The 57,671-nt window shown below is 34.6% G+C and carries 55 protein-coding genes, 2 tRNA genes and 3 pseudogenes (1 of these 60 running past the window's edge); 51 read left to right on the top strand and 9 right to left on the bottom strand.

From position 1 onward, the window contains the following. Positions 1 to 60 precede the first annotated feature (60 nt). The 3 genes from BSU00_RS09080 (at position 61) to BSU00_RS09070 (ending at position 3,808) form a co-directional block, all read left to right on the top strand. Positions 61 to 768 carry a DUF3667 domain-containing protein gene (locus tag BSU00_RS09080; protein ID WP_105004092.1) on the top strand — a complete coding sequence of 236 codons (708 nt, stop codon included), beginning with the start codon at positions 61 to 63 and terminating at the stop codon, positions 766 to 768. A gap of 469 nt (positions 769 to 1,237) precedes the next feature. Continuing rightward, positions 1,238 to 2,272, top strand: coding sequence for an HAD family phosphatase (locus tag BSU00_RS09075; RefSeq protein WP_105004091.1), 1,035 nt, complete (start codon positions 1,238 to 1,240; stop codon positions 2,270 to 2,272). Between the two features lie 27 nt (positions 2,273 to 2,299). Further along, positions 2,300 to 3,808 (top strand): DUF1254 domain-containing protein, encoded by a 1,509-nt coding sequence (locus tag BSU00_RS09070; RefSeq protein WP_105004090.1) that lies wholly within the window; start codon positions 2,300 to 2,302, stop codon positions 3,806 to 3,808. 104 nt (positions 3,809 to 3,912) lie between these two features. On the opposite strand, the gene BSU00_RS09065 is transcribed toward BSU00_RS09070, so the two are convergent. Next, complete coding sequence (locus BSU00_RS09065) at positions 3,913 to 4,425, bottom strand: fasciclin domain-containing protein (RefSeq protein ID WP_105004089.1); 513 nt, start codon at positions 4,423 to 4,425, stop codon at positions 3,913 to 3,915. 455 nt (positions 4,426 to 4,880) lie between these two features. Between BSU00_RS09065 and BSU00_RS09060 the strand changes: the two genes are divergently transcribed. From BSU00_RS09060 to BSU00_RS13405, 4 genes are all read left to right on the top strand, one after another. Then, positions 4,881 to 5,501: a DJ-1/PfpI family protein gene (locus BSU00_RS09060; protein WP_105004088.1), complete on the top strand. Its 621-nt coding sequence runs from the start codon at positions 4,881 to 4,883 to the stop codon at positions 5,499 to 5,501. Positions 5,502 to 5,667: 166 nt separating this feature from the next. Next, positions 5,668 to 6,873: a serine hydrolase gene (locus BSU00_RS09055; protein WP_105004087.1), complete on the top strand. Its 1,206-nt coding sequence runs from the start codon at positions 5,668 to 5,670 to the stop codon at positions 6,871 to 6,873. Between the two features lie 148 nt (positions 6,874 to 7,021). After that, positions 7,022 to 7,348, top strand: coding sequence for a hypothetical protein (locus BSU00_RS13410; protein ID WP_233188677.1), 327 nt, complete (start codon positions 7,022 to 7,024; stop codon positions 7,346 to 7,348). Then, a complete protein-coding gene (locus BSU00_RS13405) occupies positions 7,306 to 7,821 on the top strand; it encodes a hypothetical protein (RefSeq protein WP_233188676.1) in 516 nt (171 codons plus the stop codon). Before BSU00_RS13410 ends, BSU00_RS13405 begins: the two co-directional genes overlap by 43 nt. Positions 7,822 to 7,891: 70 nt before the next feature. On the opposite strand, the gene galE is transcribed toward BSU00_RS13405, so the two are convergent. After that, positions 7,892 to 8,902 (bottom strand): UDP-glucose 4-epimerase GalE, encoded by a 1,011-nt coding sequence (gene galE, locus BSU00_RS09045; RefSeq protein ID WP_105004086.1) that lies wholly within the window; start codon positions 8,900 to 8,902, stop codon positions 7,892 to 7,894. A 2-nt stretch (positions 8,903 to 8,904) separates the two neighbouring features. After that, complete coding sequence (locus BSU00_RS09040; protein WP_105004085.1) at positions 8,905 to 10,032, bottom strand: DegT/DnrJ/EryC1/StrS aminotransferase family protein; 1,128 nt, start codon at positions 10,030 to 10,032, stop codon at positions 8,905 to 8,907. Positions 10,033 to 10,240: 208 nt separating this feature from the next. Here BSU00_RS09040 and BSU00_RS09035 point away from each other — a divergent pair, with 208 nt between their 5' ends. After that, positions 10,241 to 12,613: a penicillin acylase family protein gene (locus BSU00_RS09035; RefSeq protein ID WP_105004084.1), complete on the top strand. Its 2,373-nt coding sequence runs from the start codon at positions 10,241 to 10,243 to the stop codon at positions 12,611 to 12,613. Positions 12,614 to 12,653: 40 nt separating this feature from the next. Here the strand turns inward: BSU00_RS09035 and BSU00_RS09030 are convergent, their stop codons facing one another. Genes BSU00_RS09030 through BSU00_RS09005 form a run of 6 tightly spaced genes read right to left on the bottom strand, consistent with a single transcriptional unit; the run spans position 12,654 to position 17,934 of the window. Further along, positions 12,654 to 13,427: a nitroreductase family protein gene (locus BSU00_RS09030; protein WP_105004229.1), complete on the bottom strand. Its 774-nt coding sequence runs from the start codon at positions 13,425 to 13,427 to the stop codon at positions 12,654 to 12,656. After that, complete coding sequence (locus tag BSU00_RS09025; protein WP_105004083.1) at positions 13,427 to 14,800, bottom strand: aldehyde dehydrogenase; 1,374 nt, start codon at positions 14,798 to 14,800, stop codon at positions 13,427 to 13,429. The genes BSU00_RS09030 and BSU00_RS09025 overlap by 1 nt, the downstream gene beginning before the upstream one ends. Positions 14,801 to 14,802: 2 nt before the next feature. After that, complete coding sequence (locus BSU00_RS09020) at positions 14,803 to 15,834, bottom strand: alkane 1-monooxygenase (RefSeq protein ID WP_105004082.1); 1,032 nt, start codon at positions 15,832 to 15,834, stop codon at positions 14,803 to 14,805. Positions 15,835 to 15,864: 30 nt separating this feature from the next. Then, positions 15,865 to 16,548 carry an RluA family pseudouridine synthase gene (locus BSU00_RS09015; RefSeq protein WP_105004228.1) on the bottom strand — a complete coding sequence of 228 codons (684 nt, stop codon included), beginning with the start codon at positions 16,546 to 16,548 and terminating at the stop codon, positions 15,865 to 15,867. A 6-nt stretch (positions 16,549 to 16,554) separates the two neighbouring features. Continuing rightward, positions 16,555 to 17,166: a ribosome biogenesis GTP-binding protein YihA/YsxC gene (gene yihA / locus BSU00_RS09010; protein WP_105004081.1), complete on the bottom strand. Its 612-nt coding sequence runs from the start codon at positions 17,164 to 17,166 to the stop codon at positions 16,555 to 16,557. 3 nt (positions 17,167 to 17,169) lie between these two features. After that, positions 17,170 to 17,934 carry an alpha/beta fold hydrolase gene (locus BSU00_RS09005; RefSeq protein WP_105004080.1) on the bottom strand — a complete coding sequence of 255 codons (765 nt, stop codon included), beginning with the start codon at positions 17,932 to 17,934 and terminating at the stop codon, positions 17,170 to 17,172. A 200-nt stretch (positions 17,935 to 18,134) separates the two neighbouring features. Here BSU00_RS09005 and mraZ point away from each other — a divergent pair, with 200 nt between their 5' ends. From mraZ to BSU00_RS08785, 43 genes and pseudogenes are all read left to right on the top strand, one after another. Beyond that, positions 18,135 to 18,602, top strand: coding sequence for a division/cell wall cluster transcriptional repressor MraZ (gene mraZ / locus BSU00_RS09000; protein ID WP_105004079.1), 468 nt, complete (start codon positions 18,135 to 18,137; stop codon positions 18,600 to 18,602). After that, positions 18,589 to 19,491: a 16S rRNA (cytosine(1402)-N(4))-methyltransferase RsmH gene (gene rsmH / locus BSU00_RS08995; protein WP_105004078.1), complete on the top strand. Its 903-nt coding sequence runs from the start codon at positions 18,589 to 18,591 to the stop codon at positions 19,489 to 19,491. Before mraZ ends, rsmH begins: the two co-directional genes overlap by 14 nt. A gap of 94 nt (positions 19,492 to 19,585) precedes the next feature. Continuing rightward, on the top strand, positions 19,586 to 19,819 hold the full coding sequence (locus BSU00_RS08990) for an FtsL-like putative cell division protein (protein ID WP_233188690.1): 234 nt from the start codon (positions 19,586 to 19,588) through the stop codon (positions 19,817 to 19,819). Between the two features lie 80 nt (positions 19,820 to 19,899). Beyond that, positions 19,900 to 21,837: a penicillin-binding protein gene (locus tag BSU00_RS08985; RefSeq protein ID WP_105004077.1), complete on the top strand. Its 1,938-nt coding sequence runs from the start codon at positions 19,900 to 19,902 to the stop codon at positions 21,835 to 21,837. Continuing rightward, a pseudogene (locus tag BSU00_RS08980) lies at positions 21,838 to 23,300 on the top strand (UDP-N-acetylmuramoyl-L-alanyl-D-glutamate--2,6-diaminopimelate ligase). Positions 23,301 to 23,306: 6 nt separating this feature from the next. Next, a complete protein-coding gene (gene mraY, locus BSU00_RS08975; RefSeq protein WP_105004076.1) occupies positions 23,307 to 24,533 on the top strand; it encodes a phospho-N-acetylmuramoyl-pentapeptide-transferase in 1,227 nt (408 codons plus the stop codon). Further along, on the top strand, positions 24,534 to 25,868 hold the full coding sequence (gene murD / locus BSU00_RS08970; protein WP_105004075.1) for a UDP-N-acetylmuramoyl-L-alanine--D-glutamate ligase: 1,335 nt from the start codon (positions 24,534 to 24,536) through the stop codon (positions 25,866 to 25,868). It abuts the gene before it with no gap. Positions 25,869 to 25,892: 24 nt separating this feature from the next. Further along, a pseudogene (locus tag BSU00_RS08965) lies at positions 25,893 to 27,079 on the top strand (FtsW/RodA/SpoVE family cell cycle protein). A gap of 32 nt (positions 27,080 to 27,111) precedes the next feature. Next, a complete protein-coding gene (murG, locus tag BSU00_RS08960; protein WP_105004074.1) occupies positions 27,112 to 28,209 on the top strand; it encodes an undecaprenyldiphospho-muramoylpentapeptide beta-N-acetylglucosaminyltransferase in 1,098 nt (365 codons plus the stop codon). 26 nt (positions 28,210 to 28,235) lie between these two features. Beyond that, the gene (murC, locus tag BSU00_RS08955) at positions 28,236 to 29,588 is read left to right on the top strand and encodes a UDP-N-acetylmuramate--L-alanine ligase (RefSeq protein WP_105004073.1); all 1,353 of its coding nucleotides are present in this window, start codon (positions 28,236 to 28,238) and stop codon (positions 29,586 to 29,588) included. After that, positions 29,585 to 30,325 (top strand): cell division protein FtsQ/DivIB, encoded by a 741-nt coding sequence (locus tag BSU00_RS08950; protein WP_105004072.1) that lies wholly within the window; start codon positions 29,585 to 29,587, stop codon positions 30,323 to 30,325. Before murC ends, BSU00_RS08950 begins: the two co-directional genes overlap by 4 nt. After that, positions 30,312 to 31,649 carry a cell division protein FtsA gene (gene ftsA / locus BSU00_RS08945; protein WP_105004071.1) on the top strand — a complete coding sequence of 446 codons (1,338 nt, stop codon included), beginning with the start codon at positions 30,312 to 30,314 and terminating at the stop codon, positions 31,647 to 31,649. Before BSU00_RS08950 ends, ftsA begins: the two co-directional genes overlap by 14 nt. 79 nt (positions 31,650 to 31,728) lie before the next feature. After that, positions 31,729 to 33,603, top strand: a complete 1,875-nt coding sequence (gene ftsZ / locus BSU00_RS08940; RefSeq protein WP_105004070.1) for a cell division protein FtsZ — start codon at positions 31,729 to 31,731, stop codon at positions 33,601 to 33,603. A gap of 39 nt (positions 33,604 to 33,642) precedes the next feature. Beyond that, positions 33,643 to 34,089 carry a GatB/YqeY domain-containing protein gene (locus BSU00_RS08935; protein ID WP_105004069.1) on the top strand — a complete coding sequence of 149 codons (447 nt, stop codon included), beginning with the start codon at positions 33,643 to 33,645 and terminating at the stop codon, positions 34,087 to 34,089. A 12-nt stretch (positions 34,090 to 34,101) separates the two neighbouring features. Continuing rightward, positions 34,102 to 34,173 (top strand) — tRNA-Arg (locus BSU00_RS08930). A gap of 214 nt (positions 34,174 to 34,387) precedes the next feature. Further along, positions 34,388 to 35,710, top strand: coding sequence for a UDP-glucose/GDP-mannose dehydrogenase family protein (locus tag BSU00_RS08925; protein WP_105004068.1), 1,323 nt, complete (start codon positions 34,388 to 34,390; stop codon positions 35,708 to 35,710). Continuing rightward, positions 35,710 to 36,726, top strand: coding sequence for an NAD-dependent epimerase (locus BSU00_RS08920; protein ID WP_105004067.1), 1,017 nt, complete (start codon positions 35,710 to 35,712; stop codon positions 36,724 to 36,726). Before BSU00_RS08925 ends, BSU00_RS08920 begins: the two co-directional genes overlap by 1 nt. A gap of 70 nt (positions 36,727 to 36,796) precedes the next feature. Continuing rightward, positions 36,797 to 36,868 (top strand) — tRNA-Arg (locus tag BSU00_RS08915). A 272-nt stretch (positions 36,869 to 37,140) separates the two neighbouring features. Then, positions 37,141 to 38,076 carry a Gfo/Idh/MocA family protein gene (locus BSU00_RS08910; RefSeq protein ID WP_105004066.1) on the top strand — a complete coding sequence of 312 codons (936 nt, stop codon included), beginning with the start codon at positions 37,141 to 37,143 and terminating at the stop codon, positions 38,074 to 38,076. A gap of 36 nt (positions 38,077 to 38,112) precedes the next feature. Next, positions 38,113 to 38,547 carry an adenylyltransferase/cytidyltransferase family protein gene (locus BSU00_RS08905; RefSeq protein WP_105004065.1) on the top strand — a complete coding sequence of 145 codons (435 nt, stop codon included), beginning with the start codon at positions 38,113 to 38,115 and terminating at the stop codon, positions 38,545 to 38,547. Between the two features lie 164 nt (positions 38,548 to 38,711). Beyond that, a pseudogene (locus BSU00_RS08900) lies at positions 38,712 to 39,700 on the top strand (SDR family oxidoreductase). A gap of 4 nt (positions 39,701 to 39,704) precedes the next feature. Further along, entirely contained in the window at positions 39,705 to 40,988 is a 1,284-nt protein-coding gene (locus tag BSU00_RS08895; protein ID WP_105004064.1) for a nucleotide sugar dehydrogenase, read from the top strand. Between the two features lie 47 nt (positions 40,989 to 41,035). Then, positions 41,036 to 41,812: a glucose-1-phosphate cytidylyltransferase gene (gene rfbF / locus BSU00_RS08890; protein WP_105004063.1), complete on the top strand. Its 777-nt coding sequence runs from the start codon at positions 41,036 to 41,038 to the stop codon at positions 41,810 to 41,812. Further along, a complete protein-coding gene (rfbG, locus tag BSU00_RS08885; RefSeq protein WP_105004062.1) occupies positions 41,812 to 42,903 on the top strand; it encodes a CDP-glucose 4,6-dehydratase in 1,092 nt (363 codons plus the stop codon). The genes rfbF and rfbG overlap by 1 nt, the downstream gene beginning before the upstream one ends. Beyond that, the gene (locus tag BSU00_RS08880; protein WP_105004061.1) at positions 42,903 to 43,340 is read left to right on the top strand and encodes a dTDP-4-dehydrorhamnose 3,5-epimerase family protein; all 438 of its coding nucleotides are present in this window, start codon (positions 42,903 to 42,905) and stop codon (positions 43,338 to 43,340) included. The genes rfbG and BSU00_RS08880 overlap by 1 nt, the downstream gene beginning before the upstream one ends. Positions 43,341 to 43,343: 3 nt before the next feature. Continuing rightward, positions 43,344 to 44,453: a DegT/DnrJ/EryC1/StrS aminotransferase family protein gene (locus BSU00_RS08875; RefSeq protein WP_105004060.1), complete on the top strand. Its 1,110-nt coding sequence runs from the start codon at positions 43,344 to 43,346 to the stop codon at positions 44,451 to 44,453. A 2-nt stretch (positions 44,454 to 44,455) separates the two neighbouring features. Then, positions 44,456 to 45,055, top strand: a complete 600-nt coding sequence (locus BSU00_RS08870; RefSeq protein WP_105004059.1) for a DapH/DapD/GlmU-related protein — start codon at positions 44,456 to 44,458, stop codon at positions 45,053 to 45,055. Beyond that, positions 45,045 to 45,869: an oligosaccharide flippase family protein gene (locus tag BSU00_RS08865; protein WP_105004058.1), complete on the top strand. Its 825-nt coding sequence runs from the start codon at positions 45,045 to 45,047 to the stop codon at positions 45,867 to 45,869. Before BSU00_RS08870 ends, BSU00_RS08865 begins: the two co-directional genes overlap by 11 nt. 11 nt (positions 45,870 to 45,880) lie before the next feature. Next, positions 45,881 to 46,411, top strand: coding sequence for a polysaccharide biosynthesis C-terminal domain-containing protein (locus tag BSU00_RS08860; protein WP_158254412.1), 531 nt, complete (start codon positions 45,881 to 45,883; stop codon positions 46,409 to 46,411). A gap of 112 nt (positions 46,412 to 46,523) precedes the next feature. After that, positions 46,524 to 46,808, top strand: a complete 285-nt coding sequence (locus tag BSU00_RS08855; RefSeq protein WP_105004056.1) for a glycosyltransferase — start codon at positions 46,524 to 46,526, stop codon at positions 46,806 to 46,808. A gap of 2 nt (positions 46,809 to 46,810) precedes the next feature. Beyond that, a complete protein-coding gene (locus tag BSU00_RS08850) occupies positions 46,811 to 47,497 on the top strand; it encodes a glycosyltransferase family 2 protein (RefSeq protein ID WP_105004055.1) in 687 nt (228 codons plus the stop codon). A gap of 15 nt (positions 47,498 to 47,512) precedes the next feature. Further along, on the top strand, positions 47,513 to 48,163 hold the full coding sequence (locus tag BSU00_RS08845) for a hypothetical protein (RefSeq protein WP_105004054.1): 651 nt from the start codon (positions 47,513 to 47,515) through the stop codon (positions 48,161 to 48,163). After that, a complete protein-coding gene (locus BSU00_RS08840; RefSeq protein WP_105004053.1) occupies positions 48,160 to 48,675 on the top strand; it encodes a glycosyltransferase in 516 nt (171 codons plus the stop codon). The genes BSU00_RS08845 and BSU00_RS08840 overlap by 4 nt, the downstream gene beginning before the upstream one ends. Positions 48,676 to 48,684: 9 nt before the next feature. Then, on the top strand, positions 48,685 to 49,236 hold the full coding sequence (locus BSU00_RS08835) for a DapH/DapD/GlmU-related protein (RefSeq protein WP_105004052.1): 552 nt from the start codon (positions 48,685 to 48,687) through the stop codon (positions 49,234 to 49,236). A gap of 46 nt (positions 49,237 to 49,282) precedes the next feature. After that, the gene (locus BSU00_RS08830) at positions 49,283 to 49,798 is read left to right on the top strand and encodes a DapH/DapD/GlmU-related protein (RefSeq protein ID WP_105004051.1); all 516 of its coding nucleotides are present in this window, start codon (positions 49,283 to 49,285) and stop codon (positions 49,796 to 49,798) included. A gap of 9 nt (positions 49,799 to 49,807) precedes the next feature. Beyond that, entirely contained in the window at positions 49,808 to 50,893 is a 1,086-nt protein-coding gene (locus BSU00_RS08825; RefSeq protein WP_105004050.1) for a glycosyltransferase family 4 protein, read from the top strand. 864 nt (positions 50,894 to 51,757) lie between these two features. Next, the gene (locus BSU00_RS08815; protein WP_146104831.1) at positions 51,758 to 52,156 is read left to right on the top strand and encodes a hypothetical protein; all 399 of its coding nucleotides are present in this window, start codon (positions 51,758 to 51,760) and stop codon (positions 52,154 to 52,156) included. Then, complete coding sequence (locus BSU00_RS08810; RefSeq protein WP_105004047.1) at positions 52,149 to 53,156, top strand: polysaccharide biosynthesis protein; 1,008 nt, start codon at positions 52,149 to 52,151, stop codon at positions 53,154 to 53,156. The genes BSU00_RS08815 and BSU00_RS08810 overlap by 8 nt, the downstream gene beginning before the upstream one ends. Further along, the gene (locus BSU00_RS08805) at positions 53,156 to 53,584 is read left to right on the top strand and encodes a dTDP-4-dehydrorhamnose 3,5-epimerase family protein (protein WP_105004046.1); all 429 of its coding nucleotides are present in this window, start codon (positions 53,156 to 53,158) and stop codon (positions 53,582 to 53,584) included. Before BSU00_RS08810 ends, BSU00_RS08805 begins: the two co-directional genes overlap by 1 nt. Further along, positions 53,575 to 54,696 carry an NAD-dependent epimerase/dehydratase family protein gene (locus BSU00_RS08800; RefSeq protein ID WP_105004045.1) on the top strand — a complete coding sequence of 374 codons (1,122 nt, stop codon included), beginning with the start codon at positions 53,575 to 53,577 and terminating at the stop codon, positions 54,694 to 54,696. The genes BSU00_RS08805 and BSU00_RS08800 overlap by 10 nt, the downstream gene beginning before the upstream one ends. Before the next feature lie 9 nt (positions 54,697 to 54,705). Further along, positions 54,706 to 55,842, top strand: a complete 1,137-nt coding sequence (gene wecB, locus BSU00_RS08795; protein WP_105004044.1) for a non-hydrolyzing UDP-N-acetylglucosamine 2-epimerase — start codon at positions 54,706 to 54,708, stop codon at positions 55,840 to 55,842. 3 nt (positions 55,843 to 55,845) lie between these two features. Continuing rightward, entirely contained in the window at positions 55,846 to 56,955 is a 1,110-nt protein-coding gene (locus tag BSU00_RS08790; protein WP_105004043.1) for a glycosyltransferase family 4 protein, read from the top strand. Beyond that, positions 56,933 to 57,671 carry the 5' portion of a glycosyltransferase family 4 protein gene (locus tag BSU00_RS08785; protein ID WP_105004042.1) on the top strand. It continues 239 nt past the right edge of the window, so only the first 739 of its 978 coding nucleotides appear in the window; the start codon lies at positions 56,933 to 56,935; its stop codon lies beyond the right edge, outside the window. The genes BSU00_RS08790 and BSU00_RS08785 overlap by 23 nt, the downstream gene beginning before the upstream one ends.

Below are 57,671 nucleotides of genomic sequence, written 5' to 3'. Positions count from 1 at the left end.
CCAAACAAGACCTAGGATTCACCTTTAAAGTATAGTGTATTCTAACTATTTTAAATATAAATGAAGTGTATTTCATGTGATTTTGATCATTATCAGAAATTTTGTCCTAATTGTGGAGAGCGAAGTGGCGTAAAAAAAATAACAGTGTCTTCTGTATGGGAAGACGCACTATTGTCGATTACCAATACGGACAAAGGTATTCTGTATACGGTAAAAGCCTTATTGCTTTATCCTAAACAATTCGTTACCGATTACCTTTCGGGAAGGAGAAAAGGAATTCTTAACCCAATATCTTTTTTGGTTTTTGCGATTACGCTGTATTTAATTGTTATATCTTTCTATGACATTCCAAAATTGCATGTTGTATATGAGGATACAGTACGATCTAATATGCGAAAAATTGGTAATGAAATAGGTACATTTATACGACTTAATTTAAAATACTTTTGGATTTTAACCATATTCCCACTAGCGGTATCCTTAAAACTTACTTTTAGAAAATACAATTTTGTAGAGTATGTAACTATTAGTTCCTTTATCATCGGACAGGCAACATTACTGGGGATTTTAAGTTATATTCTTTTTAGAATGCCACTCATCGTAGACCCGGTAGTTTTCACTGTAATATTATGGCTTACTTACCAAATATTTAAAAAAAACACTTCTAAGATGGAATCGTTTCTTTTAACTTTAGTGGCATTGTTCCTATTTGTAATGCAATTTTGTATAGTTATAGTGCTTATCGGCATTGTACAATATATACTCTAATAATCATGGCGTTTTACTTCAAGTAAATAAAAGCACTTCTATACGAGTAATATTCAACTATAAATTATATAATTATACGGACAAATAGTTTAAGATAGGATGTAAACAATGAAATCCTAATAGTTTTTATAGTTAATTGTCCCTAACTGCTTATCTAAGGAATGTATCTTTTACCTCTAGTGGCTTTAGATTCAAGTAAATCAATAATCCTTTTGATTATAATTAAAGGATAGATATAATTATGCAGCGATTCAAGAAATGAGCTGGTTTTTTAGTCGCTACTTCATTCCTAGGAAAATTAACTTTTTTTATTTTTTATCTCGTTCTTGTGTAATGTAGATGCTATAATTTTAATTTGAAAAAACAATCTTTTCAGATACTTTTTAAATAATACCTAAAATTTGTTATATTTAGATTCAGTCTAAATGAACTGTGTTTTTTACCAATTAATAACGTATTTATTGCTACTATGAATTTAATAAACCTGTATAAACAGATTCTTGGCGTTACTTTTATTGTGATCTTTACAAGCTGTAACCAAGTAACATCCAATCCCGACGCTGTTACCGAAATAAAACAAGATCCCCTACCGTCATGGAACGATAGCGATGCTAAAGAAGCAATACTTTCCTATGTTTCCGACGTCACCAATGAAAACAGTCAAAATTTCATACCTATAAACATGCGTATTTCTACTTTTGACAATGATGGTACTTTGTGGAGCGAACAGCCAGCTTATTTTCAATTGTTTTTTGCTATGGATAGAGTAAGAGAATTAGCGAAACTTCATCCAGAGTGGCAATCTAAACAGCCTTTTAAAGCAGTTATAGACAATGATTTAGCGGCGTTAAAAAAACAAGGGCTTACTGGGTTAGCCCAATTAATGATGGCCTCACATACAGGAACGACAATTGAAGAATTTGATACCATTGTTAAAGATTGGATAAAAACAGCCAAACATCCCATTAAAAATGTTGGTTTTGACCAATTGGTATACCAGCCCATGCTTGAGCTACTCGAATATTTAAGAGCTAATCATTTTAAAACTTACATTGTTTCTGGTGGTGGTTTGGATTTTATGCGTGCTATTGTCACTGAAATTTATGGTATCCCTGAAGAACAGATCTTAGGAAGTAGAATAAAAACCAATTTTGAATACAACGAAGGAAATCCAAAAATTGTTCGAATACCCGAACTAGAGTTTAATGATGATAAAGAAGGTAAACCATTGAATATTCAAAAAATAATAGGAAAAAAGCCAGTTTTCGCCGCCGGAAATTCCGATGGTGATTTGCAAATGCTACAATGGACTGCTTCTAACAAGTATAAAAGTTTTAAGCTCTATATACACCATACAGATTCGATCAGAGAATGGGCCTACGATCGGAACTCTGCTATCGGTAAATTAGACAAAGGACTAGATGCGGCAAAAGCGAAAGGTTGGTCTGTTATCGATATGAAAACTGATTGGAAAGTCGTATATCCGAGCGAAATATCTAAATAATAAATTATTGGATTAAAAACGTATTTTATGAAAAATTCACTACTACTTATTGCACTGTCTCTGATTTGTATACAATGCCATAACAAGGATAGTTTAAAAGACATACCTAATCGAGAACCTATACGAAATGCTACACTTATTGGAGATGAAAACATACAAACCCCTTATGGTGATATAACGCTAGAGAATAATTACATAACAGACGAAAGTGCAACAAAATTATTCGATGTCATGGATTTTCAGCGAGCAGCGCAGGCCTACATATGGTCTACGCCAATTGTTAGTTTTTATACTTGGATTGAGCAGCAAAATAAAAATTATAACACTGGGGAATTAGGGCAATTTGCGGTGTTTAAATCCCTTAAAGAAAAGCGAGGAATTGTAACAGGAAATTTAACTACTCCGTATATAATTCAATTTTATAATCTTAGCAATGGGCCTATTGAAATAACCTACCCACCTGGAAATACCGCAGGAGGAATTTTAGATTTATGGCAAAGACCTATCGGAAATATGGGAGTTACCGGACCAGACAAAGGAAAGGGAGGAAAGTATATTATTTTGGGTCCGGAAGATGACGCTAAAACCTATCAAAATGACAGTATTTCGGTGTATCAATCGGAAACGAATCACATTTTTATTGGTCTCAGGCTTATCGATCAGAATCCTGAAGTAGAGAAAAATTTCAAGAAATCGTTACGCATGAAAATTATTGGTAAGGAAGATAGCCCTGTCGTTTTTATAGAGGATTTAGACAAAGAATGGAGCGCAACAGCTCCGCGAGGGCTGGAGTACTGGAGAATTCTGAATACCATCATAAATCAAGAACCTATTAGAGAACAAGATAAGGTTTGGATGGCTATGTTGGAGCCACTCGGAATACGAAAAGGAACAGCTTTTCAACCCAACAAAAGACAGCAACGAATTTTGTTAGAGGGAGTGAAGATGGGAGAATTAATGCTTAGGAATTTACAAACGAATCCTCGCTTTGCAGAAAATTATTGGGAAGGTACAAATTGGTATAAAAGCTTTGATTTTACTGTGCCTCAAATTACAGAATATAAAGTTGAGTTGGATGAACGAGCAGTGTGGTTTTACGAGGCAGTAACAAGCACAAATGGAATGGTTAATCCAATTGTTGGCCAGGGGCAGGTGTATATGACAGTTAAAAGAGATAAGGAAGGCAAATTATTTCGAGCAGATAAAACCTATGTTTTAAAAGTTCCCAAAGATGTACCGGTAGAACAATTTTGGTCGGTAGTTTTATACAGTGAAGCGACCAGAAGAGCCTATGATAACGGCGGATCTGAAATTAAAGATGTTGCACTCAATAGCAGAATGGAACAGCTAAAATATAACGAAGATGGAAGTCTTAATTTATATATTGGAGCTAAAGCTCCAAAAGGGATGGAAACTAACTTTTTAAAAACAACAGGAAAGGATGGTTGGTTTATTTATTTCAGATTATATGGTCCTAAAGAAGCTTTCTTTGACAAGTCGTTTTCCTTACCTGATTTTGAAAGAATGGAAGAGTAATTTGTTTTTTAGGATTGCAAAAGCAACTACTAAAGGTTACACATACTAAAATAAAAAAGGTCTTTTGATAGTGAAAGACCTTTTAAATACATTTAATAACCAAATTATTTAGGCATTACAACAGTATCAATTACATGAATAACGCCATTGCTAGCTAATACATCCGTAGCTGTAATTTGACTTGTATTACCATTGGCATCTTTCAAGAATATTTTACCATCTTTTTGAATTACCGTAATGTTTTGTCCGTTTAACGTTTTTAGGCTTACCGTACCCTTACCTTTTTTTAAGGCAGCAACAACATCCTTAGCACCTAAATTTCCTGCAACTACATGGTAGGTTAAAATTCCTGCTAGGGCTTTTTGGTTCTTTTTTTCTAATAAAGAGCTTAAGGTTGTTGCATCTACTTTAGCGAAAGCTGCGTTGGTAGGAGCAAAAACTGTAAAAGGCCCGTCGCCTTGTAAAGCTGTTACTAAATCAGCAGCTTTGAGAGCAGTTACTAATGTTGTGAAGTTTTTGTTACCAACGGCAACATCTACTATAGTACCTTGTGCATTACTGTTTTGTGTTAAACTTAAGCATAGAATTAAGCTTAAACTAAGAATTAATTTGTTCATAATATTTACTTTAGTTGTTAATAATCTACTCAAAGATATGCTAAAATTTTTAAATTGTTTAACTTTTAGTAGATTTTGTTAAACAAAAAATTCACTAAGTACATTTTATTTTTTGCGTATCGCTTCAAATAGAAATTCTAAATATCCCAACAGAAGCATCGGTATTTATCGTTGAGCGTGCTTTTGTTGTATCGTTTTTGAATTATTGCTTATTGTGAGAAAAAAGAAATATAAACTGCATGTTATTAGTGTTTTAAAAAACTTGGCATATAGATTCTTTCCATGGTAGTGTAGTTGCAATGCGTATTTCTGTGTAGCATATGTGTAATGCCATATGAATTCTATATCACTAAGTTGTTGTTTTACCTATTAAATTTAATGAAAATACAGTACTTTTAACTGTATCAATACTCAATGTTTAACGAATACTCTTTTTGGGAGAAAAAATGTCAAGAATGAACAAAAAAAGAACTGTCGGGATTCTAATTTTTAAAGATGCGGAAGTGTTGGATTTCGCAGGGCCATTTGAAGTTTTTTCTGTAACCTCAGAATTGAATAATTTCGAGCCTTTTGAGGTGTTTACGGTATCAGAAAGCTTGGATCCGGTAGCAGCTATTAATGGTTTTAGTGTAAATCCTACGCATGATTTTTATACCTGTCCGGATTTGGATATTCTAATTATTGCTGGTGGTTTTGGAGCTAGACAGATAAAACACAACCAAAAGGTTTTAGACTGGGTTACCAAAGTACATCAACAAACGGAGTTTACGCTTAGTATCTGCTCCGGATCGTTAATCCTGGGAAGTCTTGGATTACTAAAATCGAAACCGTATTGTACGCATCATCAAGTATATCCCCTTATGGAAGAAATAGTGCCTCTTGGACTTCCACAGAAAGAGAAACGCTTCGTAAATGCAGGGAAAATTTATACTTCGGGAGGTATTTCAGCAGGTATCGATTTGGCATTTCATATTGTTGAAAAACTACTGGGTAAAGAAATAGCTAAAAACACGGCCGAATATATGGAGTATCATAGGAATTCTTATGCTTTAGAAGACGGTAATAAAGAATTTTAACCTTATTGTAGGAAGTAATTTTGGTAGGAGGAAAATACAGTAAATGTCGCTTTTAGTGCATGGAAAAATAAAAGTATAGAGGTTTTTTTTTATCTTTAAGGAGATTCACAGAATATAGAACTCTGAATATACTTTTTATTAATCTTTTCTTATTATAAAATTAAGTATGAAATTATCCTTAATACTATGTTTCTTATGTGTTGTTTTGGGTTGTAAAAAATCAGAAAATAATGTAGTTAGTTTTCCTGTACAAGAAAAAATAACCACAGAGATGGATGCTGTCATGAAATCAAGTGATTTACCTGCTATTGTTGCCATGGCCTCCAACAAAAAAGGGGAAGAGGTTTCCTATTCTTATGGAAAGGCAATTTGGGGTGCAAACGATGCAGTTACTCCACAGCATATTTTCCAATTACAATCCATGACGAAGTTAATTACTAGTATTGCAGCGTTACAATTAGTCGAGCGAGGAGAAATTGCTTTAGACGATGACCTCAGTGCTGTGCTGCCGATTTTAAAGACCATTCCAATTCTCCATAAAGGTAAACTTACCAGTCCTAAAAATGCGATTACTTTGCGACACTTACTAACACATACTTCTGGTTTTGGATATACATTTACTGATTTGGAATTGTCGCAGTTTCCGTATACAAATTGGAATTATCCAGACGGTCCTAGACGTTTTGAAAGTGGAACACAGTTTTTGTATGGTACGAGTTTAGCATGGGTTGGAAAAGTTATTGAAAAAGTATCGAACACTTCTTTAGATATATATGTCAAAGAGCACATTACCAAGCCACTTAATATGCAAAGAACATTTTTTAACGTTCCCGACTCCTTACAGCAATTTATCGTTACACGGGGTTTTAGAGGTGCTGATGGAAAACAGTCTTTACGAGCAATTAAAGATAGAGTTCCGAGAAGAAAAGTTACTTCTTATAGCGGGGATGATGGGTTATGGTCGAGCCCTAGTGATTACATGCAACTTTTAAAATGTATGCTAAATTATGGAACTCTTAATGGCGTAAAGATTTTAGAAAAAGGAACAGTAGAAGAGATGAAAAATAATCAAATCGGAGATATAAGTATGGATGCTTCAGGAAACTATTTCAATCCTGCCTATTGTTGTAATTTAGAAAATTTTACCACAGAAAGCACTAAATGGGGTTTGGCTTGGGCTATTGATACAGAAGGTAAAGCCTATGGTAGAAAGCCAGGAACGGTCTATTGGGGAGGCATGATGAATACGTATTTTTATATAGATTATACTTCGGAAGTTGCGGTTTGTGTTTTCTCACAACACATTCCTTTTAATCATAAAGCGACAACGACATTTCTAGATTCTTTCTCTCAAGTATTGTATGCGAACTAGACTTGCTGTAGACATGCTGAAAGTAGATGTTATTTTTATAATACTACTTCTAAAAGTATTTTTCTGTTTTAGATTTGAAATTATTTGAGTAATTTTAGACAACACAATTATTGAAAAGTATCGCTATTTACGATTTAAATTCTACCATATGAAATATTTAACAAGTTTACCAATCAAAACATTAGTAGTTGTACTTCTCTTTTTCTTTGCTTGCAAGCAAAAGGAAGCTTCCGAAAAGAAAACTATCGTCGTAAAAGAGAAACCCAGTATCACTATTGAAAAGTTAAGCGATTCTCCGGCATATGCAGAGGCAGTCTTACGATTAAAAATGCCGCAAGATACCGAGAATATCTCAGCAAATACTGTTGCTTTTGAATTTGAAGTTCAGAATTACGAATTGGGTGCTCAAACCACAAGCCTAATGTGCAAAAGTTGGCAAACTCTGGAAAAGGGCAACACATTCATTTTATTCTAAATAACCAACCGTATTCTGCCCATTACGAAGCTAATTTTTCTAAAGATATTCCCAAAGGAGTGCATCATTTGGTGGCTTTTTTAAGTCGTTCTTACCATGAATCTGTAAAAAATGAGAATTCTGTGGTGGTGAAAAAGGTAGTAGTAGGGGAAAACGCTAAAGACACTATTGGAATAAATATAACCGATCCAACGTTAATTTACAGTCGTCCTAAAGGAACCTATGCAGGGAAAGATACAGAGAATTTATTATTGGATTTTTTCGTTTTAAATACAACGCTTTCTGAAAAAGGAAATAGCGTAAAAGCGACGATTAACGGGCAAGAATTTACACTTACCGAATGGTCTCCATATGTTATTAAGGGGTTACCACTTGGCGAAGTAACCATTAAATTAGCGTTGCAAGACAAAAATGGAAATAACATACCTGGCCCATTCAATACCGTAACTCGTACAGTTATGCTTACGGAATAGTATTTTACAAAGGCAAATAAAAAACGCATCGGAATTTTCCGATGCGTTTTTTATTTAGTACGATTTATATTTATTTGTTTTCTTGTTGCCATTGCCACGCAGACAATAGAGCCTCGTCTAAACTTTTTTCTGTTTTCCAACGCAACTCTTTTTCTGCCAAGGTAGTATCTGCATATGCAGCAGTAATGTCTCCTGGGCGACGGTCTACTATTTTATAATTTAATTTGGTAGCACTAACTTTTTCAAAAGACTTCACAACTTCTAATACAGAACTTCCTTTACCGGTACCAATATTAAAAAATTCGAAGGAGCTTTTATTTTCTTTATGAAGTAGACGTTGTAAAGCTACAATATGCGCTTTTGCTAAATCCACTACATGAATGTAGTCTCTTATGGCAGTACCATCTTGGGTATCGTAATCGTCTCCAAAAACAGATAATTGTTCTCGTATTCCTGCAGCTGTTTGGGTTACAAAGGGAATTAAGTTTTGCGGAACTCCTAAAGGTAATTCACCAATTTTGATGCTGTCATGTGCTCCAATAGGATTGAAATAACGCAATGCAATGGCATTCATACCATAGGCTTCACAGCTTTCCTTAATAATTTCTTCTCCGATTTGTTTGGTATTACCATATGGTGAGGCAGCTGGTTTTATCGGTGCGTTTTCTGTTATAGGTAATTCGTCGGCTTGTCCGTATACCGTGCAAGAAGAACTAAAAATAAAATGATCGATGTTTCTATCGCGCATTTCTTGTAAAAGATATACCAAACTACCGATGTTGTTTTCGTAGTAATCTAATGGTTTTTCAACACTTTCTCCAACTGCTTTGAAGGCTGCAAAATGTATAATACCATCAATAGTTGTATTTGCAAACAAGTCTTTAACATCTTGCTTAATGCGGAGGTCTATTTGATGAAATTCAGGAGCAATACCTGTAATTTCCTTTATTCTCTCTAATACTTCAATTTTTGAATTGGATAGATCATCTACAATGATGACGTGGTATCCGGTATTCTGCAATTCTACTACGGTGTGTGAACCTATAAAACCTAAACCACCGGTAACTAATATATTTTTCATATTTATTGCAAGAATTCTAAAACGGTTTCTGTTATGTACTTCAATTGATCTTCCTCAAGTTCTGTATGCATCGGTAAGGAAATTACTTCTTGCACCAATTGGTTGGTTGCTGCAAAGTCTTCCTCTTTATACCTGCTGTCTTTATATGCCTTTTGCGCATGTAATGGCACTGGATAGTATATTGAGTTTGCAATTCCTTTTTGGATAAGGTGCTTGTGCAAAGCATCTCTTTTTCCGTTGGTAATTCGTAAGGTGTACTGGTGGAATACATGAGAACTAAAATCACGCAAGGTTGGGGTTATAATAACTTCTGAATTTTTAAAACGCTCCGTGTAGTAATCTGCTGCTTTTCTTCTGGCTGCACAATAACTATCCAAAAGTGGAAGTTTTGCTTTTAAAACCGCCGCCTGAATGCTATCTAATCGAGAATTAACGCCAACTACATCGTGGTAATAGCGTTGGTACATTCCGTGATTTACCATACCTCTTAGGGTATGTGCTAGCGCATCATCGTTTGTAAAAATGGCACCACCGTCACCATAACAACCCAGGTTTTTAGAAGGGAAGAAGGAAGTTGTTCCAACATGTCCCATGGTCCCGGATTTTTGAGTGGTTCCATCTGAAAATGTATAATCTGCTCCGATTGCTTGTGCATTATCTTCTATTACAAATAAATCGTGTTCTTTTGCAATTGCTAAAATAGCCTCCATATTGGCACATTGTCCGAATAAGTGCACCGGAACAATAGCTTTGGTTTCTGGAGTAATTGCTTTTTTTAAGGCTTCTATGTTTATGTTAAAAGTATCTAACTCTACATCTACTAAAACAGGAGTAAGGTTTAACAAACCAATAACTTCTACAGTAGCAGCAAAGGTAAAATCTACGGTAATAACTTCATCTCCAGGTTGCAATCCTAATCCCATCATGGCAATCTGTAAAGCATCTGTTCCATTGGCACATGGGATAACATGCTTTATATTGAGGTATTGCTCTAAATCTGCTTGAAATTCTTTAACAAAAGGACCATTGATATACGAAGACGAATTTAATACTTCATGAATAGAGGCATCTACTGTCTCTTTTATATTTTGATATTGACTCTGTAAGTCAACCATTTGTATTTTTTTCATGGTAAAAATTTTATCGCTGCAAAAATACGACTATATTTTTTAGTTTTTGTAGAAGCCCATAGAATAAATTAATTGTTTTATTATTTGGTTTTATTATAAGTAATAACGGATACAGCGTTTTTTGGAGAAATTATTTGGTTCCATTTCTTTCTGTTATATTTGAGGAAAATCTAAAAAAATAGATGGACGACCTAATCAAAATCATTTTATGAAATTTATAAAAATCGGTATTGCAATTCTTTTAATTTTAGGAATAGGATTGTGGCTATTTACCCAAACACTGCACCCAACCTATAACGGAAATATTAAGTTATCGGGTATTGACGATCCGGTTTCGGTTCATTTTGATGCCAACGGAGTTCCACATATTAATGCCAATAATGAACACGATGCCTACGTGGCATTAGGCTATGTTCATGCCCAAGATAGATTGTGGCAAATGGAATTAATTCGAAGAATTGCAGCGGGGCGATTGTCGGAGATTTTTGGAGAAGAGTTCATTGCTACTGATAAGTTTTTTTCTGGCTTAGGGATTACCGAGGAAGCGGTAAAAACGATTCAAAAGCTCGACGTATCCAAACCCTCTTATACTTTAGCACAAGCTTACCTTAAAGGCATTAATCAGTTTATCCAAGAGGGGCCAACACCCCTAGAGTTTTATTTGGTTGGTGTAGAGAAAGAAAAATACAGTCTGGAAGATATCTTTAATGTTTATGGGTATATGGCATTTAGTTTTGCGGTAGCCCATAAAACAGATCCAATGCTAACAGAGATTAAGGAGAAATTAGGAGATGCCTATCTGCAAGAATTACTAGATGCCGAAACCGAAAATCTCACTCTAATCAAAAACAGTAAGAATCCAAAATTACAGGCTAGTTTTGCCAAGGCGATTCATTCGATAGTAGAAAGTGTTCCCGTCTCTCCTTTTATCGGTAGTAATGCTTGGGTAATTGGAGCAGAGAAGACCAAGAATGGAAAAGTAATCTTTGCCAACGATCCGCACATTTCTTTTTCACAGCCTGCTGTATGGTACCAGTCACACATCAAAACCCCAAACTATGAAATGTATGGGTATAATTTAGCATTAACACCTTTTCCTTTGTTAGGACACAATCGCAACTACGCCTATGGGTTAACTATGTTTGAAAATGATGATGTTGATTTTTATTTTGAGGAAAATAATCCTGAAAACCCAATGCAATACAAAACTTCTAATGGCTATAGAAATTATACAATAAAAGAGAGGAAGATAAAAGTTAAGGGCCAAAAAGATAGTGTATTTCAAGTAAAAGTAAGCCAGCACGGTCCGGTCATGAATGATGTAATAGCCTTCATAGATGATGAAAGACCTATAGCAATGCAATGGATATATACCAAGTTGGAAAACGAATTGTTAGACGTTTCTTATACCATGTCACATGCAAAAAATCTAGCCGAGTTTCGAGACGGGGCTAAAAAGCTTCACGCTCCTGGTTTAAATGTAATGTATGGCGATGCTAGCGATAATATTGCATGGTTTGCTGCTGGAAAACTTTATAAATACCGAGACAGCCTAAATACCAAACTCATTCTCGATGGAGCGTCAGGAAACGATGAAATTCAGGAGTATTTAAGTTTTGACAATAATCCGCAGGCGGTAAACCCGTCTTGGAACTACGTGTATTCAGCCAACAACCAACCAGATTCCATTGCAGGAATGTTGTACCCAGGCTATTATTTACCAGAAGATAGAGCATTGCGTATTGAAACATTATTGGATGCTAAAAATGATTTTACCATAGAAGATGTTGCAAAAATGATTTATGACGTCACTTCAGCTACAGCTCCGGAAATAATCCGTAATATGCTTGCTTCTTTGGATACCTCGAAACTGACACCTAGTGGTAAAAAAGCACATACTATTCTTAAAAACTGGAATGGTTTTTTCGGTAAGGATGAAGTTGGTCCGGTGCTTTACAATCGTTTGTGGTTTGAATTTATCAAAAGTACCTTTCAAGACGAAATGGGAGAAGCTTTTCCGCAGTTTGTCAATACACCATTAGAGGAAAAAGTGTTATCCTCTCAGGTGAAAAAGAATGCTTCCATATGGTGGGATGACATTCGTACAAGCGACAAGAAAGAGACCAAACAAGATATTGTAACAAGGTCTTTTACCAATGCAATTGCATTTTTACAAGGGCAGTTGGGTGCAAATGTAGAGGATTGGAAATGGAAACGAGTAGCTTCTGTAGAGTACGAACATCCGATTGGGAAAGCAGGAGGTGTTTTGCGAAAAATATTTAATGTAGGTCCTTTTGAGACTATTGGTGGTGATCAGGTTATCAACAATCAAATTTACAAGATAGATAGCACCGGTGTTTATAAAATTCTTGCCGGTCCTTCGAGTAGAAGAGTAATTGATTTTTCAGATGTTGAAAATAGTATTGGAATTCTTCCTACAGGGCAATCTGGAAATGTTTTTAGTCCTTACTACAAAGATCAGGTACAAAAATATTTAAATGGAGAATTTAATACCATGTATTTGAAACAAGAGGAAATTCAAAAAAGTGAAAATATACTATTACTTACTCCAAAGCAATAAAGTGAAAAGGGATGCTAATATAGCATCCCTTTTTTTAGTATTATATTTCGGTATAGATTTCTTCAAAAGGAATTCTAAATCGTTCGCCATAAACTCCTTCTGGTTTTCGGATACCACAAGAAATGATCATGTTAATCTCCGCGCTTCTAGGAATTCCTAAAATGCGTTTTACCCGCCAAGTATCGGAGCCTTCCATTGGACAGGTATCGTAACCCTCGGCAGCCATGGATAGCATGAATGTTTGGGCTGCAAGACCACAAGTTTTGTGGGCAACAATGCGCATGTCGCTTTTTCGAACCTCCCGATACATCGGTTTAAACAGGCCCATAACTAGAACCATTAGGTATTTTAACCATCCTACTATTCCTAAAAAATCCGCATATGCAAAAGGAATTAATTTACCGTAATAATTTCTTGCTACTTTTTCACGAGAGGACTGCTCCTTTTTTGGTTTGTTCTTTCCAAAAACTTTATCCATGTACTGAAGATTGGCTTTAGCTCTCTTTCTCCACAGATCTTTTCGAACCACAAAAACAACTAATTCTTGTGCTGTTTTTGCGGCATTTTGTCCAAAACACAGCGGGACTAACTCTGCGATAGTCTCTTTAGAAGTAACATGAACAAATTCCCAAAGTTGCATGTTGCTGCTATTTGGTGCTAAACTTGCTTGTGCGATACATTTTTTAACAATGGAAGAATCTAACGCTTTTTCTGGGTCATATACGCGAACAGATCTTCTGTAATCAATCGCTTCTGATACCGTTTTTTCGACATAGGGTAGGGAGTTTTTAGTTTGGGTTTGTGGTGTTGAAATTATCCAAATTTCAACAGTGTTTTTAATTGCTTTAGTTTTCCTGTATAAGGTGCATATCGCGTTGGCACATCTAACCAAGTACCTCGGTTTACCAACCCTTTATGATGGGTAAATGTATCAAAGGTACGCTTTCCGTGATAACCACCGATACCGCTCTCTCCAACGCCTCCGAAAGGAAGTCTATGATTGGCAAAGTGAACTGTGGTGTCGTTGATGGTTCCTCCTCCAAAAGAATAGCGTGCAATCATTTTGTTGGCAAATTTTTTAGTTTTGGTGAATACATACAGGGCAAGTGGTTTGTCGTATTTTGTGAGTATCCTTTCAATATCACTCTCAGTTTTATATGAAAGCAGTGGAAATATAGGACCGAATATTTCTTCTTGCATTGCGGGGCTATCCAAGTTGGGTTCGTGAATCAGAGTTGGTGCAATATATCGGTCTTCCCTATCGGTTTCCCCTCCAATAACACAGTCATTATTTTCAAGCATAACGGCAAGTCTGTCGAAATTTTTGGTGTTAATAATACGTGGATAATCTGCAGATTTTTGCGGATTGTTTCCGTAGGCCTTTTGAATTTCTTCTCTAAAATGCGCTATGAATTCATCCTTAACAGATTGGTGAATTAACAGATAATCCGGGGCAATACAGGTTTGTCCGCCATTGATAAACTTCCCCCAAACAATTCGTTTTGCAGTGAGCTTAATGTTGGCAGTTTCGTCAACGATACAGGGGCTTTTTCCACCGAGTTCTAAAGTTACAGGAGTTAAGTGTTCTGCTGCTGCTTTTGCAACAATTTTTCCAACACTCACACTACCTGTGAAAAAGATATAATCCCAGCGCTGCGCTAAAAGTTCTTGCGCTACAGCAACCCCACCTTCTATAACGGCCACATGTGCCTCCTTGCATATTGTTTCTATAATTTCTCGTAAAATTTTACTGGTGTTTGGGGTGAGTTCCGAAGGTTTTAGCACCACGGTATTACCAGCTGCAATCGCACCAATAACAGGAGAAAGTGCTAGTTGGTACGGATAATTCCAAGGAGCTATAATCAAGACAGCCCCATAAGGTTCTTTGTATATTTTGGCACTAGAGGGAAAGTTCAATAGCGATGGGCGTACGCTTTTGGCTCTACTCCAAGAACGTATGTTTTTAATGGCTAAATTTAGCTCTGACAGCACGATGCTTATTTCGGTCATTACAGCCTCGTATTCCGATTTTTTAAAATCTAAGTGCAGGGCAGTTATAATATCTTGTTCTCTGCGAATAAGTTCACTTTTTAATTTTTTTAAAGTGTTTTTTCGGAAGGAAATAGATTTAGTTTCTTGTGTTTTGAAATATTGCTTTTGTTTTTGAATGATAGTAGGTACAGACATTTTTATAGATCAAGGAGTTTTTTGTTCATTAATTTAAACCATAAGGGAGGGATTAGCGAAACCAGCATCATACCAGGGTATCCTGTAGGCATTTGTGGGCTCTCCGGAAGCGACTTTAAAATTTGGTAATGCTTGCTCCCATTATAGTGATGGTCGGAATGTCGCGATAAATTAAAGAGCATTAATTTACCAATCACGTGGTCGGAATTCCAAGAATGTGTTCTTTTAACCCGCTCGTACCTGCCAAACTTATTTTTTTTACGAAGTAAGCCATAATGCTCAATGTAGTTTACAGTTTCTAGTAATAAAATACCAAATACCGCAGCGGCAATAAAAAATAGAACTACTTGTGTACCAAAGGTAAAGTAGATAATTCCTAATAAAACAAAATTAGCGATTGTGTAGATAAGCATTCTGTTTTGATAATGGAACCAGGTTCTTCCGGAATTCTTCAGTCTATTGTTTTCTGCAACCCATGCTTGGTAATAACTTTGAAAATGCGAACGAACCCAAAAAACGTATAGGATTTCATTTTTTCTTGCAGTAGCAGCATCTTTTGGGGTAGCAACATTAAGATGGTGTCCTGCATTATGGTAGGGTAAAAAATGTGTATCGAGTGAGGTTAATAGTAAAATTTCTCCGAGGAATTCATCAAACCTATTGTTTCTATGTCCGAGCTCGTGTCCTACATTAATTCCCAGAATACCGCACATAAGGCCCATGGCAGAAATTCTTCCCACCATATCAAAAGTGCTGAGGTTTGGTTCTTGAATAACATATAAAAACCAAACCAAAAAACCGACTTGAATAGGTACGGTAAGGTACAGTATGTAAGTATATAATTTGTTTTCTTTTTCTATGGCTTCTTCTTCAGGAGTAAAGTTTGAACTAGAGGGTTTGCATACAAATTCTAACAGAGGAATGCCTACGAAAAAGGTTAGGAGTGGTAAAAATACTAACCAACCAGTGCTGGTAAAAGCAATATACACAGTGGCAGGAAGTAGCAGTATAGCTAAGAATTGAAGGGCTCTCATGGTGTTAAATTTGTATAAATATACAAATTACTAACACGCATCCCAAATAGGGTCTTTCGGTTTTGGTGCGACTACTGTTATGGTTTCTTTAGATACGGGGTGTGTAAATGTGATTTTTCTTGCGTGAAGGTGGATGCTACCATCTTTGTTGCTTCTGGGAAATCCGTACTTTAAGTCTCCTTTTATTGGGCATCCAATGGCAGATAATTGTACCCTTATCTGATGGTGTCGTCCGGTTTCTAAATCTATTTCAAGAAGTGTGTAATTCTTAAGTTTTTTTATGACTCTATAGTGAAGTATAGCTTTTTTACTGTTTTTCACCTCCTTGCCATAGGCAAAAGATTTATTATTTTTAGGATTTTTAACTAAGAAATTTGTTAAGGTTTCTTCTTTTTTCTTAGGAGTGTTTTTTACAATTGCCCAGTAGGTTTTTTGTATCTGCTTTTCCCGAAGCATTTTATTAAGTCTTTCTAGTGCTTTGGAAGTTTTTGCGTAAATAACGATGCCCGAGGTTGGACGATCAAGACGATGTACCGTGCCTAAAAATACATTGCCAGGTTTGTTGTATTTTTCTTTTAGGTATTCTTTGAGTATTTCGTTTAATGGTTTATCGCCAGTTTTATCCCCTTGTGTAATGTCTCCTGCACGTTTGTTAACAATAAGCAAATGATTGTCTTCCTGTAAAACCTGAAGATTGTCTTTGTTGGAGTGCATGGTCAATTATTTAAAGTCAGCGGCTACATCCGTATTTACTTGGTCAATAAAATTTAAGAATTCATCTTTACCAAGACTATTTACAGAAGAGGTAATAAAAGACATTGGCAACTCTTCCCAATGGTTTAATAATTTCTTTTTGTAGCTGGTTATTTGTTTGTTGAGTTTGGAACTACCTAATTTATCCGCCTTTGTAAATACAATACAAAATGGGATTTTATTTTCTCCTAAAAAGCGCATGAATTCCAGGTCTATTTTTTGAGGGTCATGCCGACTATCGATTAGAACGAAAGTACAAACAAGCTGTTCGCGTTCTTTGAAGTAATTCTCAATGAAATATTGAAAAATAGTACGTTTCTTTTTCGAGACTTTTGCATATCCGTAACCAGGTAGATCTACGAGAAACCATTGGTCATTTATTTTGAAATGATTGATTAACTGCGTTTTTCCGGGTTTTCCGGAAGTTTTGGCTAAGTCCTTGCGCTCCATGAGCATGTTTATAAGGGAAGATTTTCCCACATTCGAACGTCCTATAAAAGCATACTCTGGTAATCTATCTTTTGGGCATTTTGTAACATTAGAGTTACTCATAACAAATGCTGCCGATTTAATTTTCATACCCTATAAGTTACGCTTTGTTAACCAGTTTTCCAAAATAGTATTAAATTCCTCAGGTGTTTCCATCATTGCTGCATGTCCGCAATTATCAATCCAAAACAATTCTGCATCGGGTAGTAATTTCTGGAAATCTTCGGCAACTTCTGGAGGGGTAACGGTGTCTTGCTTTCCCCAAATTAAACAAGTTGGCTGTGTCATTTTAGGTAAATCCTTGGCCATATTATGTCGAACAGCACTTTTGGCAATTGCCAAAGTTCTCACTAGTGTATTTCTATCGTTAATTACTTCATACACCTGATCTACTAGCTCTTCTGTTGCTATGCTATCATCAAAAAACACTTCTTTTGTTTTCGTTCTAACAAATTCTTTGTCACCGCGTCGTGGGTAGTTGTTACCCATCGAATTTTCGTAAAGGCCCGAGCTTCCGGTCAGAACTAGGCCGCCGACATCTTGTGGGTAGTGTTTGATGTAGTAGAGTGCAATATGACCTCCAAGAGAATTTCCTAATAAAATTACGTCTTTAAGGTTTTTATATTCGATGAATTCATGCAAGAATTTTGCAAGATTCTTAACGTTAGTTGCCAGTAAAGGTAAAGAATATAAGGGTAGCTCTGGGATGAATACCTTATATCCCTTTTTAGAAAAATAATTAAAAGTCGCGTCAAAATTACTCAACGCTCCCATGAGTCCGTGAAGAACAACAATTGTCTTTCCTTCTCCTGCCTCTGCGAATGTAAATTTGTCTTCTTTTTTTAAAAATTCTGTCATAAAAAAAATGATTTGACTCAACGACAAATGTAGTTTTTTTTAGCACTTTTTCATTTTTATTATTTGGGATCATTTGGAAAATATAAAGTGGTTTATAGTCAGTGTTTTAGGACTTGTGGTAAAACTTATTAACAAAGTGGTATAAAGTGGTAAAATGTGGGATTTTTTTATATTTTTGATAAAATCATTAGTAAAATAAAGTGGTTAGTTTAATTGGAACATACGAATGTAAAATGGACGCCAAAGGAAGGGTTATGTTGCCTGCTGCATACAAGAAGCAATTGGCTGATCTTGTGGAAGAAGGGTTTGTAGTAAAGCGTTCTGTTTTTCAGCCTTGTTTAGAGGTTTATCCTATGCAAGAGTGGCGTTCGGTGATGGCGAAATTAAACAAACTGAATCGTTTTGTTAAGAAAAATAATGATTTCATACGGCGGTTTACTGCTGGGGTTAAAACTGTAGAAATGGATTCTTCGGGAAGGTTTTTAATACCCAAAGACCTGTGTCAGTTTGCGAGCTTAAAAAAAGAAATAGTACTCTCTTCTGGGGTTACTATTTTTGAAGTTTGGGATAAGGGGTCGTATGAAAAAGTTTTGGAGGATGCTGTTATTGATTTTGCAGATTTGGCAGAAGAAGTAATGGGAAATATAGATGTAGATGAGTTATCATAGTCCTGTTTTATTGCAAGAAAGTGTTGATGCCTTAGCGATTAAAAGTGACGGTGTGTATGTGGATGTTACCTTCGGAGGAGGTGGGCATTCTCGCGAAATTTTAAGCCGTTTGGGTGAAAATGGGCGTTTGTTTGCGTTCGATCAAGATCCGGACGCTTTACAGAATAAAATCGAGGACGATCGCTTTGTGCTTATTGGAGAGAATTTCCGATTTATTTCTAGGTTTTTGCGTTTTTACGGGGTTAAAAAAGTAGATGGTGTTCTAGCAGATTTAGGCGTTTCTTCCCATCAATTTGATGCTGCTGAAAGGGGTTTTTCAACTAGGTTCGACGCAGATTTAGATATGCGAATGGATCAAAAAGCAGAGCTCTCGGCAATGAAGATTATCCGTACTTATGGAGAGGCGCAATTGGCTGATGTTTTGTTTTTGTACGGAGAGTTGCGCAATGCAAGAGCATTAGCGAAAACTATTGTTGTAGCGCGAGAAGAGCAAGAGATCCGTACTAGTTTTGAGTTGAAAGAGGTGCTGCAGAAGCATTTGCCGAAAGCTAAAGAACATAAAATATTAGCACAGATATTTCAGGCGTTTCGCATTGAAGTGAATCAGGAGTTGGAGGTTTTAAAGGAGTTTTTAGAGCAAATGCCTGGCTTGCTAAAACAGGAAGGCAGGTTAAGTGTTATCTCGTACCACTCTCTGGAGGATAGGTTGGTGAAACGTTATATACGAACTGGGCTCTTTAGTGGGGAGCCTGAAAAGGATTTTTTTGGAAATGTAAAAGTGCCGCTACAAAAAGTGGGAAAGCTTATTGTTCCAACAGCTAGCGAGATTAAAGAGAATAACCGGGCGAGAAGTGCAAAGTTGCGAATTGCAACCCCAAGTAAAAAATAATGAGTAAAGCGAAGCACAGCATATACGATGTATTGCGGGGAAGTTTTCTAACCGATGAAAGCGCATTTAAAAACTGGAAGTTTCTAGTTTTTTGGTGTTTTTATTATTGGTGATAATTTCAAGTTCGCACAGTGCAGATGCCAAAGTAGTTCGTATTGCTAAGTTGCGTAAAGAAAAACGGCGATTGCGGGCTGAATATGTCGATACAAGCACCATATTAATGCGGATGAAGCTAGAGAGTAGTATTCGTAAAAAAGTAAAAAGTAAAGGATTGGAACCTTCGTCGACACCGCCAAAAAAAATAAAAGTCACCTTAAACAAAGAATAAAAAACCATGGTTGAAAAGAAAAGTATACTTAACAAGCTCTATGTAGTCGTTGTTCTAATGATGCTTTTTTTGTTGTTGTTGTGGTTCGTATCGTTAAGCTTCAATACGTCGAGGGAGATAAGTACCGCAAATTATCGGAAGAAAAAAACCTTAAAAACGATACTATTTTTGCCAATAGAGGTAATGTCTATGCTGCTGATGGGAATCTATTGGCTACCTCTATTTCTAAGTATACTATCCGAATGGATGTTATGGCAGTGTCATCACGTATTTTCGAAAGAGATATAAGTGCGCTGGCGAAAGAGCTGTCGGGATTATTAGGAAAACCAGCCGAATATTATCAAAAACGACTTCGTAATGCTAAAAAACGCAAAAACAGATATTTGCTAATTGCCAGAAATATAGGGTACAACGATTATGCAAAAATGAAAACGTTTCCAATTTTCAAGTTAGGAGTATATAAAGGAGGGTTTATTACCGAGCAACAAACTGTTAGGGTGCATCCTATCGGAAAAATTGCAGAGCGAACCATAGGTTATGATGATTATCGTGGAGGAGCAGGAATTGAAGGAGCTTTTGCCTCTTACATGCAAGGGGAAAATGGATGGCGATTGAAACAAAAAATTGCCAAAGGCCAATGGAAGCCTATTAACGATATTAATGAAAAGGAACCTATAGACGGAAGAGATGTCATTACTACCATAGATGTTAATATCCAAGATATCATGCACCATGCTCTATTGCAGCAGTTAGAGAAATTTGAGGCAGAGCACGGCTGTGCTGTGGTGATGGAGGTTGCAACGGGGAAGATTAAAGCAATTTCAAACCTGGGTAGAACGTCTGATGGAAAGTACTACGAGAAGAGAAATTATGCAGTATGGGAGAGTCATGAGCCAGGGTCTACCTTTAAATTAGCGAGCTTAATGGCGGCTTTAGAAGATAAAGTTGCAGATACCGCTACAATTGTAGATTGTGAAAAAGGAAAAATTTATGTGAATAAGCGAAAAGTGCAAGACAGTAAAAAAGGCGGATATGGAGAGATATCTTTAGCTAGAGTGCTGGAGGTTTCTTCCAATGTGGGTATTGTTAAAACCATTCAGAAGCACTACGATAAAAATCCAGAAAAATTCACCAAACGAATGGAGGAATTTGGATTACAGCAGCAAACAGAGGTGAAAATTAAAGGCGAAGGAAAACCTATTATACCTTCACCAGATTCAAAGACATGGAGTCCTATATCTTTAGAATGGATGGCTTGGGGATATGGTGTTTCTTTCACCCCACTTCAAATTCTCGCTTTTTACAATGCGGTGGCAAATGATGGAAAGTTGGTAAAACCTTATTTTGTAAAAGAGCTTCGCATTGGAGGAGAAGTTGACAAGCGTTTTACGACAAAAGTGGTAAAAGAAAAAATTGCAAGCCAAACGACTTTAGACAAAGTAAAAAAAGTTTTGGAGAATGTTGTTGTTAAAGGAACTGCAAAAAATATCTATTCTCCTAACTTTTCTATGGCAGGAAAAACAGGTACGGCAAAAAAATGGATTCCTAGGTACAAAGATGCCGACGGTAAAGTAGTTCCGGGGTATTATTCTAACTCGAAATACGTAGCGTCTTTTGCTGGTTTTTTTCCTGTAGATGCGCCAAAATACTCTTGTATTGTGGTGATACACGAGCCTAAAAAGGAGAAAGGATATTACGGTGCCGTGGTTGCAGCTCCTGTATTTAAAGAGGTGGCACAAAAAATTTATACCACCACTCCAGTGAACAAACAGTCTGTTTCTGATACTTTAAGTTATGCGAGATTGGATGCCGATTACCAAAGGTATTACGATACTATGGTGAAGTATAAAACCATTATGCCGAGAGTAGTTGGAATGAGTGGTATGGACGCGATTTCCTTACTAGAGAATATGGGTTTAAAAGTGCGATTTTCAGGCACTGGTAAAGTTTTAGAACAATCTATTGCCAATGGAATTAAAGTAAAAAAAGGAACCACTATTTATTTAAGATTATCCTAGTTGAAGAATTTAAAAGACATATTGTATAAGGTTGCTATTGATGCTGTGCTTGGAACAACAGATGTTGTAGTGAAAGACCTAGTTTTCGATAGTCGAAAGGTGCAAGAAAACAGTCTTTTTGTGGCACAAAAAGGATTGGCTTTTGACGGGCACCAGTTTATTGAAAAAGCGATTGCTTCAGGTGCTAGGGTAATTGTTTGTGAGGTTTATCCAAAACACAGAAACGACCAAGTAACCTACGTGAAAGTTGGTTGCTCGGATACGGCTTTAGCTGCTTTAGCAGCAAACTTTTACGAGCATCCTTCCGATAAATTACATCTGATAGGAGTTACCGGAACCAACGGAAAAACTACAGTTACTTCCTTGTTGTACCAATTGTTTTCCATGGCAGGATATAAGGTTGGGTTGTTGTCTACCGTCAAAATTATGGTTTGCGATACAGCCTATACTGCTACCCATACTACTCCCGATTCTATTACCATAAATCGCTATTTGTCCGAAATGGTTGCCGCAGGTGTAACCCATTGTTTTATGGAAGTAAGTTCTCATGGTATCCATCAAAAACGAACCTTGGGATTAAATTTTTGTGGTGGGGTATTTACCAATTTGTCTCATGATCATTTAGACTATCACGAAACTTTCGCAGAATACAGAGATGTAAAGAAATCCTTCTTTGATACTTTGCCTAAATCGTCTTTTGCGCTTGTAAATATCGACGATAAAAACGGTAGTGTTATGGTGCAAAATACCAAGCAAAAACACATAGTTATGCCTTAAAAACGCTAGCCGATTTTAAAGTTAAAGTACTAGAGAAAAATTTTTCAGGGAGTTTGTTGCAAGTGAACAACCACGAGGTTTGGACAAAACTAATTGGAGAATTTAACGCCTATAATATCGCTGCTATTTATGGAGTAGCGCATTTGCTTGGTATGGAAGATTTGGAAGTTTTACGTTTGATCAGTACGCTAGAGAGTGTTGGGGGAAGGTTTCAGTATGTGGTTTCCGAACACCAAGTTACTGCTATTGTCGATTACGCACATACGCCAGATGCTCTTAAAAATGTATTGCAAACAATTAATGCCATTCGAACCAGACAAGAAGCTGTGATAACAGTAGTTGGTTGCGGTGGCGATAGAGATAAAACAAAACGCCCTAAAATGGCACATATTGCGACGCAGTTGAGTAGTCAGGTTATACTCACTTCCGACAATCCACGAAGTGAACAACCGCAAGTAATTATAGAAGAAATGGAGCAGGGTGTGGCAGCAGAGAATTATAACAAATACCTGTCTATTTTAGATAGAAGACAAGCGATAAAAACTGCCTCTAAACTAGCGAAGCCAGGGGATATAATACTAATTGCAGGAAAAGGACACGAAAAGTATCAAGAAATTAATGGGCAAAGGCATCATTTTGATGACTTAGAAGAAATAGTTAGTTGTTTTAACCAATCTAAAAACTAATAAGATATGTTGTACTACATTTTTCAATATTTAGAACGCGAATTTAATCTCACCGGAGCCAGTGTTTTTCAGTTCATATCGTTTAGAGCAGCCGCGGCATTTATTATTTCTCTTTTGATAACCATGATTTTTGGAAAGCGTATCATTAATTTTTTGAGAAAGCAACAGGTTGGAGAAACAGTACGAGATCTGGGGTTAGAGGGACAAATTCAAAAAACAGGAACCCCAACTATGGGTGGCGTGATTATTATTTTAGGAACCTTACTTCCTGTAGTACTCTTAGCCAAACTCGATAATATTTACATCGTTATTCTTTTAATAACTACCCTTTGGATGGGAGTAATAGGGTTTACAGATGATTACATAAAAGTATTTCGAAAAGACAAAGAAGGGTTAAAAGGAAAATTTAAAGTTTTAGGGCAGGTTGGTCTCGGTGTTATTGTTGGAACGATGCTTTACTTTCATCCAGATGTTACGATAAAAGAACAGTTGCCGGTTGCAGCACAAACGGTGCAAGAAAATGGCAGAGTAAAAGTGTTTGGAGATGCGCACAAATCTACCAAAACTACGGTGCCATTTCTTAAAGATAACGAATTAGATTACGCGAAAGCTCTGCAAATTTTTGGTGGAAACTACGAAAAGTATGGTTGGGTCGTATTTATTCTGGTGGTGGTGTTTCTGGTTACTGCGGTATCCAATGGCGCGAATCTTACCGATGGAATCGATGGTTTAGCGGCAGGTTCCTCCGCAATTATGGTAGTTGCGTTGGCAATCTTCGCTTGGGTTTCGGGAAATATCATTTTTGCCGATTATTTAAATGTCATGTTTATACCCGAATCCGGCGAAATGACGGTGTTTATTTTTGCTTTCGCCGGAGCGCTAGTAGGATTTTTGTGGTACAATACCTATCCGGCACAAGTTTTTATGGGAGACACAGGTAGTTTAACTATAGGAGGGATTATTGCAGTGTTGGCTATTGCTATGCGAAAGGAATTATTGCTACCAATTTTAGCAGGAATTTTTGTAGTAGAAAATGTATCGGTAATTCTGCAGGTGTCTTATTTTAAGTACACCAAGAAAAAGTTTGGAGCAGGGAAGCGAATATTTAAAATGGCTCCTCTGCACCATCATTACCAAAAACTAGGTTACCACGAAAGCAAAATTGTGAATCGATTTTGGTTTGTTGGAATTTTATTGGCAGTACTAACAGTGGTTACTTTAAAATTGCGATAAATGAAGCGATTAGTAGTATTAGGAGGTGGAGAAAGTGGTGTTGGAACAGCGCTTTTAGGACTCGCAAAAGGATATGAGGTTTTTGTTTCCGATAGGGGAAACATTACCGATTTGTATAAAAAAGTTCTTTTACATCATGCGATACCCTTTGAAGAAGGGAGGCATACCATATCTAAAATTACAACTGCGGATGTTGTGATGAAAAGTCCGGGAATACCCGATACCGTTACTATTGTTAAAGAAGTGCGACAAAAAGGGATTGCTGTAGTTTCAGAAATAGAATTTGCTGCTGCATATACAGCTGCAACTATCCTTGGAATTACAGGGTCGAACGGAAAAACAACGACCACGCTTCTAACGCATCACGTGCTAAAGGAGGCAGGGTTACACGTTGGGGTTGCTGGGAATATTGGTGACAGTTTTGCAAAACAAGTCGCTAGCCAACAATTTGAGGAATATGTATTGGAGTTAAGTAGCTTTCAATTAGATGGCATTGTGAAGTTCCGTCCAAAAATTGCTATCCTTACCAATATCACTCCCGATCATCTAGACAGGTACGACGATGATTTTGAAAAATATATTGCTTCTAAATTCAGAATTACAAAGAATCAAACTGAAAATGATTTTTTGATTTATGATGCAGATGATGTGGTTATAAGAAATGGGTTACAGAAGCGTAAAATAAAGGCCAAATTAGTGCCATTTTCCATGGAGCAAGAATTGGAATACGGTGTTTATATAAAGAATAACAAAATAATAGTAAAATTAAATAACGAAGAAGAGTTAATGAATGTTTCAAGTTTAAAATTACAAGGAAAGCACAATACAAAAAATGCAATGGCTGCTGCAATGGCTGCACGTTTATTGCAAGTAAGAAAAGAAACGATTGCAGAAAGCTTAGCAGATTTTGAAGGGGTAGAACACCGCTTAGAAAATTTGCATAAAATTGGTGGGGTGCAGTATATAAATGACAGTAAAGCTACCAATGTTAATGCTACTTTTTATGCCTTAGAATGTATGGATGCACCTACGGTATGGATAGTTGGTGGTGTAGACAAAGGAAATGATTACACAGATTTGTTACCCTTAGTTAGAGAAAAGGTTAAGGCTATAGTTTGTTTGGGACTGGATAATTCCAAGATCATTGCTACTTTTCAAAACGTAGTAGATGTATTGGTAGAGACAGCGGGAGCCGAAGAAGCGGTAAAAGTGGCACATAAAATTGCAACTAAAGGCGATACTGTATTGTTGTCTCCTGCATGTGCAAGTTTTGATTTGTTCGAAAACTACGAAGATAGAGGTGTTAAATTTAAAGAAGCAGTACGATTATTGTAGCAGACATGCTACAGTGAAAAACCTATGAAAACCATTTTTAAACATATAAAAGGAGATCGCACTATTTGGGCAATAGTCGCTGTATTGGCTATTTTTTCATTCATGCCAGTATACAGTGCTAGTACTAATTTAGTCTATGTGGTGGGGAATGGTTCTACCTTTGGGCATTTGGTAAAACAAATTGTCGTGCTACTTACAGGCTTTGCTATCTTATATGGGGTGCACAAAATACCTTACCGTTATTTTAGCGGTGGTTCGGTTCTTTTATTGCCTATTGTTATTTTACTACTAGTGTTTACCATGGCACAGGGTAAAATGATTGATGGAGCTAATGCAAGTAGATGGATTCAAATTCCTTTCGTAGGTATCGGTTTCCAAACCTCTACCCTTGCTGGTCTGGTTTTAATGGTGTATGTAGCTCGGTATTTGGCACGAAATAAGGAAAGTCAAATCACATTTCAAGAAAGTGCATTGCAGTTATGGCTCCCTGTAGCTATAGTCTTAGGCTTATACTTCCTGCAAATTTTTCTACAACAGCTATATTTTTCACGATGATTTTGTTGGTGGCGTATATAGGTGGGTATCCACTAAAGTACATTGGCTATATTTTAGGTATCGGAATGTTTGCGCTCTTGTTTTTTGTTTTAGTAGCCAAAGCCTTTCCCGATGCTATGCCAAACAGGGTGCATACTTGGCAGAATAGATTGGAAAATTTTTCGAAAACCGAGGGTGCAGAGAATTACCAGGTAGAAAAGGCTAAAATAGCGATTGCTACCGGAGGTTTGGTAGGGAAAGGGCCAGGAAAAAGTGTGCAAAAGAACTTTCTCCCGCAATCTTCTTCCGATTTTATCTATGCCATTATTGTAGAAGAATACGGTTTGGTAGGTGCATTATTAGTTGTTTTTATCTACTTGCTCTTACTGTTTAGAATTCTTATCACGGCGAAAAAGGCAAATACAATCTTCGCGACGCTAATGGTGATTGGCGTGGGGATTCCAATTGTATTTCAGGCCTTAATAAATATGGCAGTAGCCGTAAACATACTACCCGTTACAGGGCAAACATTACCATTAATAAGTAGTGGAGGAACCTCCATTTGGATGACCTGTTTTGCTATTGGGATGATACTAAGTGTAAGTGCCTCCAAAAACGAAACAGAAGAGACAATTTTAGACGATAACCCCTTAGATATTTTGCATGAAACAATATAAAATAGGCATGCGTTGCATTTAAATACTAGAAAATGAAAAAATCTTTTAACTTCATCATCAGCGGAGGTGGTACCGGAGGACACATATATCCAGCAGTAGCAATTGCAAATGAGCTAAAGCTTAGGTATCCTGATGCAAATATTTTATTTGTTGGAGCAAAAGATAAAATGGAAATGGAAAAAGTTCCTAAAGCAGGCTATGCCATTAAAGGACTTTGGATTTCTGGTATCGAGCGAAAAGTATCGTTTAAAAATATGGTGTTTCCCTTTAAGTTAGTACATAGTTTATTAAAAGCGAATAGCATCGTATCGAAATTTAAACCCGACGTAGCTATTGGTACCGGAGGTTTTGCAAGCGGGCCAACATTACTAGTGTGTAATAATAGGGGTATCCCAACGTTAATTCAAGAACAAAATTCACTCCCAGGTATAACCAATAAGTTACTGGGTAAAAAAGCAAATAAGATTTGCGTAGCCTATGATAATTTAGAGCGTTTTTTTATAGAAAATCGCATGGTAAAAACAGGAAACCCGGTACGACAAGATTTACTTTTTATTCATACCAAAGTGGAGGAGGGCAAAACGTTTTTTGAATTGGATAAAAAAAAGAAAACGCTTTTGGTTTTAGGCGGGAGTTTGGGCGCTAGAAAAATTAACGAATTGGTAGAATCACACCTTGAATTTTTTGAGGAGCAAAAAATCCAAGTGCTTTGGCAATGCGGGAAGTTATACTATGAAACATATGCCAAATACCAAAACCGTAAAAACGTACAAGTTTTTGCCTTTATCGATCGAATGGATTTAGCCTATGCTGCTACAGATATTGTAGTTTCAAGGGCCGGTGCAAGTTCGGTTTCTGAATTGTGTATTGTGGGTAAACCAACCATTTTTATACCCTCGCCAAACGTAGCAGAAGACCACCAAACTAAAAATGCCAAAGCAATTGTAGAAAAGCACGGTGCCTTAATGGTTAAAGAAACCGAACTGGAAACTTTTTCTGTAGTTTTAGAATCTTTACTAAAAGATAAAGGAAAGCAGGAGAGTTTGAGTGAAAATATAAAAGTATTAGCATTGCCTAATGCGACCAATGATATTGTAAACGAAATTGAAAAATTAATAAAAACCAAATAGTAAGCTTACGAAGTTGAAACAAAAATATGGAGTTGTCAAAAGTACATAACGTATATTTTATTGGTATTGGAGGTATTGGAATGAGTGCTATTGCCAAGTATTTTGTGTCGCAAGCGAAATTCGTTGCCGGATATGACAAAACACCTTCACCAATTACAGAGGCTTTGCTTTCTGATGGAGTGACCATAAATTTCGAAGATGTGGTTGAAAAAATACCAATGGCTTTTCTTGAAAAAGAAAAAACTCTTGTCATTTATACTCCTGCAATTTCAGAAGATCATCAACAGCTTACGTATTTTAGAGACCACGGTTTTACTGTAGTAAAACGCTCTGAGGCTTTGGGGGTAATCACCGCGAATACCTTCTCTTTTGGAGTAGCAGGAACCCACGGAAAAACCACTACCTCTTCTATACTTGGTCATATAATGCAACCTTTAGGAGCGACTTCTTTTTTAGGAGGAATTACCGAAAATTACCACTCGAATGTGATTCTTGGTGAAAATGAAATTACCATTGTAGAAGCCGATGAATTTGACAGGTCTTTTTTACGACTGTCTCCAAATATAGCGTGTATTACTTCTATGGATGCAGACCATTTGGATATTTATGGCGAGGCCAACGAACTAGAACAGTCTTTTCGAGATTTTTCCGCCAAAGTATCCGATACTTTGCTCGTTGCTAAAGGTCTTCCAATACAGGGAATGACCTATGCAGTAAACGAAGCAGCAGATTACCAAGCTTATAATATACGAATAGAGAATGGTGCCTATCATTTTACCGTAAAAACCCCAACTAAAAATATAGAAGATTTGGTGTTTCATTTACCAGGAAAGCACAACCTGATGAATGCACTCGCTGCTATAGCTATGGCAGATGTATACGGTGTAGCGCCACAAATTATCAAAAAACAAATGGCGTCTTTTTTAGGAGTGCAACGCAGATTCTCCTATAAAATTAAAGAAGAATCCATCGTTTTTATAGACGATTATGCCCATCATCCAACTGAAATTACAGCAGTGCAAGAAGCGCTACGAGAACTGTATCCAGAAGATAAAGTATTGGTAGTATTTCAGCCGCACTTATTTAGTAGAACACAAGATTTTGCAGACGAATTCGCAAGTTCTTTAGCTGCCTTTGATGAGGTTATCTTATTGGATATTTATCCGGCAAGAGAAGTCCCGATAGAAGGTGTAACATCTGCATGGTTATTGGAGAAGATACACAACGAGCAAAAACTTTTAAGCACCAAGAAAAACCTCGTGGCTGATGTTTTGCAATCCAGTGCTAAAATTATTGTAACACTCGGAGCAGGAGATATCGGTTTATTAGTAGCAGATTTACAGGATAAATTAGAAGAAAAATATAATATTACAGCGTGAAGAAAATAGCAACAAACCTATTGTTTATCCTTTTATTGGGCTTTTTAGGCTTCCTTTATGGGTTTACCAAGGAAAGAAATGAGGCTAAAAAAGTTAAAAATTCGGTGGTACAGTTTGCGGAAGGTGCCAATAACTTCCTCACGCACAAAGCAGTTAATAAATTGTTAATACAAAATCAAAAAAATGTTCAAAACCAACCAAAAAGTGTAGTAGATTTACACTCTCTAGAGACTGTAGTTTCCAACAATCCCTATGTAGAAAAAGCGGCTGTTTTTTTAACCATAGACGGCGTGTTGAAAACCTTTATAAAACAACGCACAGCAATAGCTAGGCTTGTTCACAAGGACTCGTCATTTTATGTTGATAAGTTTGAGGCGTCTATGCCACTATCAGCAAATTATTCGGCAAGAGTACCGCTTGTTTCTGGAGTGAAATGTGCTGAGGAAATCAATGAATTAATTAGGTTAATCGAAGTTATTGCAAAAGACGATTTTTTTGTAAAAGAAATTATCGCGATCGAAAAAACGCCACAAAAAGAGTATGTGTTTACAGTTCGAACAGGAAACTACAAAATACTTTTTGGAACCTTTACAGGGGCGACTCAAAAACTACGAAAACTCAAAGCATTCTACAACAAAGCACTGAAGGACGGTACGATAAATAGGTATAAAGAAATTAATCTCAAGTATCACGACCAAGTTGTGTGCAGTAAATATAATCAAGATGGAGAACAATAAAATAGCAGTAGGCTTAGATATTGGAACAACCAAGATTGTTGCCATGATTGGTCGTAAAAATGAATTTGGTAAACTCGACGTACTAGGCATTGGAAAAGCGAAAAGTTTGGGGGTAAAACGAGGTGTGGTGAACAACATCACCCAAACCATCCAATCGATCCAACAGGCAGTAGAGGAAGCACAAAGTGTATCTGGCCAACACATTGAGGATGTTGTAGTAGGAATAGCAGGCCAACACATTCGAAGTTTACACCACAGTGATTACATCACCAGAGAGAAGTCAGACGAAGTTATCGATGAAGGAGATATTGAAAACCTAGTAGAGCAAGTACACAAGTTGGTTATGCTTCCAGGAGAAGAGATCATCCATGTATTGCCTCAGGAATATAAAGTAGACAGCCAACCAGACATCAAAGAACCAATAGGAATGTACGGAGGTAGATTGGAGTCTAATTTTCACGTGGTAGTGGGGCAGGTTTCTTCCATTCGCAATATTGGCAGGTGTGTTAAGAGTGCTGGTTTACACCTATCGGATATCACTTTAGAGCCCTTAGCATCTGCAGCAGCAGTTTTGAGTCAGGAAGAAAAAGAAGCCGGTGTTGCACTAATAGATATTGGAGGTGGAACAACCGATTTGGCGATATTCAAAGACGGAATCATCCGGCACACTGCAGTTATTCCATTTGGAGGAAACGTGATTACCGAAGATATTAAGGAAGGCTGTTCTATCATAGAGAAGCAGGCGGAATTGTTAAAGATAAAATTTGGCTCTGCTTGGCCTGGCGAAAATAAGGATACTGAAATCGTATCTATTCCGGGGTTACGAGGTAGAGAACCCAAAGAAATTACTCTAAAAAATCTGTCTAAAATCATTCATGCTCGCGTGCAAGAAATTATCGAGCACGTGTATTTGGAAATTAAAAATTATGGGCACGAAACTCAAAAAGGGAAATTGATTGCAGGAATTGTATTAACCGGTGGAGGATCGCAATTAAAGCACCTGCGCCAATTGGTAGAATACATTACCGGTATGGATGTTCGCATTGGCTATCCTAACGAGCATTTGGCAGGAGACTCCGACGATGTAATTTCCAGTCCGGCCTATGCCACTGCAGTTGGTTTGTTAATGGAGGGATTAGAAAAACAAGAACAGCAGGGTACCAACCAAGAAATATCGCAAGAACAAGAAGAAATAAGTCAAAATATTGTAGAAGAAGCACCAGAACAAATTGCAGAAGAAAAAGAAGAACCGAAACTAAAATCTAAATCCATTTTTGAAAAGTTCACCGACCGTTTCAAGGAGTTTTTAGATAACGCAGAGTAATATATAAATTTTAACAACACTTTATCCCCTAAAAAAGCGTTGTTGACCAAGAGGAAATTAAATAAAAAGAAAAGTTATTATGAACACAGAATTTGATAACATTTCATTCGACATGCCAAAATCACAATCTAGTGCTATCAAGGTTATTGGCGTCGGAGGGGGAGGAAGTAATGCTGTTAATCACATGTTCAGTAAGCAAATTCACGGGGTTGATTTCGTGATTTGCAACACAGATTCTCAAGCATTAGAAAATAGTCCTATTCCTAATAAAATTCAATTAGGAGCGCATTTAACTTCAGGGTTAGGTGCAGGGGCAAATCCTGAAATTGGCGCACAGGCTGCCGCAGAGAGTATTCAAGAAATTCAGCAAATGTTGAGTACCCATACCAAAATGGTTTTTATCACGGCAGGAATGGGTGGTGGTACCGGAACCGGTGCTGCTCCAATCATTGCTAAGATTGCAAAAGATATGGATATCCTAACTGTAGGGATTGTAACTATGCCATTTCAGTTTGAAGGAAGAATGCGAAGCAAACAAGCACAGATAGGGATTGATGAATTGCGCAAAAACGTAGATTCTCTTATTGTTATCAATAATAATAAACTTCGCGAGGTGTATGGTAATTTAGGTTTCAAAGCAGGATTTTCTAAAGCCGATGAGGTTTTAGCAACTGCGGCCAAAGGAATTGCAGAAGTAATTACCCACCACTACAAGCAAAATATTGATTTACACGATGCAAAAACGGTCCTTTCCGGAAGTGGTACCGCTATTATGGGGTCTGCAAAAGAATCTGGAGCAAATCGTGCAAAAAATGCTATTATAAAAGCTTTAGATTCTCCTTTGCTAAACGATAACAAGATTACTGGAGCGAAAAATGTACTGTTACTTATTATTTCCGGAGCCAATGAAGTTACCTTAGATGAAATCGGAGAGATCAGTGATTACATTCAAGAAGAAGCAGGGCACGATGCTAATATTATTATGGGTATTGGAGAAGACGAAGCTCTAGAAGATGGTTTGTCTTTAACAGTTGTAGCGACAGGGTTTGCCGCAGACCAACAAGGAAATATTACGAATACCGAGGTGAAGAAAATTGTGCATACTCTCGAGGATGAACAAAAAGCAACCTATTCGTTCGAAGAACCTAAAGTACAAAAGGCACCCACTATTAATGAACCGCTAACGAACAAGTCCGATAGAAAAATAGTACACGTTTTAGAAGAGGAAGTTTCTCCAACTACCGAAAAGTTACGTTTAGTGCCAACTTCTACCTTGATTAAAGATATTCCTGTAGAATTTGAAGAAGTGGTAGCAACCAATGTAGCAGAGGAAGATTTTATCATTAGAGATATCGTACAAGAAACTCCCAAACCAATAGAAGAAGAGGTACCACAATACATACAACAAGATTTGCTGTTCGATCTTCCAATTCAATCCTACGAAGAGGTAACGCCGAAAGTAGACTTAGTGGCAACCACCAATAGTATTAAAAACATAGAAGTGCAGGCTGCAGAGGTTACTCTTGAAACTATTGAAACGCCGAAGCGATATGTATTGGATGATTTTGATGTTGCTCCCACTATCGGAAAGAGCTCTACACCAAAAGTTATGAAGGAAGAAGATACTGCTTTGCACTTTGAGGTAAAGACAAAAGCGCCACAAGAAGAAGCAGAGACTAAGGATGATCTGGCTGTTAATCCTATGAGTTCGTCTATTTCAGAATTGCAGAAAAGGGCAGAAGAAAGACGAAAAAAGATGAAAGGGTTTAATTACAAGTTTGCCGATCAGGTAAACAAAAATATTGACGAGATCGAAAAACAACCAGCTTACAAGAGAATGGGGGTAGATATTGATGTAACAAATAATCTAAGTAAATCGGATAAAGCCCTTCCTTCAGACGATAACGATTTGCTGCGTTCCAACAATTCCTTTTTACACGATAATGTAGATTAGAGATAGCATTAAATTAATAGCATTTAAAGATTAAATACCATGAGCATACAACAAGACGTTGTTACCAAGATGAAAGCAGCAATGAAGGCCAAAGATACGAATGCTTTAACGGCACTACGAGCGCTAAAATCTGCTTTTATGTTAGCACAGACCGAAAACGGCGCTGGAGCATTGTCGGAGGCAGAAGAATTGAAAATTGTGCAAAAACAAGTAAAACAGCGCAAGGATAGTGCCAAGGTATACCAAGAGCAAAATAGAGCCGATTTAGCCGAACCAGAGCTCGCAGAAGTAGCAGTTTTAGAGCAGTTTTTGCCTGCAGCCTTAAGTGAAGCTGAAGTGGAAGCCATTGTTGTTGCCGTAATTAGTGAAGTTGGCGCGTCTGGTATGAAAGATATGGGAAAAGTAATGGGGCTAGCCTCTAAAAAATTAGCAGGCCAAGCCGATGGAAATACCATCGCAAAAATAGTAAAAGCACAATTGCAATAGCAGTGTATCAATGACCCTGTAGTTCAATGGATAGAACATCAGATTTCGGCTCTGAGGATGAGGGTTCGAATCCTTCCAGGGTCACTAAAACTCCTGTAAACAACTGTTTACAGGAGTTTGTTTTTTATTGTATTCCATTTATTATTGCAACTGTCACATCAAGCGGACTGTCACATCGAGCGTAGTCACGATGTCTTCTGTTTTCTATAGCTTCTTATTAAAAATTAAAAAAGCTATAAACCTTTTTTGTAACTTCGTTGCGTTACATTTAGAAGTAAAATCTAAAGATAAATAACATATGAATTTAGCTGTTATAGGTACAGGTTATGTTGGGCTAGTATCAGGAACCTGTTTTTCTGAAATGGGCAACAGGGTAACTTGTGTAGATATAGACCAGGATAAAATTGATAAACTACAAAAAGGAATTATACCAATTTACGAGCCTGGTTTAGAAAAAATGGTTCAAAAAAATATAAAAAATAAAAATCTTCATTTCACAACCAAGTTAGAAGAGGCAATTAAAGAAGCAGAAATTGTCTTTATTGCTGTTGGGACTCCCATGGGAGATGACGGTTCAGCAGATTTACAGTATGTTCTGACTGTAGCCAAAGAGATAGGGCAGAAGATGAACAAAAGACTCGTAGTGGTTGATAAATCTACTGTGCCAGTGGGTACTGCTGATAGAGTTAAGGAGACTATTCAATTAGAATTGGATAAAAGAGGAAAAAATATTGTATTTGACGTGGTTTCTAATCCGGAGTTTTTAAAAGAAGGAGATGCAATTAACGATTTTATGAAGCCGGATCGTTTGGTGATAGGTGCTGACACCGACTATGCATTTGATAAAATGAAGCAATTGTATAATCCTTTTACGATGTCGCACGAAAGATTCATCGCCATGGATATTCGTTCTGCGGAAATGACCAAATACGCGGCAAATGCCATGTTGGCTACCAAAATTTCCTTTATGAATGAAATGGCAAATATTTGCGAACGAGTTGGTGCGGATGTAAATAATGTTAGAATTGGTATAGGGTCTGACTCTAGAATAGGCTATAGTTTTATCTATCCAGGCGCTGGTTATGGTGGTTCGTGTTTTCCGAAAGATGTAAAAGCGTTAAAAAAGCTTGCGGAGGAACACCAGTATAAAGCGCAATTAATAGCATCTGTGGAAGAGGTAAACAACAGACAAAAGTTTGTTGTTGCAGAAAAAGTAGTTAAAAGATTTGGGGAAGATTTAAGCGGTTTAACCTTCGGGTTATGGGGTTTGGCGTTTAAGCCAGGAACCGACGATATGCGAGAGGCACCCGCTATTTATGTAGTTAACGAGTTGTTGAAAAGAGGTGCTAAAGTGCAAGCCTACGATCCAAAAGCTACAAAGGAAGCAGAAAGTTTTTATTTGAAAGATGTAGAAGGGGTTTCGTATTGCGAATCTAAATATGATGTTTTAAAAAATGCTGAAGCGTTAATACTCTTAACGGAGTGGAAAGAGTTTCGTTCACCAGATTTTACAGAGATTAAAAACCAACTAAAGTATCCGGTAATTTTTGATGGAAGGAATCAGTATATCGCTTACAATTTGGAGGAAAAAGGATTTGAGTATTATAGAATAGGGAAATAATGAAAGTTTTAGTTACCGGAGCAGCAGGTTTTATTGGGTTTCATCTTAGCGAGAAATTGTTAGGGTCAGGATTTACTGTCGTTGGTATTGATAATATTAATGATTATTACGATGTAAATTTAAAATATTCCCGATTGAGCGAGTTAGGGATTTCTAGAAAAGAAGCCGAAGCTTTTTACAACGAAACGAATAGTTCAACTAAGCAAAATTTCAAGTTTACAAGAATGAACTTGGAAGACAAGGAAGAACTAGTTTCTCTATTTGAAAAAGAAAATTTTGATGTGGTTTGTAATCTAGCAGCGCAGGCAGGCGTTCGATATAGTATCGAAAATCCAGACGCTTATATTCAAAGTAATATTGTTGGTTTTCTAAATATTTTAGAGTGTTGTAGGCATCGTGAAATTAAACATTTGGTGTATGCAAGTAGTTCTAGTGTGTATGGTGCGAATACTAAAATACCGTTTTCAGAGGAAGACAAAGTGGATACTCCAGTTAGTTTGTATGCGGCTACGAAAAAGAGTAATGAGTTAATGGCGCATACCTACAGTCATTTGTACAATTTACCAACCACTGGGTTGCGTTTTTTTACAGTATATGGTCCATGGGGTAGGCCCGATATGGCTCCGATGTTATTTGCAGATGCGATACGTAATAATCGTCCAATAAAGGTTTTTAATAACGGAGATATGGAACGTGATTTTACTTATATCGATGATATTGTTGAAGGAGTGAAAAGGGTAATAGTAAAGTCTGTTGCGAGTAGAGATTTTTATAAAATATATAATATAGGAAACAACAATTCCGTGAAATTATTTGATTTTATTAATGAAATAGAATCTAATTTAGGAAAGAAAGCAGCAAAAGAATTTTTACCTATGCAGATGGGAGATGTAAAGAAAACTTGGGCAAATGTAGATCGCCTAGTTAAAGAGTACGATTATGAGCCAGACACAAAACTTTCACAAGGGGTGGGGAGTTTTGTTAAATGGTATTTAAGTTATTTTAGCAAACCCTAATATGGTAAATTCAGAAAATAACACGAAGCATTAGTTTAGCCTGCTTTTATTGCTTCTACTTTGTATCAATGACCCTGTAGTTCAATGGATAGAACATCAGATTTCGGCTCTGAGGATGAGGGTTCGAATCCTTCCAGGGTCACAAAACTCCTGAAAACGACTGTTTACAGGAGTTTGTTTTTTATTGTATTCCTCTTATCATTGCCATTGTCACATCAACTGGACTGTCACATCGAGTACAGTTGAGATGTCTAACGTATCTAGTTTCTGTGAGCATATTACTTTACCATGTCACATCGAGTATAGTCGAGGTGTATTTTGTTTACTCCAGCTTCTTACTGAAAAATAAAAATACTACAAACCTTTTTTGTAATTTCGTGGCATTCCATTTGGATTTAAAATATAAAGTTTATAATGAAGAATTTCGCCATGCTAGGAGTGGCAGGATACATCGCTCCAAGACACCTAAAAGCCATAAAAGACACCAATAATAGGCTCATAGCAGCACTAGACAAGTTTGATAGCGTGGGCGTGATGGATAGTTATTTCCCCGACACCCATTTTTTTGTGGAGTTCGAGCGTTTTGATCGCCATATTGAAAAAATAAAGAGACAAAAGAATATTCAGCTAGATTATGTAAGCATCTGTACCCCGAATTACCTACACGATTCTCATATTCGTATGGCTTTACGCAGAGGAGCAGACGCTATATGTGAAAAACCCTTGGTGCTAAATCCATGGAATGTAGATGCCCTGCAAGCAATAGAAAACGAAACTGGTAATCGCATCAATACCATATTACAATTGCGTTTACACCCTAGCATTATTGCTCTAAAGCAAAAGGTGCAAAGCGAGAACAAAAAAGAAAAATATGATGTAGACTTAACCTATATTACCTCCAGGGGGGCATGGTACCATGTGTCTTGGAAAGGAGATGTCAGTAAATCAGGGGGTATTGCTACCAATATCGGAATTCATTTTTATGATATGCTATCTTGGGTGTTTGGCCCAGTGCAAGAAAACATCGTACATCTCAGAGAGAAAGACAAAGCAGCCGGCTATTTAGAATTTGAAAAAGCACGTGTGCGTTGGTATTTGTCTATTGATGAAAACACTCTGCCAAAGATAATCCAAGAAAAAGGACAACGTACCTACCGTTCTATTTCCGTTAACGGCGAAGAAATAGAATTTAGCGGAGGATTTACCGAGTTACACACCGATAGTTACAAAGGAATATTAGCAGGGAATGGCTTTGGTTTAAAAGATGCAAAACCCTCCATAGAAATTGTACACGCTATCCGAAATAACGATATTAAAAAAAGTGGTGAAAAACATGGGTTTTTACCTTAGAAAAATTATATTTGCCGATTAAAAGGAAAAAGTAAAATGAAAATAGGGATTACTTTCAGTGCCTTCGATTTACTACACGCTGGTCATATTAAAATGTTGGAGGAGGCAAAGCGCCAATGCGACTACTTAATTTGTGGATTGCAAACCGACCCTACCCTAGATCGTCCTGAAAAAAACCGCCCTGTACAATCGGTAGTAGAGCGTTACATTCAATTAAAAGGATGCAAATACGTAGACGAAATTGTGCCTTATGCTACTGAGCAAGATTTAGAAGATATCCTTAGATCCTTTCATATTGACGTTCGAATTATCGGTGACGAATATGCCAATAAACAATTTACCGGAAGAGACTATTGCGAAACTAAAGGTATCAAATTGTACTTCAATAAAAGAGAACATCGTTTTTCTAGTACAGATTTGAGAAGAGAAGTTTTAGAAAAAGAATCTTTAAAAGATAAAGATAGAAAGTAAATGAATATTTTTTAGTGGTTTTGAATTAGTAACTGAGATATGTTTCGCACAAATGGGAAATAAAGTTACTTATTTAGACATAAATTACAATAAATTTAATAAACCAAATAGAGGAATTAGTATAATATAGTAAAGGAGGAATTTAAAGTACATCATTTTAGAAAATGAAAGTAGAAGACAAATTAAAGTATAAGAAAATATTAGTCACCGGTGGCGCTGGTTTTATTGGTTCCAACTTATGTGATGCGTTAATTAAACTGAATAACCATGTAGTTTGTTTGGATAACTTTGAAACAGGTAAAAGAGATAATATTGTTCATTTATCAGATAACGATAAGTTTGACTTAATCGAAGGGGATATTAGAAATTACGAAGACTGTAAAAAAGCAGTTCCTGGCGTAGATTATGTTTTACATCAAGCAGCTTTAGGTTCTGTGCCTCGTTCTATTAAAGACCCAATAACCTCCAATGCTACCAATGTAACAGGCTTCTTAAACATGCTTACTGCGGCCAAAGATTCAGGGGTGAAACGGTTTGTGTTTGCTGCGAGTTCTTCAACTTACGGAGACTCAAAAGGGTTGCCTAAAGTAGAGGAAATAATTGGGAAACCCCTATCCCCATATGCTATCACTAAATATGTGAACGAATTGTATGCCGATGTGTTTTCTAAAACCTATGGTATAGAAACCATTGGGCTTCGTTATTTTAATGTCTTTGGAAGAAGACAAGATCCAAACGGTGCTTATGCAGCAGTAATCCCAAAATTCGTAGGACAGTTAATGAAAGGGGAGTCTCCGACTATTAATGGAGATGGAAATTATTCAAGAGATTTCACATACATTGATAATGTAGTTCAGGCTAATTTACTTGCTCTAGTTGCCGATAACAAAGAAGCCTACAATACTGTATATAATGTGGCTTATGGCGATAGAAATACGCTCAATGACTTAGTTGGCTATTTAAAAGAATATTTATCTGATTTTGATGCTAGTATCAAAATATTGAAATTAAGCATGGGCCAAATCGCTTAGGAGATATTCCACATTCCTTAGCAAGTATTGAAAAAGCAAAAAAACTTTTACACTATAACCCTAAATTTTCACTGCAAAACGGATTAAAAGAAGCAGTAAAATGGTACTGGGAAAACTTATAATATAATGAAACAACCAAAAATAGCTGTTATTGGATTAGGGTATGTTGGATTACCTTTAGCGCGTTTATTTGCTACAAAATATTCTACCGTTGGATTTGATATTAATGAAGAGAGAGTTGGAGAGTTAATGTCTGGAACTGATTCTACTCTAGAAGTTGAAAACGAGGTTTTACAGTCTGTTTTAATTCAAGAATCTTCAAATGATGTTGGGCTTTTTTGCTCTACTTCTCTGCAAGATTTAAAGGATTGTAATTATTATATTGTTACTGTTCCTACTCCAGTAGATAAAAATAATAGACCAATATTAACGCCTCTTGTTAGAGCAAGTGAAACAGTAGGAAAGGTGTTAAAAAAGGGAGATATCGTGGTTTATGAGTCAACGGTTTACCCTGGGGCAACGGAGGAGGAATGTATTCCTGTTTTAGAGAGAGTTTCTGGACTTAGATTTAATCAAGATTTTTATGCAGGTTATTCTCCGGAAAGAATTAATCCAGGAGATAAGGAACATACCGTAGAGAAAATATTAAAAGTTACCTCTGGTTCAACGCCTGAGATTGGAAAGAAAGTAGATGACTTGTATAAATCAGTAATCACAGCCGGAACGCATTTGGCTCCAACTATAAAAGTGGCTGAAGCTGCAAAGGTAATAGAAAATTCACAGCGAGATATTAATATTGCTTTTGTTAATGAATTGGCTAAAATATTCGGGTTAATGGATATTAATACCCATGATGTGCTAGAAGCTGCTGGTACAAAATGGAATTTTTTACCATTTAAGCCGGGTTTAGTAGGAGGACACTGCATAGGTGTAGACCCTTATTATTTAGCACAAAAAGCTCAGGAATATGGCTATCATCCAGAAATTATTTTGGCAGGTAGGAGGTTGAATGATAGCATGGGAGAATATGTTGCTTCAGAAGTAGTCAAGTTAATGATAAAAGAGGATATACGTATTAAAGGAGCAGATGTTTTAGTACTAGGGATAACTTTTAAAGAAAACTGTCCTGATGTACGAAACACTAGAGCTGTAGATGTAGTTAATTCTTTGATTGATTATGGAACTAAAGTTACTATCTATGATCCATGGGCAAATGAAGACGAAGTAATGCATGAATACAAATTAAAATCTACCAAGAAACTTCCTAATCAGAAGTATGATGCGATTGTGTTAACAGTCGCACATAATGAATTTCGTGAATTAGATTTTTCTAAATTAAAAAGTGAAAAGTCAATAATTTTTGATGTCAAAAATATATTGCCAACTAATGTTAGAGATAATTCTCTTTAATGAATTAAATTATTGTAATACGACTAAATATAAAAATAAAAGAATCTATGAAAGTACTATTATTGGCAGGAGGATTTGGAACTAGATTAAGTGAAGATACAGTAAATAAACCTAAACCTATGGTAGAAATAGGGGGAAAGCCAATTCTTTGGCATATTATGAAAATTTATTCACAACACGGATTTAATGATTTTGTAATTTTATTAGGATATAAAGGATATATAATTAAAGAGTATTTCGCAAATTATTTTTTGCATCAGAGTGATGTTACTATTGATTTAAAAGATAATAGTATGGAAATACATAATAATTCAAGTGAACCATGGAAAGTGACTTTATTGGATACGGGATATAATAGTATGACTGGAGGTCGAATTAAACGGGCGCAAGATTTTATTGGGAACAATCCTTTTATGCTTACCTATGGAGACGGAGTTTCTAATATTAATATTAAAAAACTAGTTGAATTTCATAAATCACATAATGGAAAAATAACAATGACTTCCGCTCAACCTGATGGTAGATTTGGTGCACTTTCAATTAATAAAGATAATAAAGTACTTGAATTTAAAGAAAAACCAAAAGGAGACGGAAGTTGGATAAATGCTGGTTTTTTTGTTTGTGAACCAGAAGTATTTGATTACATCACAGAAGGGGATAGTACTGTTTTTGAACAATCTCCTCTAAAAACACTTGCTTCTGATGGTAAATTGTTTACATATAAGCACCATGGTTTTTGGATGCCTATGGATACATTAAGAGATAAAAATAGATTAAATAAAATGTGGTCTGATAATCAGGCTGATTGGAAAATTTGGAATTAATGTTTAGTGAAATATATAAAGGAAAAAAAGTATTAGTAACAGGTCATACTGGGTTTAAAGGTACCTGGTTAACCTCGTGGTTACTAAAATTAGAAGCGAGTGTAATAGGTGTTTCTAGAGAAATTCCTACGCAACCTTCCATGTTTGAAGAGTTAAATTTAGAAGATAAAATAACTCATTATATAGAGGATGTTGTTAACCTAAAAGCACTAAAAGAAATTGTTTTTAAAGAAAAACCAGATTTTGTTTTTCATTTAGCTGCCCAACCGATAGTGTCCTTATCTTATTCCGATCCTATAGATACTATTAATTCTAATGTTATTGGAACTACAAATATCCTAGAATCTTTGCGTAAATCAAATCATAATTGTACGGTCGTTATGATAACAAGTGATAAAGCTTATGATAATGTTGAGCAGATTTGGGGTTATAAAGAGAATGATCATATGGGTGGAAAGGATATTTATAGTGGTTCAAAAGGAGCAGCAGAACTTATAATAAAGTCTTATTATAATTCCTTTTTTCAGAAACCGTCGTCAAACGTTCGTTTGGCTATCGGTAGAGCAGGAAATGTAATAGGTGGTGGCGATTGGGCTAAAGATAGGATTGTTGTGGATTGTATGTTAGCATGGAGTAAGGGGGCGGGGGTTGAAATTAGAAGCCCCAAAGCAACTAGACCATGGCAACATGTTTTAGAACCTCTAAGTGGTTATTTGAAATTAGGATTAGAACTTTACAACGATAAAAAATTAAACGGCGAAGGGTTTAATTTCGGACCAAGAGCTGAGCAGAATAGAACAGTTCAACAACTCCTTGAGGATTTAAGTGAATGCTGGTCTACTGAAGTAAATGAAACATTTAGAATTACAGATAATATACCTTTTCATGAGGCAGGGCTTTTAAAGTTGAATTGCGATAAAGCATTAGCTTATTTAAAATGGCAAGCTACACTGGAATATCATGAGACTATTAAGTTTACAAGCGAATGGTACTATAATTTCTATAAAAAGGATATTGATATTTTGGATTTCACATTACAACAAATTCAAAAGTATGAAGAATTATATATTTCAAATTCTAGTAAGTTATAATGGATACAAGTATTGAGGGAGTTATATTAACCGATTTGAAACGAATTCCACATCCAAAGGGAGATATCTATCATGGCCTAAAAAAAAATGAGGATAGCTTTAATGGTTTTGGAGAAAGTTACTTCTCGTTCATCAACTATGGCGAAATTAAAGCTTGGAAAAGACATTTTAAAATGATTTGTAATATTGTAGTACCTATTGGTAAAATTGAATTTGCCTTGTATGATTTAAGAGAAAAATCTGCAACCAAAGGTAAGTTTATGAAAATTGAATTAGGAGAAGAGAATTATAAAAGAATTACAATCCCTCCAGGCATTTGGTATGGATTCAAAGGGTTAGGTAGTAATAATATGCTTCATAATTTAGCTAATATAGAACATGATCCGGAGGAGCAGGAAAATGTTAAAATAGGTACATTCAAAAATTTAAAATGGTAAAATATGTTAAGACTTTCAAAATCTGTAATAGGGATAGAAGAGATTAATGCAGTAACTAAGGTTCTTGAAAATGAGTACTTAGGAATGGGTGATAATGTAAAAGAATTTGAAGAGTTGTTATCTTCCTATTTTAACAGACCAACAGTTTGTGTTAATACTGGTACGTCAGCTATTCACCTAGCATTACAGTCTTTGGGTGTGGATAAAGGAGATGAAGTTCTGGTTCAATCTTTAACTTACGTGGCTACCTATCAGGCTATTTCTGCTACTGGAGCTAAGCCGATTTCTTGTGAAATTAATCCTAAAACTCTGACAATTGATTTAGAGGATGCTAAGAGAAAGTTAACACCAAAAACTAAAGTTATATTACCAGTTCATTATGGTGGAGGAGTAGGAGATTTAAACAAGTTGTACATCTTTGCCAAAGAAAATAATTTGAGAGTTGTTGAAGATGCTGCCCATGCATTTGGAAGTATTTACAAAGATAAATTAGTTGGCGCCTTTGGAGATATTTGTTGCTTTAGTTTTGATGGTATAAAAAATATTACAAGTGGGGAAGGTGGAGCTATTTTAACTGACGATAAAACTATTTTAGAAAGAATTAAAGACGCTCGACTGCTGGGAGTCCAAAAAGATACGGATAAGAGATATTCAGGTAAAAGAAGTTGGGAGTTCGATGTAGAGTTTCAAGGTTGGCGCTATCATATGAGTAATATTATGGCAGCTATAGGTGTAGAACAATTTAAAAAGTTTCCGGGTTTTAAAGCTAAAAGACAAGATTTAGCTAAACTGTATCAAACAGAGTTTTCCAATATAGAACGAATTAAAATTTTAGATCATAATTACCAAGAAATTGTTCCACATATATTTACAATACAAGTTGACTCGGATCAAAGAGATGAACTAAAAGAATTCTTAAGCGCTAATGGTGTCCAAACTGGTTTTCATTACTTTCCAAATCATCTTTTGTCTAAATTTAAAATACAAGACCTAAATCTACCACTTACAGAAAAGTTACATAAGAACTTAATTACCCTACCCCTTCACCCTGATTTGGACGAGGAAGACGTAAAAAAAGTGTCTAAATTGATAAAGGATTTTTTAAAGGTTTAATAATGTTTATAAAGCGTTTGTTTTTGGGAAGCTACAGGAGATTGCGAAAATATACTTTTATAAAAATTAATATCTTTTTTAGCCTTATAATTTTTCTTCTGAGGGAGTTTTTTTTGGGATTTGAAAACGCAAATAATTATTTACGACAAGTTAGTCAACCATGTATTATTCCTATACTTAAATTAAGAGGAGCAAAAATTGGAAAAAAATGCAATATACAAAGTGGCATAACCTTTCATAATTGTAAAAATTATAGCAATTTGATTGTTGGAGAAAATTGTCATATTGGCAAAAATTGTTTTTTTGATTTAAGAGATGAGATAATAATTTCGAGTAATGTAGTTATTGCTATGAATAATACCTTTATTACTCATTTAGATATGAATAATTCTAATTTAAGGGAGATTTACCCAGCGACTCAGGATAAGATCGAGGTTCATAATGATGTTTATATTGGAACAAATTGTACCATTTTAAAAGGAGTAATCATTCATAGTCAAACTATAATTGGTGCAAATTCACTCGTTAATAAAAATACGGAATCAAAACATATTTATGCGGGAACACCTGCTACAAAAGTTAAGGAAATAGATGGAGTTTAAGACACTTTTAAAAAATACATCATTTTTGGCGGGTACAAGGATAGTTCAATTCTTAACTGGTTTAGTTAGAACTAAGTTAATAGCATATTTTCTTGGTACGTTAGGAGCTGGTTTGGTAGCTCAGTTAACTTTTGTAACCCAGAAAATGTCGCAATTTACTCTATTAAGTATGAGTGAAGGGTTGGTGAAGCAAATAGCGGAAAATTTAGAATCCTCTCAGACTGCAAGAATAATAAATTCAGCTTATAAAGCATATATTTTGTTGCTTTCAGTTTTTGTTGTGTTAAGTTCAATTATTCTTTATTTGTTTTCGAGTGAATTAACTATCTATGTTTTTGGAGAATTATCTTATATATCATATTTTTATATTGGACTTCTTTCTTTTCCTCTTTTAATATTGGATAGTATTCCTTTTTCAATATTAAAAGCATTTAAGGATGTTAAAACTATCGCTAAAGCAAGAATAATTATTGTTATAATTAATTTACTTCTAGCGGTACCTTTAATTTTATTACTAAAATTAGATGGAGCAATAATTTTTGTCCCATTATCTTATATTGCTAATTTGTTAACAAATTTCTTTTTTGCTCGTAAGATTTATTTTAAAAAATATAGGATAACAGTAAAAACAATTTTTAATGCAAGTTTAAGTTTTCAATTTATAAAAGAGCTATTAGTCTTTTCAACCTTTGGTTTAACAATTGGTGTATTTTCCATTATTAGTGAATTTGTTTGTAGAGGTATTGTTGTTTCGAACTTAGGAGTTGATAGTATTGGACTTTATAGTCCTATTGTTATGTGGCTAGTATGGTAACTGGGTTTATTTTGCCATCTTTTTCTACATATCTCTATCCTAGGTTTTGTGAGTTAAAATCTGATAAGGAGTTATCAGCTTTGTTAAATGATGCAATTAGATTAGGTACTTTTTCTATTTTTCCATTACTATTAATAGGAATCCCTTATAAAGATTTTTTTATAGAATTATTTTATTCTAATAAGTTTTTAGCAGCATCTAAATATTTACCACTACATTTTATTGGAGTTGCTTTTTATGTGTGGTATTATGTTTTTTCTCAGTCAATGACTCCAAGGGGTAAAATTAAGCAGCATGGTATTTTTTTAGTATTATATTTTACGCTAGATATGTTGGTGACATATATTTTTGTTAATGATATAGGCTTATACGGGTGGATGCTAAAACATATGATAAGCCCTTTTGTGTTTTTTTGGGTTTATTATTTTTATTCAAGGAAGTATTTGAAATTTTCGTTTCATAAAAATAATATAGTATTAATTTTTTATTTGCTATTTTCAGCGACAATTCTTATAGTTATAGACTTTTTTATGAAAACATAAAAATGGTAAATCTATTTTTAGGACCGTTATTACTGGTTTTAACCGTAGTTTTTCTCAAGCAAAAGGAAAAAAAGTATTTGTTAAGCAAATTTAATTTAAAATAGAAGAAATAATGAGTGTATCTCAAAAACCTAAAGTGGCTATAATAACGCTTAATTATAATCAAATTGATTATACGGTAGATTGTGTAAAATCAATTTTGAACTCGGATTATTCAAATTTTGAGATTGTTTTAGTTGATAATGGTTCTTCTGAAGAGAATTTTAAAGAATTACAGGAAAGACTTCCTGATGATTATAGATTATCTATACCAAGATTGGAAATTAATAAGGGATATGTAGGGGGATTAATTATGGACTTGAAAAAGCAAATGAAACAAATTGTGAGTATTTTTTAATAATGAATAATGATACTTTAATTGATGAAAATGCCATTAAAGAATTAATAATTACGTCAGAAAAGTATAAAGGTAAGGCAATTGTATCGGGGAAAGTATATAATTATGATGAAAAGGATACATTGCAATATATTGGAAGTGTCAAAACAAATAGTACAGGAGTTTTTGATTATAAGTCGCCAGTAAAAAACCGAAGAGAAAAAGATGTAGGGCAATATGATGAAGAAATGGAGTTAGCAATGTCTGACGACATCATGTGGATTTTATCAAGAGAGATTTATGAAGAAATAGGTGCTTATTCTGATTATTTTTTCCTTTATGGTGAACAAAATGATTATGCTTTAAAAGCAATAAAAAAAGGATATAAATTGATATATAGTCCTAAGGCTAAAATTTGGCACAAGGGAGGAATAACAACAGGAGGCGGAAAAAAATGGTTAAAATCTCCCAAAATTGAATATTGGGGAACAATGGCTGTTTTAAAATTGTCAGAATTTCATGTAGAGGAAAAAAGGAAAAAAGCTTTTCGAAGAAAATATACATTAAAAAATGGGTTGAAGAAGATATTTTTATTCCTTACAGGTAGGGTTAAATATGATATTGTAAAAGCTCATTTTTTAGCAGTTAAACATTTTAAATTTTGGAATAAAATTCGATATAAAGATAATGGTTATAATCCTTTTAATTAAAAATTAAAGAAATTGATGGAAAGAAACATTATTTTATATGTTGGAGGGTTTGAACTTCCAGATAAGAATGCTGCAGCTCATAGAGTTGTTTCTAACGCTAATTGTCTTCAAGGGCTTGGATATGAAGTTATTTTTATTGGAGTAAATAAGGAAAAAGAAACATTATATACTCCGAAAACGGTAGAAGGTTTTGAATATTATGAAATAATGTACCCCAAATCTTTTCTTCAATGGGTTACTTATATATCAAGTATATATAAGGTAAAAAAAATAATCGAAGAAAGCAAAATAATGACTAAGATTGATTCTGTATTTGTCTATAACTTTCCGTCTTTTGCTCTTTTACGAATGTTAAATTTCTCAAAAAAAAATAATGTTAGGATATTTGCTGATGTAACTGAGTGGTCTTCGGAAAAAACGATTGCTGTTAAATCAATAATTAAAAACTTTGATACGTTTTTAAGAATGAGATTTTTACATTTTAAGGTTGACGGAGTTATCGCAATTAGTGCCTTTTTAACCAATTATTACGAACGAAAAGTTAAAGTTATACAAGTACCACCACTTGTAAATTTCAATAATGTTAAATGGAAGGTTTTAAATACAAATAATATTGTGTCAAATGAGTATAGTTTTTTTATGCCGGTTCTCCAGGTTCCGGAATGAAGGATAAGATAGATTATTTGGTAGATGCCTTTATAGAAGTTCACAGGAAGGGGATAACAAATTTTAAGTTTATAATTTTAGGTATAACTAAAGAGGAGTATGAAGAAAATTTTAAAGGGGTCAAAGATTTAAATATTACTAATATAGAGTTTTTGGGAAAGAAATCACATACGGAAGTTTTGAATGCATTAAAAGGAGCTGACTTTTCTATTTTTTATCGTCCAAAAAATATTGTAACTAAGGCTGGTTTTCCAACAAAGTTTGTAGAATCAATTTCTTGTGGAACTCCTGTAATAACTAATAAGTCAAGTAATCTTTCCGATTATTTTGATAAATATAATTTTCTTGGAATATTAATAGATGATTTTGGAAAAAACAAACTTACAGAAACTCTGATAAATGTTCTTGAAATGAATAAAACTGATATTGTAAAGTTAAAAGATGAATGTCTTAAAAATCAGATTTTCAATTGCAATAAATATGTTGAACAGTTTGAAAAGTTAATGTCTTAAAAAAATAATATGAAGTATTTGTACAAATTATTATGGATTCCATTTAAAGTTTTAGAAAAAATATATTGGTTTTTATGGAGAAAGGAACAATTAAGTAATTTTCAAACAGTTGGGAATGATGTTAGGATTTCCAAAGGGTGTTTTTTTCACAATAAGAATATTTCTATTGGGAATAAAGTATATATCGGACAAAAATGCAGATTTCAAGCTTCATTAAGTCATATTTTTATCGGTAATAATATAATGTTTGGACCAGAAGTTTCAATTCACGGAGGTAATCATAGAACGGATTTAATAGGGAGGTTTATGATTGATATCAAATTGGAGGAAAAACTTCCAGAAAATGATGAAGATATAATTATTGAGGATGATGTTTGGATTGGAGCTAGAGCGATAATTCTTAAAGGAGTTAAAATTGGTCAAGGCTCTATTATAGGCGCAGGTGTTGTAGTATCAAAAAGTATTCCTCCTTATTCTATAATTACGGGAAATAGATCTCAAAAAATTAGAGAAAGATGGACTGAGGACCAAATTAAAGAACATAAAACCAAACTTAAATAAGTATATGATATTTTATTCCATAGAGAGGTTTTTTAAAAAAGTTTTTATGAAAACTGTCGGAGCTATTTACGCAATGACAAATCATGTTGGATATACAAAATGGATTGGAGTTAATGTAAAGGGAAAACTTTTTATTTATGGAAACCCCAGTAAGATGTTTGGTAGTGAACCGTGGTTAATAACATTAGGAGATAATGTTCACATAACTACAGATGTTATGTTTATAACTCATGATGGAGGAACTTTATTATTTAGAGATAAGGTTCCTGATCTTGAAATTACAGCACCAATCATTGTTAAAGATAATGTATATATTGGTGTGAGAAGTATTGTTTTACCTGGTGTTACTATTGGAGAAAACTCTATAATAGCTGCAGGCTCTATTGTAACCAAAAATGTAACTCCAAATTCTGTAATGGGAGGAATTCCAGCAAAAAAAATAAAGTCAACAGAAGAGTATTTTAATGGAATAAAATCTTCTTCCTTACACTTAGGCCATTTAAAGGGGAAGTATAAAGATAAGGCTTTAAAAGAATATTTTAAGTATGAAAAAATAGACTAATTTGTATTTATGAAAAAAGCAAAAATAGCACTAGAGTTATCAACTACTGGTAAAGGAGGAGGTCCATATACAAGTACAAGTAGGATAATGAATTCTGATTTGAAAAAGAAATATGATTTTCATACAATTCACTACAAAACTGAATTAGGGAGTGGTATTAGTTTAAAAAGAATAAAAGATTTAATTGAACAAATAAAAAGAATTAATCCAGATATTGTTCATTATTCAGGATTACAATTGTCCGGTTTTCATATGGCTGTAGCTTGTAAATTTGCTGGAGTTAAGAATACTGTGATGACGGTAAGAGGTTTCTCTGGAGATGCAATTTACTTTAATATAATTAAAAAGTCTATTCTTACTTATATATTAGAACCTATAACTATTTTGTTGTCTAAAAAAGTTATAGCAGTTAGTAATTATGTTTTAAACAGAAGAGTACTCAGATTTTTTGGAACCAAAGATAAAAGAACTATTTATAACTTCCCTCCCAAATTGCCTAAAGAAAAACAGACTAAGAAGAGTTTAAGAGAGGAATTAGGAATTGAAAAAGATGACATAGTTATTGTTACGGTTGCCAGAATTATAAAAGATAAGGGATATCAATTTTTTGATGAGGCAATATTAAATTTTAATAAAAAAGCTAATTTAAAGTTTGTAATAGTAGGTGATGGATTATATCTTGGAAATATGAAAAAGAAGTTAGAAAAGATGGTCAATAACAAGCAGGTGTTTTTTTTGGGGTATAGAGGAGATATTAATCATATTTTAAAGGCATGTGACATATTTGTACTACCAACTTTACATGAAACTTTATCCGTGGCATTACTTGAAGCTTCGCAGGCAAGCTTAGCATTGATTGCATCAAGAACAGGAGGAGTTCCTGAAATTGTTGAAAATAACTATAACGGAATTTTAACAGAACCTTCAAATGTTGGTGATTTGACTAATGCCATATCATACTTAATAGAAAATGAGGAATTAATCGGGGTATATGGAGCAAGAGCAAAAGAAAAAGTCAATGAAAAGTTTTCAAACGCAAGTATTGAAAAAGGATTAGATGAAGTATATTCCTCTTTGTTAAAAGGAAATGGGTGATATGACAAAATTTTTAATTAATAATAAGAAAGAATCCATATTCTTTAGATTGAGTGTTTTAGTTCTATTTCTATTAGCTATACTCTCAATAATTCCCACTTTTAGAGCATTTTCTTTTTTTAATTATTTATGGGCTACTTCGCTTATTTGTTATGTAGCACTTATTTTTTTTGATGACTCTTCGTATTTTTTACATTCAGACACATATAAGTTTAGTATCTTTTTCTTTATTTTTTATACGATTTTTATACCAATATTATTTGGTAACAATGAAATTGGAAATAGGTTTTTTGAGTTAAGTCAGTTACCTATATACTTTATAGCTTTTGATTATAACAATAGAAAGGGAAGAATTGATAAAAATATTAAAATTATAAAATCTTTAATTCCTGTAATAGTAATAATTAGTTTGATTACTGTATTGGAGTACAGAGATGATCCGAGCATTTCAAGAGCTTTAAAATCAAGTAAAGGTATAGGGACAGATAAACTTTTAAAGGGAGTTGGAGGCTATGATTTTATTTATTTTTTAGTGTTTTTTTGTAGCATTTTAATTTTTAACAAAAGACTCATAAAGTTTAAAAATAAAGCCATTACCTCTGTATTTTACTTTTTTACCTTATTACTTTTCACAACAAACATTTTTCTCTCAAACTTTTCGACAGCTTTTCTTTTAATTTCTCTTGCTATTTTTTTGAGATTTCTTGGAAAAAAATATCCATTATTAGGCTGATATTTTATTCAGTTTTATTCTTTTTTCTCTATTTAGTATCAGATTTTATTTTAAACTTTATTGTAGATTATTTTGTTGCCAATTTTGGAAATAGTTTAAATACAAAAAGGTTAATAGAATTGAGAAACCTTTTGCAAAATAGTCAATCAGGAGAATCGATTAGTGCGAGATTTACTGCTTATAACAAGAGTATTGCCTTATTTGGAGAATACCCTATTTTTGGTGGTATTCAAAATAAATTGGGAAAGAATAATTATGGAGAATTAAACTCTTTTGGTCAACATTCTCAAATCATAGATACTTTTGCACTTTTTGGATTTTTTGTAGGTATAATTCAATTGTTTATATATTTTAAACCAATTTTAAATAGATTAATAAAGGAAAGAATTTATGTTAACTCACTGAGTTTATCAATGTTAATTTCTTTTTTCACTATATCAGTTTTAAATAATGTTACACCTTCAATTGGTTTGGCTGTATTTTTTATATATCCAACCTTGATTGAACTTAATAAAGTAAAAAATGTTTAGAAAAAAAATATTACTAATAACAGGAGGCACAGGTTCCTTCGGTAAGGCAGTTCTTAATAGATTTTTAAGTACAGATCATTTCAGTGAAATAAGAATCTTTTCTAGAGATGAAAAAAAGCAGGATGATTTAAGAAGAAAATTATCAAGTCCAAAAGTGAAATTTTATATTGGTGATGTAAGAGATTCTCTTTCTGTTGAAGTGGCTGTGAGAGGTGTTGATTATATTTTTCACGCAGCAGCTTTAAAACAAGTGCCATCTTGTGAGTTTTTCCCAATCGAAGCGGTTAAAACTAATGTAATAGGAACAGAAAATGTATTAGAAGCAGCAATAAGAAATAATGTTAAAAATGTTGTTGTTTTAAGCACAGATAAAGCAGTATATCCAATTAATGCTATGGGTATTTCTAAGGCTATGATGGAGAAAGTGTTAGTAGCTAAATCTAGAAATGCTGGTAATACCATAATAAGTGGAACTAGATACGGAAATGTAATGGCTTCTAGAGGTTCAGTAATACCATTATTTGTTGAGCAAATGAAATTAGGAAAAGATTTAACTTTGACAGATCCGAATATGACGAGGTTCATGATGACTTTAGAGGATGCAGTAGATTTGGTTTTATTTGCTTTTGAAAATGCAAATCCTGGAGATATGTTTGTACAAAAGGCACCGGCAGCAACCATTGAAACACTAGCCAAAGCTTTAATAGAAATGTTTGATAGCTCAAGCCAATTAAAAGTTATTGGCACACGTCATGGTGAGAAGTTATATGAATCTTTATTGACAAGAGAAGAAAGAGTTAAATCTGAGGATATGGGAGACTATTACAGAATTCCAGCAGATAATAGAGATTTAAATTATGCTAACTACTTTTCAGAAGGAGAAATCGATATGAATTCTATTGAAGATTATCATTCCCATAATACGGAAAGATTAGACATAGACGGAATGAAGAAATTACTTTTAAAGCTTGAGTTTATTAAGAAAGAAATAAAAAAGTAATGAATCAGCCATATATAATAGAAGGAGGTAAACATATCGATGAAAGAGGTCGTATCAATTTTGTAAATGTTTTTGACATGTCTAATATCAAAAGACTTTATTATACAGAACATTTTTCTACTGATGTTGTTAGAGCTTGGCAAGCTCACATTGTCGAGAAAAGATGGTTTTTATGCATCGAAGGAGAATTCATGGTAAAGTTAGTTAAAATTGATGATTTTAAAAGTCCCTCTGAAGAGCTTGAAGTTTACGAGTTTTTACTAAAGGCCGAAGATCCTCAAGTGTTATTTATTCCAGAAGGATTTGCAAATGGTTTTCAAGCAAAAAAAGAGAATTCTAAGATGATGATTTTTTCTGATTACGCATTTGGAGTAAATCCTGATGATCAAGTAAGATTTGATAAAAATAAATGGACAACATGGAGTTAAAAGTTGGAATCACAGGCCAATCAGGATTTATGGGTAGACACTTATATAATTATCTATCCTTAAAAGAAGAATTAAATCTAGTTAATTTTGATCGTTCTTTTTTTGAAAACACAGAAAGACTTGAAGAATTTGTAAAATCATGTGATGTAATTGTACACATAGCGGCAATTAACAGGCATGAGAGTCAGGAATTTATTTATGAAACAAATGTAGGTTTAGTTAATAAATTAATTTCTGCATGTGAAAAGACTGATTCTAAACCTAAAATTGTTTTCTCGTCTTCAACACAAGAAGAAAGAGATAACTTATATGGAAAATCCAAAAGAGATGGTAGAAATTTACTAGAAAAATGGGCAGAAAAGAATGAGGCTTCAATAGCGTCTTTAGTAATTCCAAATGTCTTTGGACCTTTTGGAAAACCATTTTATAACTCATTTATAGCTACATTTTGTTACCAAATTACAAATGGAGAAGAGCCTAAAATAATTAATGATAGTACGGTTAATATTATTTATATTAATGAGTTGTGTGAGTCATTTTATGAAGAAATAAAAAGAAATACGAGAAGTATCAGTTCCAAATTAGTTGAACATACATCTAGTAACAAGGTTTCAGAAATTTTAAGTTTACTCTACCAATACAAAGAAGCTTATATGGACAAAGGAGAGGTTCCAAATGTTCCTATGAAATCTTTTGAATTGAACTTGTTTAATACATTTACAAGTTTTATTCCTAAATCCTATTTTCCTAGGAGTTTCATTAAACATACTGATAATAGAGGAGCATTTGTTGAAATTATGAGAGCAGGTGTTTCTGGACAATCTTCATATTCAACAACGGTTCCCGGTATAACAAGAGGAAATCATTATCATACTAGAAAAGTGGAACGCTTTGCTGTTATCAAGGGTAAAGCCTCAATTAAATTGAGGAAAGTTGATAGTGACGAAGTTATAGAGTACTTTTTAGATGGAGATAAACCGTCGTATGTAGACATGCCAATTTGGTATACCCATAATATCACGAATATCGGTGAAGAAGAATTAGTAACATTGTTTTGGATAAATGAGCCATATAATCCTGATGATGCAGATACTTATTTTGTAGAAGTTTAAAATATAAAAATGAAGAAATTAAAAGTAGTTACGGTAGTTGGAACAAGACCTGAAATTATCAGGTTATCTTGCACCCTTATAGCCTTAGATAAGAACGAAGCAATAGATCATATTTTGGTTCATACAGGTCAAAATTATGATTATGAATTAAATGAAATATTTTTTGAAGATTTAGGTTTAAGGAAACCGGATTATTTTTTGGAAGCTGCTGGGAAAAATGCAACTGAAACGGTTGGGAATATTCTTATTAAAATAGATCCTATTTTAGAAAAAGAAAACCCTGATGCGTTTTTAGTTTTGGGAGACACAAATTCTTGTTTATGTGCTATTCCTGCTAAAAAGAGAAAAATTCCTGTATTTCATATGGAGGCAGGTAATCGTTGTTTTGACCAAAGAGTGCCTGAAGAAACAAATAGAAAAATTGTTGATCACGTTGCCGATATAAATTTAACATATAGTTCGATAGCAAGAGAGTATTTATTGAGAGAGGGATTATCTCCAGATAGAGTAATTAAAACTGGAAGCCCTATGTGTGAAGTACTTCATAAATTTAAATCTAAAATAGAAAGCTCTGAGATACTTGAAAAATTGAATCTTGAGAAGAATAAATTTTTTGTAGTTTCATCTCATAGGGAGGAAAATATTAGCAATCCAAAAAACTTTAATGGACTAATTGAGTCTTTAAATTTGATTGCTGAAAAATATGATTATCCTGTAATTGTCTCGACACATCCACGTACAAGAAACATGCTGAATAGCAAAGAGATGAAAACTCATAAAAACATTCAATTTTTAAAGCCTTTAGGATTTAGTGATTATAATGCACTACAAATGTATTCGTATGCAGTTTTATCGGATTCAGGGACTATTTCTGAAGAGTCGTCTATTCTTAATTTTTGGGCTCTAAATATTAGAGAAGCTCATGAAAGACCTGAGGCAATGGAAGAAACTTCGGTTATGATGGTTGGTTTAAATCCGGAAAGAGTAATGCAAGGTTTAGTAGCCTTGAATAGTCAAGAAAGAAGCCCTAATAGGAATTTTAGAGAGGTTTATGATTATTCGATGCCCAATGTTAGTGAAAAAATGGTGCGAATTATATTATCCTATACAGATTATATTAACCGTGTGGTTTGGAATAAAAATTAGCAAATGAAAATTGTTTTTTCTTCCAATATCTCTTGGAGTATATATAATTTTAGAAAAGGATTGTTAAAATCCTTACAAAATGATGGTCATGAGATCTTCACGGTTGCTGCAAAAGATGATTACTCGCAAAAACTGACAGATTTAGGTTTTAATTTTAATCATATAAATATTAATAATAACTCTAAAAATCCTATTGAAGATATAAAACTGGTTTTACAATATTATAAAATTTATAAGCGTATAAAACCAAATGTCATCTGCCATAATGCGATAAAACCAAATATTTATGGAACTATAGCAGCAGGATTATTAGGTATTCCTGTTGTAAATAATATTTCTGGATTAGGAACATTGTTTATTAAACAAAGTATTTCAACGAAAATTGCAAAATTTTTATACAGAATATCGCAAAGGAGTGCGACTAAAGTATTCTTTCAAAATCAAGATGATTTAGAACTATTCATCAATAGTAAACTAATAAGAGATGATAAATGTATAATTATACCTGGCTCAGGTGTTGATACGAGTAAATTTAGACCAGTTAAAAGAGATATAAAGCAAGAAGATGGTTTCCGCTTTTTATTTGTTGGTAGGTTAATTTATGATAAAGGAATCAGAGAGTATATAGAGGCCGCTAAAATAATCAAAGAAGAGTTTGCTGAAGTGCAGTTCGACATTTTAGGCGGAATTTATCATAAAAATGAAACAGCGATAAAACAAGAGGAATTGGATAGATGGTGCGATTTGGGATTAGTTAACTATCTGGGAGAAAGTGACTCTGTTCATTTGGAGATGGAAAAGGTAGATAGTATTGTTTTACCATCTTATAGAGAAGGGTTATCAAAAGTGCTTATCGAAGCTTCTAGTATGGGAATTCCTATTGTAACTACAGATGTTCCTGGATGTAGGGATGTAGTAGTTGATAATATTACAGGTTTTTTAGCAGAAGTTAAAAGTGTAGACAGTCTCTATTCTCAAATGAAAAGAATGATTTTACTTCCACAAGAAGATAGAATTAAAATGGGAACGAAAGCAAGAGAAAGAGCGGTTAAGGTTTTTGATCAAAATATAATAATAAAACACTATAAGAATGTCATCTACTCAATTTCTTAATATAATAATTACGATAGTTTTATATTCATCGTCAGTGTTATATATAAGATTTGCTGACAAATACAATATAATCGATAAACCTAATCATAGAAGTTCTCATACTATTCCAACTATTAGAGGTGGAGGTATTTTATTTTATGTTGCAATTTTATTGTATTTTTTTATTTCTGGATTTCAATATCCTTATTTTGTTTTAGGAGTGTCTTTGATAGCTATAGTTAGTTTTGTAGATGATATAATTACATTAAGTTCTAATCTCAGGCTGCCTTTTCAATTTATAGCAGTAGGGTTGTGTATATACCAAATTGGCATTTCAATTGATGATTTATTCATATTTCTACCTCTATTAATTGTGGGCGTTGGATTTATAAATATTTATAATTTTATGGATGGAATTAATGGAATAACAGGCTTGTATAGTGTTGTTACATTGGTCTTATTTTATTTCATAAATCTACAAGAAGATATTTTAGACGCTAGACTTAATTTATACGTATTAATGTCTGTAATAATCTTTGGTTTTTATAATTTTCGAACAAAAGCAAGAATGTTTTCTGGTGATATTGGAAGTATTAGTATAGCAATAGTTGTTTTTTTTACAGGGGTTATCTTAATAAAAGAGCTTAATGCACCTATTTTGATACTATCGATGCTTCTATATGGCACTGATTCTATTCTTACACTTATTTATCGAAAATCGATAGGAGAAAAAATAA

Source organism: Tenacibaculum sp. SG-28 (assembly GCF_002954385.1).
In the GTDB taxonomy this organism is placed as follows: Bacteria; Bacteroidota; Bacteroidia; order Flavobacteriales; family Flavobacteriaceae; genus Polaribacter.
The sequence above is the reverse complement of the archived record's forward strand: the minus strand, read 5'-3'. Positions and strand labels throughout refer to the sequence as shown.

Bases quoted from the DNA above. Each gene is read 5' to 3' on its own strand.
- BSU00_RS08865 (WP_105004058.1), top strand. From the start codon at position 45,045: ATGGAGTTTAAGACACTTTTAAAAAATACATCATTTTTGGCGGGTACA.
- BSU00_RS09005 (WP_105004080.1), bottom strand. From the start codon at position 17,934: ATGACAGAATTTTTAAAAAAAGAAGACAAATTTACATTCGCAGAGGCA.
- murG (WP_105004074.1), top strand. From the start codon at position 27,112: ATGAAAAAATCTTTTAACTTCATCATCAGCGGAGGTGGTACCGGAGGA.
- mraY (WP_105004076.1), top strand. From the start codon at position 23,307: ATGTTGTACTACATTTTTCAATATTTAGAACGCGAATTTAATCTCACC.
- wecB (WP_105004044.1), top strand. From the start codon at position 54,706: ATGAAGAAATTAAAAGTAGTTACGGTAGTTGGAACAAGACCTGAAATT.
- BSU00_RS08805 (WP_105004046.1), top strand. From the start codon at position 53,156: ATGAATCAGCCATATATAATAGAAGGAGGTAAACATATCGATGAAAGA.
- BSU00_RS08895 (WP_105004064.1), top strand. From the start codon at position 39,705: ATGAAACAACCAAAAATAGCTGTTATTGGATTAGGGTATGTTGGATTA.
- BSU00_RS08835 (WP_105004052.1), top strand. From the start codon at position 48,685: ATGAAGTATTTGTACAAATTATTATGGATTCCATTTAAAGTTTTAGAA.
- BSU00_RS08905 (WP_105004065.1), top strand. From the start codon at position 38,113: ATGAAAATAGGGATTACTTTCAGTGCCTTCGATTTACTACACGCTGGT.
- BSU00_RS08830 (WP_105004051.1), top strand. From the start codon at position 49,283: ATGAAAACTGTCGGAGCTATTTACGCAATGACAAATCATGTTGGATAT.
- BSU00_RS08920 (WP_105004067.1), top strand. From the start codon at position 35,710: ATGAAAGTTTTAGTTACCGGAGCAGCAGGTTTTATTGGGTTTCATCTT.
- BSU00_RS08935 (WP_105004069.1), top strand. From the start codon at position 33,643: ATGAGCATACAACAAGACGTTGTTACCAAGATGAAAGCAGCAATGAAG.
- BSU00_RS09070 (WP_105004090.1), top strand. From the start codon at position 2,300: ATGAAAAATTCACTACTACTTATTGCACTGTCTCTGATTTGTATACAA.
- galE (WP_105004086.1), bottom strand. From the start codon at position 8,902: ATGAAAAATATATTAGTTACCGGTGGTTTAGGTTTTATAGGTTCACAC.
- BSU00_RS08845 (WP_105004054.1), top strand. From the start codon at position 47,513: ATGGAAAGAAACATTATTTTATATGTTGGAGGGTTTGAACTTCCAGAT.
- BSU00_RS08850 (WP_105004055.1), top strand. From the start codon at position 46,811: ATGAATAATGATACTTTAATTGATGAAAATGCCATTAAAGAATTAATA.
- BSU00_RS08880 (WP_105004061.1), top strand. From the start codon at position 42,903: ATGGATACAAGTATTGAGGGAGTTATATTAACCGATTTGAAACGAATT.
- BSU00_RS08825 (WP_105004050.1), top strand. From the start codon at position 49,808: ATGAAAAAAGCAAAAATAGCACTAGAGTTATCAACTACTGGTAAAGGA.
- rsmH (WP_105004078.1), top strand. From the start codon at position 18,589: ATGAGTTATCATAGTCCTGTTTTATTGCAAGAAAGTGTTGATGCCTTA.
- rfbG (WP_105004062.1), top strand. From the start codon at position 41,812: ATGTTTAGTGAAATATATAAAGGAAAAAAAGTATTAGTAACAGGTCAT.
- BSU00_RS09060 (WP_105004088.1), top strand. From the start codon at position 4,881: ATGAACAAAAAAAGAACTGTCGGGATTCTAATTTTTAAAGATGCGGAA.
- yihA (WP_105004081.1), bottom strand. From the start codon at position 17,166: ATGAAAATTAAATCGGCAGCATTTGTTATGAGTAACTCTAATGTTACA.
- BSU00_RS08840 (WP_105004053.1), top strand. From the start codon at position 48,160: ATGAAGGATAAGATAGATTATTTGGTAGATGCCTTTATAGAAGTTCAC.
- BSU00_RS09020 (WP_105004082.1), bottom strand. From the start codon at position 15,834: ATGAGAGCCCTTCAATTCTTAGCTATACTGCTACTTCCTGCCACTGTG.
- BSU00_RS08855 (WP_105004056.1), top strand. From the start codon at position 46,524: ATGAGTGTATCTCAAAAACCTAAAGTGGCTATAATAACGCTTAATTAT.
- BSU00_RS13410 (WP_233188677.1), top strand. From the start codon at position 7,022: ATGAAATATTTAACAAGTTTACCAATCAAAACATTAGTAGTTGTACTT.
- BSU00_RS08910 (WP_105004066.1), top strand. From the start codon at position 37,141: ATGAAGAATTTCGCCATGCTAGGAGTGGCAGGATACATCGCTCCAAGA.
- BSU00_RS09035 (WP_105004084.1), top strand. From the start codon at position 10,241: ATGAAATTTATAAAAATCGGTATTGCAATTCTTTTAATTTTAGGAATA.
- BSU00_RS08925 (WP_105004068.1), top strand. From the start codon at position 34,388: ATGAATTTAGCTGTTATAGGTACAGGTTATGTTGGGCTAGTATCAGGA.
- BSU00_RS09025 (WP_105004083.1), bottom strand. From the start codon at position 14,800: ATGTCTGTACCTACTATCATTCAAAAACAAAAGCAATATTTCAAAACA.
- BSU00_RS08800 (WP_105004045.1), top strand. From the start codon at position 53,575: ATGGAGTTAAAAGTTGGAATCACAGGCCAATCAGGATTTATGGGTAGA.
- BSU00_RS08810 (WP_105004047.1), top strand. From the start codon at position 52,149: ATGTTTAGAAAAAAAATATTACTAATAACAGGAGGCACAGGTTCCTTC.
- BSU00_RS08790 (WP_105004043.1), top strand. From the start codon at position 55,846: ATGAAAATTGTTTTTTCTTCCAATATCTCTTGGAGTATATATAATTTT.
- BSU00_RS09080 (WP_105004092.1), top strand. From the start codon at position 61: ATGAAGTGTATTTCATGTGATTTTGATCATTATCAGAAATTTTGTCCT.
- BSU00_RS08875 (WP_105004060.1), top strand. From the start codon at position 43,344: ATGTTAAGACTTTCAAAATCTGTAATAGGGATAGAAGAGATTAATGCA.
- BSU00_RS08870 (WP_105004059.1), top strand. From the start codon at position 44,456: ATGTTTATAAAGCGTTTGTTTTTGGGAAGCTACAGGAGATTGCGAAAA.
- ftsA (WP_105004071.1), top strand. From the start codon at position 30,312: ATGGAGAACAATAAAATAGCAGTAGGCTTAGATATTGGAACAACCAAG.
- BSU00_RS09055 (WP_105004087.1), top strand. From the start codon at position 5,668: ATGAAATTATCCTTAATACTATGTTTCTTATGTGTTGTTTTGGGTTGT.
- BSU00_RS09040 (WP_105004085.1), bottom strand. From the start codon at position 10,032: ATGAAAAAAATACAAATGGTTGACTTACAGAGTCAATATCAAAATATA.
- BSU00_RS09015 (WP_105004228.1), bottom strand. From the start codon at position 16,548: ATGCACTCCAACAAAGACAATCTTCAGGTTTTACAGGAAGACAATCAT.
- BSU00_RS09065 (WP_105004089.1), bottom strand. From the start codon at position 4,425: ATGAACAAATTAATTCTTAGTTTAAGCTTAATTCTATGCTTAAGTTTA.
- rfbF (WP_105004063.1), top strand. From the start codon at position 41,036: ATGAAAGTACTATTATTGGCAGGAGGATTTGGAACTAGATTAAGTGAA.
- ftsZ (WP_105004070.1), top strand. From the start codon at position 31,729: ATGAACACAGAATTTGATAACATTTCATTCGACATGCCAAAATCACAA.
- BSU00_RS09075 (WP_105004091.1), top strand. From the start codon at position 1,238: ATGAATTTAATAAACCTGTATAAACAGATTCTTGGCGTTACTTTTATT.
- murC (WP_105004073.1), top strand. From the start codon at position 28,236: ATGGAGTTGTCAAAAGTACATAACGTATATTTTATTGGTATTGGAGGT.
- murD (WP_105004075.1), top strand. From the start codon at position 24,534: ATGAAGCGATTAGTAGTATTAGGAGGTGGAGAAAGTGGTGTTGGAACA.